The organism is Lederbergia citrea, assembly GCF_018343525.1.
Lineage (GTDB): Bacteria > Bacillota > Bacilli > Bacillales > Bacillaceae_C > Lederbergia > Lederbergia citrea.
Genome location: NZ_JAGYPH010000001.1, coordinates 865070 through 922740, shown reverse-complemented (window position 1 = coordinate 922740; position 57671 = coordinate 865070). Strand labels below are relative to the sequence as shown.

The following is a 57671-nucleotide window of genomic DNA, read 5'->3' as shown; positions in this document are numbered from 1 at the left end:
AATACGATCAGTCCAAACAAAATGCTGCTGCCGAGTATCGGCCAAAAACGTGAAAAGGCTTGTTTAATGACTGAGCCAATCGTATATTCTTCGTTTTTCCTAATATGGTTTACAGCAAATAATACAGCAGCTTCTGCAACTGGAAACAAAATGACACTACAAAAACCAACCAGGATCAACCCTAAGTCAGCCCCCAAGCTGCCAGTATCTAATGTTGCGGTGTCATTAAAACCAGATACAATTTGCTCAAGCCAACCATTCCCACTGCCCACCTCTCTAACAAAACTTGTACCTGAAAGCAGCTGGATAATCGCTTGAACTAAGTAAACCGGTCCCATAAAAATCAGTAAAATCATAAAAAAGTCCTTAAAACGATTTTTACTTAAGCTAAATGTGTGATCGAGTATTTCCCCAAACCCTTTCGGCTTATTAAACTTTTGATCCAATTTAGTGTCCCCCTCTATATATTTAATAATGACTAATGAAGCTTATTTTATCATTATTATGATAATTTTTGAGTGTAAATGAAAAAATAAAAGGCGGTAGGACTATTTTGGAGGAGTTGACCCAAACAAGAAAAGCAGTTTGCCCATTTATTAGACAAACTGCTACTCTGTTTTATTCATCTCCGATAATTTTCACTTCTGTCTCCAAGTCGACACCGAACTTTTCCTTAACGGTTTCTTGGATGTGCCGGATTAATTGCAGATAATCTGTTGATGTTGCATTACCTAAATTAACAATAAACCCAGCATGTTTAGTAGACACTTCCGCACCACCTATTCTTACTCCCTGAAGGCCGCTATCTTGAATAAGTTTGCCCGCAAAGTTATTAGGTGGTCGTTTAAATACACTACCGCAAGATGGATATTCTAATGGCTGCTTCGATTCTCGAAGGAAGGTGTTCTCATCCATTTTCCCTTTTATTAAAGTTGGATCTCCTTTTTCCAGCAAAAACAATGCTTCTACAATGATGAATTTTTCTTTTGCAAACACACTGCTTCTATATCCAAATTGGAATTCCTTTTCTGACAGTGTAAGAAATTCTCCCGATTGGGTAATAACTTTCGCACTCGTCAGTACGTTCGATATTTCTCCACCGTAAGCGCCAGCGTTCATGATCAGTGCCCCGCCAACTGTTCCAGGTATTCCGCAAGCGAACTCCAAGCCAGACAATTGATGTTGTAAGGCGACCCTTGATACTTCAATGATATTTGCTCCACTACCAACCCTAATTTCATTACCCTTAACAGAGATTTCATTAAACTTCTCTAGACTCACGACAATCCCGCGTATTCCAGAGTCTCTTATTATTACATTCGTGCCTTTACCCAATACAGTTAACGGAATTTCGTTAACAAATGCATATCGAACAATTTCGCATAGTTGATTGACTTCTGAAGGATTTATAAAAACATCACCAATTCCTCCAGTTTTAATAAATGTATGTTTTGACAAAGGTTCCGAGATTTTTATGGATTCATCCGGAACTATGTTTTGTAAATCACTTACGATCTTTAATTTGTCCATCATTTTTATTCTGCCTCTTATAATTTGTTATTTTGAAAAAAAGTATATATTGATATTAAAATAACTATCTTGCAAAAGCAATCATCTTACATATTAATATTGAAAAACAAATTGGTCAAAGTTTTTAAGTGCTCAGCATTATGAAACAAATGACATATTTTATTTACCTCCATATATATATTATTCAAAAGTTAGACTTTTGTATTTAATCTTCTCGATTTATTCTCTTATAAATCGCCCTTTAGCTTGCGCAATATATTGTTTTTAGTATTGGTGTTAATTATCATGTATACTATACGTTAAAGACTTATAGAAAATGAACTCAGGGTGATGAATAAATGCCTATACCTACTAATCATTCAAAACCGAAACGAAAATCAGCAAAAGAAAGTGCATTCAATCAACTCCAACAATGGATTATAGATGGGACATTACTCCCCGGTGAAAAACTGAACGATACGGAACTTGCTGAAGCATTAGGTGTTAGCAGGACGCCTATCCGGGAATCATTGCAACTTCTTGAGATGCAAGGTTTTGTAAAAATGTTTCCGGGAAAAGCAACCCAAGTCACGGAAATTGAAAAGGAATCGATAACAGAACTCCTTCCACCACTAGCAGCATTGCAGGCATTATCTGCTGAGCTTGCCATCCCTCATCTAACGGATGATGTTTTCTCGTTATTAGAAAGTACAAATGAGCGATTTGCCGATGCAGTTAGGTCGAAGAATTATTTTTTCGCTCTGAAAATTGATGAAGAATTTCACCAAATCATTGTCGATACGGCGAATAATGCCTACATCCAGTCGATTCTTGCGTCCTTGCAGGCACATGTCCGAAGATTATTTTTCCACAACTCGATAATCTTAACAGAAAAGTCGATAGATGAGCATAATTTAATTATTAAATTAATGAAGGAACGTAACGCCACAAACGTTTCTAACATTATGCGGGAAAACTGGCTTCGAGCAATTGATGAGTTCCGTTCACTTAAATCTAAATAAAGATAAAAGCGGGTTTCCTTTCTGTACAAGGAAACCCGCTTCAGATTGTCGATAAATGGTATATTTCTCGGTAATTTTTCATTGATGATGGTCTCTGCTAGCCGGCCTGTTGATTTCCGCTCCGGGCACTCGCTTTCCGCGGGGAGGTCCGGGAGCCTCCGCGGCGCTTAGGCGCCTGCGGGGTCTCCCTAGACCTCTCGATCCCACGGGAGTCGAGTGCCCTCCGCTCCAATCAGCAGGGATGCGTATCAACATAAGTATTGCAACACACTTTTTCTAACCTACTAAGTGTGTTGCAATCTTTTTATTTTTTGACAGTCTGAAGTAAGGAGAGCCTATTCACTTGCATTCTTCAATTCGAGTAACTGGCAGTAGCGAAGCCCATGCGGCTCTTTTGAGTCTGCGAAGCTTCTAATAACTCCGTATCTTGAAAACGATGCACATAGTTTTTCCCCAAGGTAGTGAAATGAGGCACTTCTGTATGAAACCGAAAAACCAATGATAAGCGGTATTGGTTTGGAGAAGCGTCCGCTTGACTCCTGCGGGATCTGCGAGACAGCCGAGACACTAAAGGAGCGTAGCGACGAAGCGGCTCGGCGCTCGCCCCGCGGAAAGCGAGCGGTAAGCTTCGGAAAACCTGCCCTATCCAATTAAAAATAAAAAGACTGTAAACAACTCGTTTTTCTCGAGTTTGTCTACACAAAAGCGGGTTTCCTCTCTTTACAAGGAAACCCGCTTTTATTAAGCTTCAACTGTTGATGTTTTTAGAAAATAACTTAAGATCCCTGTTACTACAATGACAATTAATACTGGCAATAGCCACCCTAGTCCTTCGCCATATAGCGGTAAGGACCTTTCGTAAAATGAAACAATCGGTGCCATCCATCCGAAATAATCAATTTCAAAAAGTTTACAGAACGTTTTTAATCCATCTATTGTACTAATCATGAATGTGACTGCTGTCGCCGCAATATAGACAATACTTGAATGTTTAAACAATGGAGATAAGAATGTAAGGATCATTAAAACAATTGCTAGTGGATAAAGGAACATTAGTACGGGAATCGAGTACATAATGATGTTCGATAGTCCAAAATTCGCAATAGTGAATGATAATAATGAAAAGAATACAACAAACTTTTTGTAACTCACTTTAGGAAATAATGTGTGGAAGTATTCACCGCAAGCGGTAATCAATCCGATACTCGTTGTTAAACAAGCAAGTATAATAATAATTGTGAGCATAATTGTTCCGAGCGATCCGAAATAATAGGAGGATGCACTACTTAGGACAGGTCCACCGTTTTCGAAAATACCGAATGCTTCTGTACTCGTTGCTCCTAAATAAGCAATTCCGACATAGATAATACCGAGAAATGCAGTCGCAACAAGTCCTGATTTTACTGTTGCAGATAGAACTCCGCGTTTAGACGTTACACCCATAGCACGGATGGCATTGATAACAATAATCCCGAATACGAGCGAAGCGAGGGCATCCATCGTGTTATATCCTTCCGTAAATCCTTTCATGAAGGCACCACTTACATAATCTCCTTGTGGTGATTCGATCGTACCCATCGGTTTGACAATGACCATCACTAATAATACAGCGAGAAGAATAATAATTCCTGGTGAAAGAATCTTTCCAACCCGATCGACAATTTTAGCAGGATTCAATGAAAACCACATTGTAATGATGAAAAACAACAATGTAAAAATGATTAAGCCTGCTTGTCCATATCTTTCTCCTACAAACGGAGCGATACCTATATCATAAGCGACAGCCCCGGTACGTGGAGTGGCAAAAAATGGTCCAATGGTTAAATAAAGAAGCGAAGTGAACACGACTGCATATGTCGGATGGATGCGACTTGCTAGCTCCTGCAAGTTACGGCTGCCGGAAAAACCCATCGCTAAAATTCCAAGAAACGGCAGCCCAATTCCTGTAATTAAAAACCCTATCACTGCTGGCCAAATATTCGTTCCTGCATTTTGACCAAGAGTTGCTGGAAATATTAAATTCCCCGCTCCGAAAAATAAGGCAAACAACATAACTCCAATTACGAAATATGATGAAAATGAAAGTTTATTTTGCATAATATCTGTTCCCCCTAAGATGTAAAAACTATATCAAATGAAAATTTGTATGCAATATATCGCTGAAAATAATATTACTATTTTTTTATAATAAATTCAATATATTATTATAATTATTTAGACGATTTAGAAACAGTAAAATTAACCATTCAGCAGGATGTTTATTTTTTTAATAAAATTTTAATATTATACGACCTACCCAATCTGTCTTTATTCACGTCTAAAACCATTTTAAGTTTACCCTAAAATAAAGGTTGACCTTTATATGAAAATCCAAAAAAACCAATGAAAAATTGTGTTTTTGGATTTTAAGCTTTTTAAAAGGGAGGCTATATTATAGAATATTGTTGATTTTCGCTCCAGGCGGGCGCTTTCCGCGGGGCGGCCCGTGAGCTTCCTCGTCGCTTCGCTCCTGCGGGATCTCACGTGAACCGCTGATCCCGCAGGAGTCGCCGCCTTCCGCTACAATCAACGGAACCTGCTAAAATCAATATTCAAGTTTAACAGAGCCAAAAAGAAAAAGCCTCCAAAAGTGTGTTAACATTTTATCGACGAAAACAAAACAATAACACAAAAAAGGAGACTTTCTCATGAAAAATAATACCTCACTTCCCCAGGATTTCGGAGAAATTAAAACATCCACCCCCTCTCTATTCTCACCTGTACTCCTCGAGTGAAGAAAATTTCGTGAGTCCCAATGAGGAAACGTACAAATGATTAAGACATATTCGTAATGTCTTGGCTTGATAAGAAGGCAACGTTCGTTATGGACCGGGAATACGACAATGTGGCTGTCATGAAAAAGATTCTTAACCAGGGTGATCACTTTATTATTCGTTTTAAGAAAAACCGCTACATACTCTATCAAAATAAAAAGTTAACTGTACGTGATTTATCCCTGCGTAGGAAGGAGAAAATTAATTTTCATTCCGAAATCAAAGGGAAAGTTTATGATTTAAAAGTATCTCATATCCAGGTTGAAATCCCTTCCCTTAAAGGTGAGAAAATGATGATGATTGTCGTTTATGGCTAGGGCAAGGACCCAATGGTCCTGGTAACGAGTAAACAAGTCAAACAGAAGAATGATGTATTATCCATTTTAAAGGTCTACATTTTAAGATGGAGAATTGAAGAAATGTTGCGGCTTCAAAAGCAGGAAATTCGGATGTTTTTATACCGATTTTCAGCAGGAATGAAGGCAATATTGGAAAAGGATTCTGCGTGCATTCAGCATTTTAAGTACATAGAAAAGACGAGCGGTCCTAAGCAACTTGTGCTCCCGCTTTGAAGGGACAAATTGAATAAGAAAGGTTTTTGGTGATTCTGGTAAGATCTGTACAATTTTGAAACGCGTTGATTGGAGTGGCGGCTGGCGACTCCTGCGGGATGAGCGTGCGGCTTGAGACCCTGCAGGAGCGAAGCGACGAAGCGGCTCAAGACACGCCCCGCGGAAAGCGTCCAGCCAGAACGGAAATCAACACCCTCATCCGAACACACCAACCTTTTTCAAATAAATGTACCTGTACATTTATTTGGTGATGCCTAAAATAAGCTTCACTTCGATCAAGCAACGATTTTACTTCCGAAAAGATCTATCGCCCGAGAAATTTCTTTAGCACGGATGAAAATCGATAAACTTAAAAAATCCATCAATTGACATATTATTTCGAATGGTTTATATTTGTTTTAACTAAAAACGGAAGGGTGACCCTATTACATGTGGAACTAATCCTATTTTTTGAAAACATTCGAGTGAAGGTATATTGTTTAGCAGATTCAATGATCTGTTCTAATTCAACATGCCATCAAACGAATATTCTCAGAATAGGATGGTTACATATGGTTGGGTAAAAAGGGCGAAGTCTCTTTTTGTTGTGCACCTATGCCTCCTATTCTGAATATGAATAGGAGGCATTTTTTGTCTCCAAACACGTTGAACTGGAGATGATTGAATGATTTTATTGGAAGCGAAAAACCTTAAATATTATATAAAGGATCGATTATTAATCGATACGGAACACTTATATATTCAAAAACGCGATCGAATCGGCTTAGTGGGGCGAAATGGCAGTGGAAAAACCACCTTATTAGAAATTTTAGCTAATAAGAAAACACCTGAAAGTGGAACAGTCTCTGCTCAGGCTCGTTGTGAACTTTTGCCTCAACTAAAAAATACGAATACGACAAAAAGTGGTGGTGAGGTTACACAAGATTATATAAATCATGTACTTTCGAAAAAGCCTGGTATTTTACTAGCGGATGAACCGACGACCAACCTTGACACGAAGCACATAGAAAAACTTGAAAAACAGTTAAAAAGATGGCAAGGCGCTATCGTAATTGTTTCCCATGACCGAGCATTTCTAGACTCACTTTGTACAATCATTTGGGAACTAAATGAAGGAAAAGTGAAGGAGTATAAGGGCAATTATTCAGAATATGTCGCGCAAAAAGAATTGGAGCGGCGGCAACATGAAAATGCTTATGAGCAGTTCGAAAAAAAGAAAAAGCAGCTTGAAGAAGCACTTGTTCTAAAGGAGCAAAAGGCTGAACGAGCAATGAAATTACCGAAAAAAATAAGCCCATCTGAAGCTAGATTAAAAGGTGCCAAACCTTATTTTGCGAATAAACAAAAGAAACTTCGAAAAACTGCAAAAGCCATTGAAACAAGGTTGGAAAAACTGGATGAAGTTCAAAAATTAAAGGAAATGCCATCAATAAAGATGGATTTGCCGAATGAAGAAACATTCAAAGGTCGAGTTGTTTTACGTTTCAAAGATGTATCGGGATTAATTGGCGAACGAATTCTTTGGAACCTCACCAGCTTTGATGTAAGAGGTGGAGATAAAGTGGCCATTATAGGGGAAAATGGAAGCGGAAAAACCACCCTTTTGAAAAAAATTATTAATGGAGAAAATGGTGTTACCAAATCCCCTTCAATGAAAATCGGGTATTTTAGCCAGAACTTAGATGTGTTGAACGTAAATGATTCCATTCTCGAAAATGTTCACTCGACGTCTCATCAGGATGAAACCTTTATTCGTACGGTTCTCGCGAGATTGCATTTCTTTAGAGAGGATGTTTATAAAAAAATAGAGGTTTTAAGTGGCGGCGAACGTGTGAAAGTCGCATTTGCAAAGTTATTTGTTAGTAATATTAACACGCTCATATTAGATGAACCGACTAATTTCCTTGATATTGACGCTGTTGAAGCATTCGAATCTCTTCTTCAAGACTATGAAGGAACAGTCTTACTCGTTTCACATGATCGCCGCTTTATTCAAACGATTGCTAGCCGAATTCTCTCAATCGTTAATCAAGAAATTCATATGTTTGAAGGGACATTTGATGAATATAAACATTATGTACCTCAAAAAAAACGAGATACGAAAGAAGACGAGATACTCTTGTTGGAAACTAAAATATCCGAAGTGCTAAGTCGTCTTAGTATCGAACCTTCTGATGAACTAGAGATGGAATTCCAAAAACTTTTAGCTGAAAAGCGAAAAAGACAAGAGCAGTAATTATAAAATAGTTTTGAGGCCCCAGTTTCTACAAGATTTTACACAATGAGTTTTTTTTGAATAAAAAAACACGCATAAGATATTATCTATTAAGCTCTTTTAATTTTAATCCCTGTAGCAAATAAAACTATTCGAACAAATGAGTTTTATTTCTCTAAAAAAGATGTGCATTAATCAAATTTAATGGCACATCTTTTTGTATGCATATACTTATAAGCTTGTTATGGTATTAATAAAATTTTTCCTATGCTTTTTCGGCTTTCCAGTAATCTGTGTGCTTCGGAGCCATCCTTTAAAGAGAAAACAGTTGGTTTTTTCACTTTTATTTTACCTTCAGCAATCCAGTTAAACAATTGATGAGAGCGTGTTGTTCTTTCCGCGGAGGAAGTCAATACATTCCAAAGGTCTCCTCCAGTAAGAGTTTTAGACGTGTCCATAAGCATTCTTGGATTGACTGGAGATGGATCTCCACCTGCCATTCCATAAAACACAACCGCCCCACCGATTTTTGTGACTTCAAAACTATCAGCTAATGTAGAGCCAACTGAATCATAAACGACGTCGACTCCTCGACCTTCTGTTATTTCTTTTACTTTTTTACTCCATTGTTTTCCATATAGGAAGACATAGTCCGCTCCAGCTGAATAAGCAGCTTTAGCCTTTGATTCTGAAGATGTGAGACCAATTACTTGAGCGCCGAGTAGTTTACCAATCTGGATAAGTAATTGACCAACTCCACCAGCTGCTGCGTGGACAAGCATAGAGTTCCCTGCTTTTATTTTATAACTATCTTTTGTTAAATAGTGCGCTGTTAATCCTTGCAGTAAAACAGCAGAAGCAGTTTCATGGGAAATGTTATCTGGTAACAAAATGGCTTTTTCCTTAGGAACGGAGACCAAATCAGCATTGGCAAACGGCACATCTGCAAATGCAATACGATCCCCAACCTTATATTCGGTAATCCCGGTAGCTATTTTTTCGATAATTCCTGAACCTTCATAGCCCAATATGTAAGGTGGTTCACCAGCTAAATGATAATTTCCCTTCCTTCTGTATACATCAGCGAAGTTCAAACCAATAGCCTTCATTCTCACCAATATTTCATCTTCTTTAATCATAGGGTCAGATATCTCTTTATATTGCAATACTTCGGGTCCACCAAACGATTCAAAGATAAGAGCTTTCATCTTACTACCTCTTTTCTACTCACTATGTACAAAGAGCCCAAAAAATTACTTTTATAATAAATCTACTCTTCCACAATTGTCCCATAATTACTTTATTTTACTTGAGAAAATATAAAAAAGAGAGGCAGTTTTATCCTCTCTTTTCATTACTCTTCCTCATCCATCATTTCATCAAACGCAGCCAGCACTTTATCAAATTCCTCGTCACTGTCAATTGCTGCAAAATCGCCATCTTGATCTACCTTTAAAAAGAATACATCCATTTCTTCATCGTTTTCTTGCTGGATGTCTTCAACAAAGCTAACCGCTGCGTATTCCGTTCCCTCGAGCTCAACTGTCCCGATTATTTCAACTTCATTTTCCTGATCATTCTCATCGATGATCGTAAAAATTTCGCCTACTTCAATTTTTTCCATGGACTATTCTCCTCTCTAATATTGCTAATTATTATCTTTTCCCATTTAAGTGCAGTTTCATTCTTAAAAAAGTACTAAAATGAGTAAACTAATCAGGTATATACTATAATTAGTCCATCAGTTCTTAAAGGAGATTTTTAAATGAAACATAATGACTTGGAAGAAAGAATCATACAAAACTATCAAAATGATGAAAAGATGATGATTCTTGTTTTTGCCCAATGGTGTGTAAATCATGATCTAAACCCAGAGGAATTATATTTACAGGCTTATCCAAATCAAGAAAAAAACCTCGCTTTGAAAGAAGCCATTGAACTAACTGTCCCCAAAGATGAGGCTGGAGACATTTCTACCGAAACATTGCTTGGTGTTTTATTATTATTTGGCAACGATGATCTTGCTTTTGTGATAAATCAAGAAATTGGAAAGATGAAAAATCAAATAGTTGACAGTTAGGACCAGGATAATGGTCAATTGGAACCTAGGTCGATAAAGTTCAACTAGTTTTCGACCTAGGTTACTCCTATTTAAACCAGCCCTTTTTTCTAGACTGAGTGATTGCTTCAATCCGGTTTGTAACCTCAAGCTTATCGAGAATTTGTGAGATATAGTTTCGAACAGTCCCAGTTTTTATGCTTAATTGATCCGCAATTTCTTTTGTGTTTTTCCCATCAGCCACGAGTTCCAATACTGCCTTTTCCCTATCAGTAAGCGGATTTTCTTCACTATAAACATCATCCATCAGTTCTGGTGCATACAGGCGCCTTCCTTCCATCACACTGCGTATAGAGCTCGCCAGTTCTTCGCTTGGGCTGTCCTTCAATAAATACCCTTTTACACCAGCTTTTATTGCACGTTGGAAATAACCGGAACGTGCGAAGGTAGTTAAAATTATCACTTTACAATCCAACCCTTTTATTTCCTCCGCTGCCTCAAGCCCTGTTTTTTCCGGCATTTCAATGTCCATGATGCAAATATCTGGTTGGAATTGTTTAACAAGAGAAATCGCCTCTTCCCCATTGCTGGCTTTTCCAACCACTTCCATATCCTCTTCCAAATTGAGTAGTGAGCCTAATGCACCCAACATCATTCTCTGATCTTCTGCGATGACAATTCGAATCACGTATATGCTCCTCCTTATGCGTTTGGCTTAATGATACTGGGCAGTTTCATAATAATTGTGGATCCATTATTTGAAACAATATCAAGACTGCCATTTACAAATTCCAGACGTTCTTTTATTCCCAGTAATCCACTTCCGTTTAATATGTCATGACCTTCTGTTATACCGATTCCATTGTCTTTGACAATTATGGTTATTTCACTCATCGACTGCTCGATTTTGATTTCACATAAAGAAGCTTGACTATGTTTGACAACATTTGTTACCGCTTCTTTCAGACACATGCTTAAAATATTCTCCAAATAGAGGGAGACATTTGTCAACGGTAAATCATGTTCCACTGCGAAATCAATTTGTGCAGCTTTAAGTATTTGCTTAACTCGAACGATCTCTTCTTTTAAACGAATTCCGCGCATTTCCGAGACCATTTTCCTTACTTCATTCAATGCTGTTCTTGCAGTTTGCTGAACGTCTTTCAATTCATTGCGTGCTTGTTCTGGATCTTTGTATACTAATTTTCTTGCTAAGTCACTTTTTAGCCCAATGAGTGAGAGTTTCTGTCCTAATGTGTCATGTAAGTCGCGGGCAATCCTCTGACGCTCCTCTTGCTTAACAAGATTTGCGATTCTATCGTTTGCGTATTCAAGCTGCTGTTCGAGCTGCTCCTGCTTTTTACGATTATAAAGATTGAATGGAAGCAGAATTACACTTATCCAAATAATGATGACAAATGGCAACTGCGAAATAAATAATTCATCTTTAATGACAATATTATAATTAATTGATATCGTCGTGAAGACTAAGTGAATGATGTATAACGTTAAAAACGCAATCCGGTTTTTGATATTTCCATTATAGTAAGCAATATAAAAAGCAAAATAGATAAAGTGAAATAGAATGGTCATCGTAATCGAGATACCAATCAAGATCCCCGTCCATAAGTAGACAGGCCATCTTTTGGAAATAAAAGCAAAACGATATGTAATAAAAAATAGGATTGTAAGTACCAGCCCCACCACGATTTCTATTGTAGAAGAAGATTGAAATATAAAATAGAATGGTAAAATGGTTAGGATTGTCCATATGTATGGTGAAATACCTGAACTTTTCAAAAAAGCGAAGGACTTCTTTTTCATTTTAAAAACCTCTTTTACAAACAAAAATATAGCTCCTTTGTCATCATAACATAACAAAGGAGCTACAAGCTGAATTTCATTAAGTTATTCGATAGCATTTAACAACTTTGGCAGCTCGCTATAAATAGCAGCTATCTCGTCGATTTTCATTCGGACGAGCCCGCTTGATGAAGGCGCAACGAAGTCTATCGTATCAGGAACAATAGAATTTAGTTGTTTTCCCCATGGAATATTCTTTTTGCCACTGTATTCCTGGTACACTCCTTTTCCCACAAAACAAACAATCTTTGGCTTATATAAGGATATTTTTTCTATTAATTGCAGCTTTCCTGCACGATATTCCTCAGGTTCAATTTCTTGGGCATTCCTTGTAGGTCTAGCAACAATATTTGTCAGCCCGTATCCAATATCAAGCAGTTTGTAATCTTCTGTTGGTTCATATTTTCTCTCTGTAATTCCAGCTTTATACAAAATCGACCAAAATCGATTAGTGGGATTGGCAAAGTGGTGACCTGTTTTGCTCGATCGAATACTTGGATTAAAACCTACGAACAAAACATTTAGATTGTCTTTGATATGATCAGGAATAGGATTCATCGTATGCCTCTCATTTATTGCCTCTTAAGACCGGCAATGTACAACAGCGAAAAGATCCGCCTGATTTTATAATTTCGGAAAAATCTATTTCAATGACGTTATATCCTCGAGCTTTTAACTGACTGTTTACTTGCCTATTTACCGGTAAACTAAATACTTTTTTATTTCCGATTGAAAGTACATTCGTCCCAAGAGTAAATTGTTCTTCTTCCGTCACTTCAATTAAATTAAAGCGCGATTCCAGCATATCGATTGTTTCTTTATCGAAGGCATTGGGGAAAAACAAAGCTTCTTCTGGAGATAAAATATTAAAGACACAATCTAAATGTAAATATTTTTCATCAAAAGGAATGGTCTCGATCGTATATGTAGGCAAAACCTTTTTTAATTGGTTCACTGCTTGTTCGTTCGTCCTACTGCTCATACCAACATAAATAGTATTGCGGTCAACGATCACATCGCCACCCTCAATCGATCCTTTCGTTAAATCAAGGAATGGAACCTTTTGGGATTCAAGTCTCTCCTTTAACACATTTTCTTCTCCTTGCCTTATTTCACTCGCCATTTCAGCCACAAATAAAGTTCTCCCAATCGTAAAACCTATATCACGGGTAAAAACCTGTTCAGGATACTTTTGTAGTGGTGTAAGCAAGATTACATCAACCCCGTGGTTCCGCAGTGCTTCAGTAAATTCTCTATGCTCTATCAATGCACGTTCCGAATCAATATTCTCCTGTTTAAAATGCTTTTGTGTCTCATTAATCACATCGTGAATAGCCATATGCTCTGGTTCACATAAAATCACTTTATGTAGTTCATCATATTCACTGCCGCAAAATGTTGGCTTTTGTTGTTTTGAACTCATTGCCATTGTAATCCTCCCAAACTTTCTTTACCTTCAACATGTCCTGTTTATATGTTTTTTATTAATTGCTCATTATCAAATCTCATTTACCCTGTATTCTAAGCATAAAACATAGGAGGTTAAAGAATGCAAAAAAGAAGGAGCCCCATATCATGACATGGTGCGCCTTCTTTATTACTATCTATATCAAATTAGACAACGACTATTGGGATATTTCTTTCTTTAAATAATTGGCAGGAGGCATGGTCTAATTTTTTGTCCGTTATGACAAAGTCCACTTCGGAAAGCGGTGATATTTGTGAAAATGCACGTTTACCGATTTTGCTTGAATCTACCATTAAATAAACTTGGTCAGATCGTTCGATCATTCGCTTTTTCAGCATCGCCTGAAGTTCATTCGAATCACTTAGCCCATCATTGAAATCAAGACCTTTGCATGATAAAAACACTTTATTCACGTGATACATATTAATCGATTGTTCCGCAAGAGGTCCCACGTATGATAATGATCTCGGTGAAAGTCTTCCCCCCATGGAGATAATTTCGATTTTTTCTTTTTTACTTAGTTCCATGACCACTTTAATCGAATTTGTTATTACAGTAAGCGGAAGATTGGGCAGTTCTTTGGCCATGTACCAGGCAGTCGTACTTGCATCCAAAATGATTCTATCACCACTTTTCACCTGCTTTGCAGCTTCAACGGCAATCGCCTTTTTCTCTAATACATTCGTGATAACTCGCTCGGAAAAATGAATTTCAGAATCTTGTTCTCGCACGCTTACTGCTCCGCCATGACTGCGCTGAAGCTTCTGTTCTTTTTCTAGTTTTTCAAGATCTCTCCGAATTGTTTCTTCCGTCACCGAGAAAATATTACTCAACTCCGTAACACGGATGCTCGACCGTTCATTGACAAGCTCGATTATTTTTTGATGTCTTTCCGCTACAAGCATCGAAAACTCCCCTGACCTTTGTTTGTTTTTGTTTATCTGTTTTTCCATATTATAGCATAGTTTAATAGTCAGCTGAAAGAGCGACTAATCACTTCAGCCGCTCGATTCTGCTTTTATCGATTTAACATAACGTCTTCTTCATAGCTTTTAATTGCATCAAGCCATGTTTCCTTCACTGGTACTCCCATTTTATCGCAATAATAATCCCATACAGCACCGAATGGATATGTTTTAAATTCTTCTATTAACGCCAAACGTTCTGTAAAATTGCCATCTTCCTGTAGTTGCTTTAAATAATCATTTGGAGTAAGCATGGCATAGAGCAAGGCTTTGATCATATTACGTGTTCCAATCGTCCAGGCAGCAACACGATTAATACTTGCATCGAAAAAGTCTAGGCCAATCATTACTTGATCAAGTGCGTCATTTCTGACAATTTCTAGGGCAAGTTCACGAAGTTCATCATCCAAAGTAACCACATGATCACTATCCCAACGTACTGGGCGCGATACATGCAACGCTAGTTTATCACTATATAGTAGCATGGCGGAGATTTTATTGGATACCGTTTCAGTCGGATGGAAATGTCCCGTATCAAGTAGACATAGTTTATTATTTCTCAAAGCATAGCCGAGATAAAACTCATGAGACCCAACAACGTATGATTCTGAACCAATCCCAAATAATTTACTTTCAATTGCATCTATATTGTGTGATTCATTCACATCAGCAGCAAAAATTTGATCTAGCGATTCTTTCAACCTTTTTCTTGGTGTCAGTCGGTCACTTGGAACATCTTTATATCCATCCGGAATCCAGATATTCGTTAAACAAGGAGTCCCTAATTCACGGCCGAAATACTCACCAATCTTCCTACTGGCAATACAATGATTAATCCAAAATTCACGAATTTCTTCATCTGGATGCGATAAAGTTAAACCGTCCGCTGCTTTTTCATGGGAAAATAACGTTGGATTGAAGTCAAGTCCAAGCTTATTTTCTTTCGCCCACTTTACCCAATTTTCAAAATGTTTTGGTTCCAATTTATCTCTTTCTACTTTTTCTCCATTTGTTTCCGCATAGATAGCGTGAAGGTTCACACGATGCTTTCCTGGAATAAGTGAAAGGGCCTTTTCAAGGTCCGATCGCAGTTCCTCGGGAGTTGTTGCTTTTCCAGGATAATTCCCTGTAACATCAATCCCGCCAGATAATTCATGTTGATCTATCTCAAACCCAGAAATATCATCTCCTTGCCAACAATGGATGGAAATCGGAACCTTCTTTAAAATTTCTAAGGCATCATCTACATTAACTCCCCATTTTTCATACGCAGTTTTTGCTATTTCATAGCTCTCTTTGAGTGACATTTAACTGATCTCCTCTCTATTTTGTGAATATAACATTCTTTTAAACTGCCGGATTATATCTTCTTTACTATCAGGATAAGGATTGAAGCTTTTAATTTTAAAGGAATCTTTAATAAGCTGTCTTCCTGACTCTATATGTTCAAGTTCCTTATTTGCTATGAGTTGGACGATTAAATTGCCGATGGCTGTGGCTTCCGATGGACCTGCATAAACCGTTTTTCCACTTAAATTAGCTGTCAGCTGGTTTAAAAACTCATTATTCGCGCCGCCACCCACAATATGCACTCGATTAATTTGTTTGCTCGTCATTCTTTCTAAATCTTCAAGTGCAATGGCATAAATTATGGCTAAATTATTAAAGACGGCTGAAGCGAGTTCACCAGCTGATTCTGGTACGGATTGATTCGTTTCCCGACAATATTCTTGAATTTCCTCAATCATATTAACTGGATTTAAGAAACGATGATCATTAAAGTTAATGAACTGTTGAAACGGCTGGACCTGCTTTGCTTCTTCTACAAGCTGTTCGAAACTGAAATCCCCGTTCAGTTTCCTACGGACTTCTTGCAAAATCCACAGCCCCATGATATTTTTCAAAAAACGAAAAGTGCCGAATGCGCCCCATTCATTTGTGTAATTATCCGCAAGTGCATAAGAATCGATGAACGGCTTATGGTTTTCGATTCCTATGAGCGACCAAGTCCCACTGCTTAAATACGCCCAGTTCTCTCCATCTCCTGGAGTGCCTACAATTGCCGATGCCGTATCATGTGAAGCTACCGTAATGATTTTGCATTCTGGCAAATCATATTCAGGAAACCATTTATGTTTTAATAATCCTAGCTCCGTTCCGGGTTCTATCAGTGCTGCAAACTGCTCCTTTTTCACCGAAATTAGTTCTAATAGCTCTTCATCAAATGCCCGACTGTCAATATTTAGCAATTGTGTCGTTGATGCATTCGTTACTTCAGTCACAGCATTTCCGGTTAAACGGTAGCCGAGATAATCAGGGATCATCAGTATCTTATCTGTGTTTTGTAGTAATTCCTGATCTTCTTCAAAAAGCTGATAAATCGTATTAAAGGGTAAAAATTGAATGCCGGTTTTACGATATATTTCTTCCTTAGACATTAAATTCGTCAGTTTTTCGATTGTTTTGTCCGTACGGTGATCTCGATAAGTAACAACATCTTGCAAACGATCTCCATTTTGATCAAGTAATACATAATCTACTGCCCAAGTATCAATTCCAACTGTACACTCCTCAAAACCAAGTGACTTTGCTACAGATAGGCCTTGTAAAATTTCGTTCATTATATAATCGATATCCCAGTAATAAGTGCCGTCTTTCTTTTCAAAGCCATTCGAAAATCTGTGAATGTCTTTGATTGTCAATTTCCCATTTTTTATTTCCCCTGCAACTAATCTTCCGCTAGATGCCCCGATATCCACTGCGATATGGATCACTTATTCATACCTCCTTTATAGGACCGAGTACACATCATTTCTTTATCTTGTAAATGCAGCTGGTACACCGCCGTCTACTGTAATCATGGCACCTGTGGTTTTCTCTGCTTTAGATGAGGCGAAAAATGCAATGGACTCTGCAATGTCTTTTGGATAAATATTAACAAGCAATGATGTTCGCTTGCGGTAATGATCCTCTAATTGATCAGGTTCAATCCCATACGCCTCTGCACGTTCTTCACGCCATTTTGATCCCCAAATCGCCGATCCTTGTAATACCGCATCAGGAAGAACTGAGTTGACCCTTATTCCAAATTCTCCTCCTTCTGCAGCAATACAGCGGGCCAGATGGGTTTCAAGTGCTTTCGCTGAACTGTAAGCCGTTACATTCTTGCCGGCGTATAATGAATTCTTCGAGCCAACGAATACCATATTTCCGCCGATTCCTTGTTTTTTCATGAGGCTGAATGCTTCACGAGCGACAAGAAAGTATCCAGTTCCAAGCACATTCATATTTAAATTCCATTCTTCCAAGGTCGTTTCATCAAACGGGCTTGAAGTCGCAAGGCCCGCGTTATTAACGATAATATCTACGCCACCATATGTCAGTGTTGAATGGTTAAAAGCTGCTTTTACTTGAGCTTCGCTTGTAACTTCCATTTTCACTGCAATTGCCCGTCCCGCGCCAAATGTATTATTTATATGAGCTGCTACTTTTTCAGCACCTTCAAGGTTCAAGTCTGCTAGAACAACATGAGCACCCTCAGATACTAGTCGGCGTGCCGTTTCACTGCCAATGCCGCCTGCACCGCCTGTAATAAAGACTATTTTTCTAGAAAACTCTACTTCTGGTGGAGCAAGTGTTAATTTATATAGTTCCAGTGGCCAGTACTCCACGTTATATGATTCATTTTCAGTTAATGAAACAAAGTCACCAAGTGAAGTGGATCCTTTCATCACCGCAATGGCCCGATGATAAAGGGCACCGCTTACATTTGCCATTGCCAAGCTTTTCCCTGAGTTAATCATGCCAAGTCCCGGAATTAAAATGACCCGCGGGGCAGCTTCGAACATTTGGTCGCCTGAATGTTTATTGCGGTCAAAGTAAGCTTTATATTCTTCTTTAAAATCCTTAACACCTTCTATTATTTTTTCAATTAGGCTATCTATATCTCCGTTTTGTGGATCCCAATCAATATAAAGGGGCATTCGCTTCGTATGTACAAGATGATCCGGACAGGCTGCACCTACTTGAGACAATTTCATTGCTTTTTCACTGTTTACAAATTGCAAAACGTCATTAGAGTCATCATAAGAAAGTATCATTTTCTTATGATCACTGACCGCTCCGCGAACGACGGGCATCACACGGGCCAATATGCTTCGACGGTCTTTATCGGTAAGGGATGAATATTTTTGTCCACCGAATATTTTATCTTCTTGAATTCGCTCCTGTATATATATTTCCGTTTCATTAATAATGGCAATCGTTTTTTCATATGCTTCTTGCGAGGTTTCACCCCAAGTAACGAGACCGTGCTTTTCCATTAAAACAAGTTCAGCGTCGGGGTTATTTTTTACACCTTCAGCAATCATTTTAGAAAGTGTAAAACCTGGCCGTACATAAGGCACCCAGACAAATCGGTTTCCATAAATGTCCTCAGCTATCTCTTTTCCATTGTCTGCACAGCAAAGACTAATAATTGCATCGGGATGTGTATGATCGACATGTTTAAACGGCAAAAATGCATGAAGCAATGTTTCAATGGATGCCCGGGGATGATTGCTATCAATCATGCAGTGTGACAAATAAGCAACCATATCCTCATCATTCATTTCATCCTTCTCTATTAAAGGGCGAATATCTTTCATTCTTAAACCAGTGAAATTTGCAGCTTTCATCGTTGCAAGATCAGAACCGCTTCCTTTCACCCACATAACTTCAACATCACGGCCGCGAAAGTCTGTTTCAACGGTTTTCATCGACGTATTGCCGCCGCCCCAGTTACAAACAGAACGATCTGTTCCCAGTAAGTTTGAGCGATATACTAATTCTTCCACTCCAAGTGGTAATTGCGATGCTATTTCTTGATTCCATAAACATTTTACCATTTATCTCTCCTCCGTTATCTCTTTGTCTTTGTTTTTATTGTATATTACTTTTGTTTATTTTTGAATAACTTTATTTTCTTTTTTCAAATTTGTTTGTTAAGCATTAACTGAACGTGAAGTAAAAGGTACTTCTATGACAGCTCCATTGTTCTTTTGTGATTGAATTGCGGCTTCAATCACTTCTTGGGCTGCTAGTGCATCAGCACCGGACCCATCTATTTGGTTTGGGGGTACCCCTTCGCGAATTTGTGAAATGAAAGAATTGAGTCTGTTATGAAAGGTGTCATTAAACCCACCTGCTCCAGTCAAAATGGAATTTCGTACTACAGTGAGTTCACTGCTTTTATGGGGGTAAAGTGTTAGGTTCTCGTAAACGTTGTCAATCACAAACCTGCCTTTTTCTCCAGCTACTTCACAATATTCAATTGGATGTCTGTTATCCATATCGTAGCTTCCGGTTAAATGACCAACCGCACCAGAGGTAAATTCCAAATTAATAGAGGCCGTAGACCAAACGGTTCTTCCAGGTGCTTTTGTCATAAACGCCTGTACCCTTGAAATATCTCCGGCAAAATAACGAATTACATCGATTGAGTGAGGATGCAATGCCCGCATATGTATCCATTCACTTGTCTCATTTGGATTTCCAATTGTTAGTTTCATATTGACGAAAAGAAGTTTTCCTAGCTTTCCTTGTTGGATCCAATCTTTCGCTTTTGATGCTGCAGGGACATAGCGATGATTTAAATTACATGCTAATCTAACACCTTTTTCGTTAGCGAAATCAACTATTTCTCTTGCTTCTTGAATACTATTAGAAATTGGCTTTTCTACCAACACATCTTTTCCTGCTTCCATGGCGATCATTGTTGGCTCATAATGATGTGATCCATTTTCTATTCCACCAGTAGCAACGCTAACCATATCGATATCTTCTTGTTCGAGCATCAATTTTACGTCAGTGTATGACTTTACCCCAAATTCAGAAGCAACTGTGTTGGCTAACTCTTGATTAAGATCACAAATAGCAACTAGCTGCACATGCTCACTTTGTTGATAAAACCGGCAATGGATTTTCCCGATATGATTCACACCGACAACTGCTACTTTAATCAACTCCATCATCCTTTCAGATAAAAATAATCGGGGGATTAGTTTTCCCTCCCCCGAATAAAAAAGGCTACTTTACACTTTTCTCAATTGTCTTTTCTTTCGCTTGTAGACGTTGTGCATTGACAATAGATCCAATATACATAGAGTCATATGCTTCTTGAGAAGTTTTGAATGGACCCGTACCTTTGCCATGCCAATCAAGGTTCGTATAAATGGGGTTAACCCGTCCGGTTTCTTGTTCACGCTTGGCAATGTAACTTTCCATCCTTGCAGTGAGCAACTCTACGATTTCTGGTTCTTTTGTTGCAACATTATTTAATTCTAAAGGATCTGCAATTAAATTATAGAGTTCTATTTCCTCTTTAAAATGTAAATCCGGTTCAAGTGCGCGAATCAGTTTCCATTCAGGCGTACGCCATCCGTGCTTTCTCATCCATGTACATTCTGTAAGATATAGTTCAGATTCCTGCACAAAATCTTCATCATTCACTAAGCTAAGAAGGTTACGTCCATCAAACTTAATATCAGTCTCAATGCCAATAAGACTTAAAAGCGTTGGCATGATATCCTTTATTTGTGTAATATCAGAAATTCTTTTCCCTTGCGGCAGTTTTCCAGGATATTTTAGGATTAACGGTACGGCTAGTGTACATTCATATAATCCGTGATGATCATAATAACATTCATGTTCATTGAGCGTCTCGCCATGATCGGATGTCACAATTATTAAAGTTTCATCTTGAATACCGAGAGATTCTACGGTTGTAAAAATATTTTGGATACACGCATCCATATAGGCAATTGCGCCATCATATTGTGCATCAATATAGTTGGAATCTGTACATCCTTCTGGAATCCATGAACTGATATAATCAGCAAATGGTTTAAATTCAAACATCGCTTTTAAAGAATCGTTATTTGGATCGGTCTCATTTCCATCATAGAAAATCCGTTCAAACGGCTTTGGAGGCAAATAGGGAGAATGCGGATCCATATGCCTTAAAAATAAGAAGAACGGTTTGTCTTCTTCTGCCAATCTCTTTAATTCTGGAATGGCTCTTTCATTTAAATTATCCGCTTTTGGACTTCTGCCTGTTTCATCTGGATTCCATCCTTCGTAATCGATATATTTTTGAAATCCGCGTGATGATGGATTTCCTGGAAAGCCGATACATGTCGTATTATAGCCATTCTCATCAAATACCTCCGCAAGCGTTTTCACGTGGTCTCCAAGCGGACCTTTATGCCTTAATGCAACAACGTCTGTACCAAAACAATCCATTCCAGTCATCATCGAGGCATAGCCAGGTGTTGTCGGTATACTTGGACTAAAATGATTCTCAAACAAGACACCATCTTCAGCAAGCTTATCGATATGAGGAGTTGTTAATCGTTCATACCCATAGCCGCTCATATGATCTCTTCTTAAACTATCAATCCCTAAAAAAAGTATATTTGGCTTCTTTTTCATAACTAGATTACTCCTCTCTATGATATTGCTACTCTAGCTCCAAGGCTTTTTAAACAAGAATTAAGATATCCATAGCTCTCTGCAGCTATTATCGATACTTCCGCAAGTGAATGTTGATTTGCACCGATCACCTCTAGACAAACAGGACCGGAATAATTTCCGTCTACCATTACTTTACAATAGGCCAATAAATCAATATCTCCTCTACCACAAGCCTGATTTTTAATGTCTCCTGGTCCTGCACTGCGCCCCTTACAGTCACGTATATGAATATGTTTTACACTTGATAATACTTGGGCTAGTGCTTCTTCAGGATTTTCATTTCCTCGATAAATATGGCTAGGGTCCATATCAATTCCAAATGCAGGTGAGGTAATTTCCTTTATCGCCCTAAGCGTTGTTGGAGTATTATCAATGGCATTGCCAATGTGAGCCTTGGCGCATAATGTCACATCAAATGCTTCAGCCTTTTCGGATAATAATGTAAGTTTTTCAATCGATCGATTTAAATCCTCTTCCACACCTGATTTTCCGCCAGGTCCTACATTAATAACCGGAATACCTATTTCTGCTCCCGCTTCAAAAGCCTTCATTAATCTATTCTCATCTAATGAAGCAACTTCCATTGAAAGTATTTCTAATCCGTAATTGTTTACAATTGATTTAATTTCAGATGCTTGATCTTTCCAACGATCAAGATCTAAGTGCTCACACATCCCTTTGATCGCAGATATTTCCACACCATCATAACCACTTAAAGCAATATGCTTCACGGCTGTTGCAAAATCAAAATCACGGAATAATACTGAATTGACACCTAGTTTAATCATCTTACCCCTCCTGCATTTGATAATTCTTTAATCTCTTTTACATCTACAATCGTTCCAGTTTCCCAAGATTTAATGGCTGCTTCAATAATAAATTGAGCTTTCAGTGCATCATCACCAGAGCCATTCACTTCATCATAAGAAACACCAGCAACAAGTTGATCCACAAAAGAATTGATTCTACTTTTAAACGTTTCTTGAAACGAACGCATCCCTCCAAGATGACTGTGGGTTTCAGTCTCTATACCTTGACGCGGGTAATAAGTTAACTGTTCACAAGCATCCTCAAGAACAAAACGCCCTTTTGAACCGACCACTTCGCAAAGCTCCAAACCATAGCTAGGTCCCGCATCATAGCTTCCTACCAAATTGCCGATGGCACCGCTTTCAAATTCCAACAGCACTTGTGTGTTTGACCAAATTTTCCGATTCTCCCCCTTCATCATAAATGCCGCTACTCTTTTAACATCTCCACAGAAATAGCGAATAACATCAAAGGAATGAGGATGCAGAGCGCGCAAATGAAACCAAGGGGATGATTCTACCGGATTATTAATCCACATTCTCATATTGATCATATGCAATTCGCCAAGACGACCACTGGTAACCCAGTCTTTTGCCCGTTCCGCTGCCGGAGTAAAACGATGATTTAAGTTAATGGCATAAGGTACCTTCAACTTATTTGCGAGCTCAACCATTTGCTTGCCTTCTTCAATATCGTTAGAAATTGGCTTTTCTCCTAAGACTGGTATTCCCGCTTCTAACAATTGCATCGTTGGTTTGAAATGCTCACCTCCATTTTCTTCTCCTTTTGTGGCTACACTGACAAGATCTAACTGGATGCCGCTATTAATCATATCCTCCACACTATAAAAGGCAGTTCCTCCAAACTTTTCAGCAGCAGCATCAGCCTTTTCTTTTATGATGTCACAAACAGCGACAATTTCTGTGATCGGGTTCTCCTTGTACACAGACGCATGAATACTTCCAATATTTCCAACTCCGACAATACCCACCTTTAATGCCATGTCCATTCCTCCAAATTTTTATTCTTTTTATTGTTCAATGGGATAACCCATTGTGGTAAACAAAGCCAGTGCCTCCTGCGATGTATCAAGCCTACTATGCTGGACGATAATAGGAACATTGCAATCTACCTTTATTGCATACGGAATGCCCCTTGGAACTAAATTCCCTTGAAGATCTGCTATTTTATCAAGTCGAATATGATGCGTACGATTTGATCCACACTCCGCTTGGAATTGATCCATTGGCTCCTGGTCTTCAAAATAGAAAGTAAGCTTGACTACTGCATTTTCATTAGATAAATTTAGTACACACACGGCCTCGTGGCTAATCTGCTCTCCTAAACTCTTTGGCTGCAAAAATCCATCCGGAATAATCCATGTTTTCTTCCCAATCATTCTACATACCTCATTTCTTTTATCGTTGTAACCGTTTACCACACTCGCTTTTTTCAATCTTATCAAAATAGAAATCATAATACATTGCTCATACCGCCATATTCGTGGCGTATTGCGCCATGGGATTAGATGTTGGTCATAATTCAATCGCTTGTTCTAAGGAAATAAGATTCTCAATGATGGTGGAGAAACTCCTTTGTGAAGTAGATTTTTAGGGGATGGAAAGTTTAAAAATTACATGGTCTTAACCGGGTTTCCTAGATCAAGATTAAGAGTTTCCTCTAAAAAACATCAAAAAAAAAGCCGTATAGACCGACAGTATGTGAGGTTAAGAAAACATTTCTTGAATAATCCCATAAGGTTTTTATTTATAGAATTTCTATTTTATATCTTCCAGGAGAGCAGCCAATCTTTCTCTTAAAAAGCCGGCTGAAAAATGCGGGATCGTCATAGCCTACTTTTATGGCGACGTCAATCACCTTTTCATTTGATTTGATTAATAATTGTTTGGCTTTTTCAATTCTAATTTTATGAATCATTTCTATGACAGTTAGTCCTGTATCTTGTTTAAACAGCCTGTTTAAATGCCTGGTACTAATATTGAAAAGTTCACAAAGGGTTTGAGTTGAGATCTTTTGATCATAATGTCTCTCTAAGTATCCACAAATCCGTCTAACCAGTAATTTTCTTTCATCGTACTGGCTAGATATGTTTTTCATCAGCGTTTCTTTTTCGTTATAAATCCTTGAGAGCACGATCAGTAATTCGGCTAGTTTCAGCTTGATTAGTGAAGAAAACCCTATGAGAGCGCTCTCAAATTCTTTTATCATATATTCTAATAATGATTGAACATGAAACGAATAATCTCCTTGCAAATTTAAGCTATGGTGAAAGCGGTCGCTCATATCTAAGAATGGATGGATATAATAAAAATCCATTGATTGGGAAACTCCCAATTCCTTTAACCATGTATCATGTAAAATACTGGGCAGGAACAAACAATTAATAAGTTCTATTTTTTTCCCTGGTTCAATATGAAAGGTATGAAATTCTCCAGGATTGATAATAAAAATATGATTCGTAGAAATGGAATAAGCTTCATTTTCGAAAACATGCTGGGCTTCTCCATCAACGACATAGATTAATTCAATAAAATCGTGGCAATGCATAGGTGGTAGGTTATGTTCGTCATGAACAACTCGATTGATCCAAAAAGGAAATGTCTTTTCATTCATAAATTGACTACTATGCAATTTCATTGAACATTACCTCCTTCTTAATACTTGGGAGCAGGTACGAACGAACAAAGTTTTATTTCTTTGCTGTCATTTTGTAAACCTGAATATCTTTGTAATATTCCGACATATCTCCACTGATTTTTTAGTCTATCCTTTTACAAGCGTGGAATATGTACTTTAATTTATTTTTACTTTTGTTTCAACCCCTTTCCTATGATTTGTTTGCGTTTGAATAATTGGATTAAAGTATCATAATCTATTTATGTGCTATAAGCAATGGGTATTTAGAATGTTTTTAATTTATATTAAAATTCAAATAGTTAAATACTATTAATAAATATATTTGTGGGTCTTTAAATATTGCAATATCTCTTGAACAGATTCCTCGATTGTTAACTTACCAGTTTCAATAATAATTTCAGCTTTTTCAGGTACCTCGTAAGGAGCATCAATTCCAGTAAATTCTTTAATTTCTCCCTTGCGAGCTCTTTGATACAAACCTTTTGGATCACGTTGTTCACAAATAATCAAATCACACTTTACATACACCTCAATAAATTCCTTATCATTAAACCACTCACGGACCATTTGGCGATCATCTCGATAAGGTGAAATAAAAGAGGCTAAGGTAATTATTCCAGCATCAACAAAAAGTTTGGACACTTCTCCAATCCTGCGAATATTCTCTTTTCTGTCTTCAGGTGAAAAGCCTAAATTATTATTCAATCCATGGCGAATATTATCACCATCCAATACATACGTTCTTAACCCTTTTTCATATAGTTTTTTCTCGACCTCAACTGCTAATGTTGATTTGCCGGAACCTGAAAGCCCGGTAAGCCATAATACAGCACTCCTATGACCATTTAATTGTTGACGGTCTTTTTTTGTTATCTTAACATCATGCCATGTTAATTGATTAGCATTCATTTGCTCTTCTCTCCTTCACCATTTATCTATTATTACTCCCATAAAATTAAAAGGTATACTGTTCTCTAAATAGCCGATAAAGTTGTATCTATTTGGTCAATAGCCAATATCGTATGTCATAGGCATCAACCCTTAACTTTCTCTTTGCCTCATTCCTTTCACTAGCACATCGACAACTTCGGGTCGCGAAAATTCGACAGGTGGCCTTTCTCCTGCCTGTAACATTTGTCGAACCTTTGTGCCACTTAAATGGAGATGATCCTTTGAGTCATGAGGACACGTTTTCTCTGTAGCCATATTTCCGCATGCAGTGCAAAAGAAGCTATGCTCAAATTTTAAAATACTAATTCCTAATTCAGCTTCATATTTGCTTATTAACTCTTGGGCCTCATATGTGCCATAATAATCCCCAACCCCTGCGTGATCCCTTCCTACAATAAAGTGGGTACATCCATAATTCTTACGAACAATCGCATGAAAAATTGCTTCTCTTGGTCCCGCATATCTCATTGCGGCTGGATAGATAACGAGGCGGACCCGGTCCATTGGATAATATTTTTTTAGTAGAACCTGATAACTTTCCATTCGGATATGTGCAGGTATATCATCTTCTTTTGTTTCCCCCACTAGCGGATTAAGCAACAAACCATCGACCATTTCTAAAGCACATTTCTGGATATATTCATGGGCACGGTGAACGGGATTTCGGGTTTGAAAGCCCACGATTTTCTTCCATCCTAAATCTTGAAACATCTTTCGTGTTTCACGAGGGTCCATATAATATTCCGAAAACGAAGAGTGGTCTGGCCGCTTTAATAGGGTTATTGGTCCTGCAAGATTTACTTCGCCTTTCTCAAACACTTTATTTACTCCGGGGTGATTCCTATCTTGTGTTCCATATACGTGCTTCACCTCAATGCTTTTGTCAAATCCAAATTTCTCTAATAATGAAAGAGTTCCGTAAATTTTTCCGTCTTCTCCTTTTAAGGCAATGTCCTCACCGATTTCAAATTGATCTGCTTCTTCTTTTGACACGGATAAAGTGATTGGAATACTCCAGATGGTCCCGTTTGCCAAACGTAATTCATGAACCACACTTTGATAATCTTTTTGGCCCATAAAACCAATCAATGGGCTAAATGCGCCAATGCCGATTAATTCTAAATCGGATAAACTCCATTTTGATAGTGTAAGCGAAGGGAGTTGAATAGCTTCTTTCAATAATTTCTCGCACTCATTCTTAGCTGGTTCTCTATTAATTAATAGCCCACCATGTGGAGATTGAATTTCTTGTTTACGTGATTGTATTAATTGCAAAGTCGTCATCCTCCTCAAAAAATTAGGTCGCTTTTATTACTTTTTCCTTTAAAAGCTTACGCTGGGGATTTTCATTCCACTCTTCCCAGGTAAGTCCAAATTCTTCAAGCACCTTTTTAATCCGTCTTTTAAAAGGCAAACTTTCTTCTCTCAATACCGTCACCATTGGATCCTCTCTACCTTTCAACTTGGAATCCACCCAGTGGTCTAGCCTTGATTCTAGATTTCGGGCAATTTCTGGAAATTCGCTCGCTACATTATATAGTTCTTCGGGGTCATTTTTTAAATCATATAATTCATGAGGCGGACGAATAAATGGTCCAGAGTCAACCGTTCTAATAAACTTATAATCTTTTGTCCTGATTCCGCGGCTTGCTTGCCATGCACATTCACTTAAATATATTTGTTCATGATGTGAAGTTTTCTCGCCATGTATCAAAGGCAATAAGCTTATCCCATCTAAGTCGCTCGGGATATCTATTCCCAGCGCTTCAAAAATGGTCGGCAAAATGTCCGCGTGCTGGACCAATTCCGAGATTCGTTTTTGCTCAGGGATTTTGTTAGGCCATCTAATGATTAACGGAACATGGACTGTCTGATCATATAATCCACAATGATCCCAATAAATTTCATGTTCTGTTAAACTTTCTCCATGATCACCGAACAGTATTAACATCGTTTCTTCCTTAATCCCTTGCTTATCCAAATATTGATCCAAATCTTTTAATAGATCATCCAGATAGCGAATTTCAGCATCATAAAGTGAATTTAAATATTCAGCATCAGTTACTGACCCGAGTAAGTCGTAATGGTGGTACTTAAAAAAAGGATAGGCGCGGTGGTTATAGGCAGCTTCCATACTTTTATTATTTGGATCATATGGATCTTTGTTTTCATCATAAAATTCTGGTATATATTCTTTTGGTGGCAAGTATGGAGTGTGGGGATCCCAATAATGTAGAAATAAGAAAAAGTCTTCATCTTTATGATCTTTAATCCATGGTTTAGCAAGATCATTAATGGTCTGGCCGTCTATCCAACGAGTATTGCCTTTTGGATTGATATAATATTTATATCCCCGAGCAAACCATTCTTTTAAATGATATAGATTGTCTACAGCACCCGTTAAAAAACCTTTTTGCCTTAAAATTTCCGGCAAAAACGTTGTTTCCTTTGGTAGATAGCTTAAGTTCGCACCGTGCGCGACTACCCCAGTAGTCAAACCGACTTTACCTGTAAAGATACTTGTATGTGCAACCTCAGTTGGTATATCACTAGCAAAAGCGTTTTCAAATAATACGCCTTCTTTGGCAATTTGATCTAAATAAGGACTTGTCGCTTTTTGATATCCATAGCTGCCGAGACGATTTGCCCGAAGTGTATCAAGCGAAATCATGATTATTTTCATCCTTACGACTCCCTCCTAACTCAATTTCCGATAAGTAATTTTAAATATTATAGTTATTCTACAAAAAATAAAAACAAACTTCGTGGTCATTTAAGTCAAATTCATGGTTGATTCAGCCTTATCGCATGAATTGATTGGTTTACTAAAAAAAAAAGCATGTTTAAACCTTGAAGGTGGCTTTAAACAGGCTTTTGATATTTGTTTATATTAATTTTCTCGATATTTCTATCCTTTGATTTGTAAATGTGCAAGTTTATCCGGATTAGCAACCATATAAATGCGAGCAATTTGGTCAGCCTGAAATTCAATTGAAAGCACATAGGCAACGTAGCCATTTATAGATAAGACAACTCCCGGACAACCGTTTACAACTTTAAATTCTAGTCTATAATTTTCAGGAAGCTTTTTAAGAATACTGGAGAATAAAAATACGATCCGCTCGGACGTGTAGATCGGTTTAACTGCAGTTGTTACTTTACCTCCGCCATCAGCGATAAATATAGCATCTGTTTGTAATAATTCTAGCATTTTATCAATGTTTCCTTTTTGAAGTGCAAGTGTAAACTCCTCTACACTTTTCTTCATTGAATGGAAATCAAGTGTGGCAGTTTTCGGACGGTTGATCATGGCTTTTTTAGACCGATGATAGATTTGCCTACAGTTGGTGGACGATTTCTCAATGATAACTGCAATTTCATCATAACTGTACTGAAATACTTCCCGCAAAAGGAAGACAGCTCGTTCAACTTCTGATAACTGCTGCAAAAGCAAAAGATAAGCTGTTGAAATAGATTCCTTCATTAAATAAGCATGAGAAGGTTCGTTTGCCTCCTCGACAATTGGTTCGGGTAACCACTCTCCGACATAAACCTCACGCTTACTAGCTGCAGAACGCAATTTATCAATTGTGCTGTTCATCACAACCCTGCATAAATACGCTTTTTCATTTTCAATCACTTTTTCGTTACTTAAACTGCTAAATGTAAGGAATGCCTCGTGTATAATATCTTCTGCATCCATGACACTCCCTGTCATTCGATATGCGATAGAAAAGAGCAAAGGTTTATATGTTTGATATAACTGATCAATTTCCAAAACGGTTAACCTTCTTTCGCTAAGATCAAATCGTTCGTTTTTAGAATTTGTAGCCCTGCCCGCTTTCCGCTGGCAACAGCAGCATCTGCTAATAGTTCTTCGTGTCCGCACCAATCTCCTGCAATATATATGCCTTTCATTTGAGGTATGGCTGGGCCCGGATTCTCTTTTCGTTTCACATGCGGAAAATCATGGACTACTGTTATTTTTGGTAAAAATTGTTGTGCCACCACTTCTTTTCTCCAATCGGGATGTAGCAAATCCATAGCACTTTCTAATTGATTTTTCTCTGCGTTGGGATTAATGGTTTGCTCTCTCAGGTTGTGGTATTTTACCAGACTCACAACTAATGTGCCATCTTCACTCAGTTTTGCTGCTCTCGATTGATTAGTGAAAAACAAAGATTGATCCAGACCTATGGCAAATTGATGATTAGGATTAGGCAATTTTTTCACACCTAAATCCAAGCAGCTTGCGGTAACAGGAATTGCTTGTTCGTTCCATGTACGCAGCGAAGTATAGTCTGCACCCTTTATCATTTTCAATGCTTCTTTTGGAGGAGTAGCTACGATACACTCAGGGACGTTAAATAAATCCCCATCTGAGCATCGTATGCTTTGAGACTGGTCATGATGTTCAATTTCTATTACGTTTTTACTGCTGATAATTTCCACTCCAACCTCTATTGCCTGCTTCTTTAGCTTTTGAATAATCGTTTCCCAGCCTTCATCTACATATAAGACGCCACCTTTCAATGAACGTTTCACTTGCTTCAAAACTGGTTTTGCGAGCTGCAAAGTTGGAGCGCTGGTATAAGTGGTTAAGCGACATAGCGAATAAAAGATATGCCTTACCATCGGGTCACTTATTTCCGATTCCGCCCAGTCAGCCAAGCTGCCTTCTGGAATTGAATCAATATTTATCTTCATAAGCTTCAACATTAATTTGGAAAGTATTATTTTAGCTTTCCACGTTAAAAGCGAAGAAGACATAATGGATGAAATATCTGTAGGTATTAAATAGACTTCATTTTTCCAAATTCCATGAATTTGAACGGCTTTAGATGCATTTTCGCCTGAGAGTGATATTCCAAGATCGGTTAAGGTTTTCATTGCCTCTCCTTCGATATACAATCCATGGGCTCCTAAGTTCATAAGAACTCCATTTTTATTGTTCGTCATCGCTCTTCCGCCAAGGCGGTTTGATTTTTCTAAAACCACTATCTTTTTTCCTTCTCTTGCCAAAAAATTCGCAGCTGTCAATCCAGCAAGCCCACCACCGATAACCACAACATCATATTTATACAAAAAAATTCCCTCCTAATGTTTGTTCTGTAATCAAAACGAATTAGAAGGGGTTTTTGTGACATCATAGATAGAGATTTTCAAAAAAATTTTTTCGTAAAAAAATAAAATCTATCCTAAAGTTAGGAACTTTAGGATAGATTTTTCATTAGACCTATTCTACCTTTACTCTCCAACCAAACGGATCTTCCTTCGTTCCCGTCTGAATGCCTGTTAAAGAATCATACACTTTTTTCGAAATTGCACCGGTTTCACCATTATTAATTACCAGCTTTTCTCCTTGCCAAAACAATTCTCCAATAGGAGAAATGACTGCTGCAGTACCTGTTCCAAATGCTTCTTCCAACACACCTTCTTGATAAGCTCGGAAGATTTCATCAATGGAGATTTTTCTTTCCACTACAGGAATATCCCAATGGTTTAATAATTCGATGACTGATTTTCTTGTAATACCTTCTAAAATACTGCCATTTAACACCGGTGTAATGACTTCACCATTAATTTTAAAGAAGACGTTCATGCTGCCGACTTCTTCTATATATTTCTTTTCTTTTCCGTCTAGCCATAATACTTGGGAATATCCAGCGGCATCAGCCACTACTTGAGCTTTCAGGCTTCCAGCATAATTCCCTGCTGTTTTTGCATTTCCAGTTCCACCTGTCACAGCACGGACATATTCCTGTTCTACAGCAATCTTCACTGGATTGATGCCTTCTTTATAATAGGCACCAACTGGAGATAAAATAATCAAGAAACGATATGTGTCCGATGCTGCTACGCCAAGGTATGGTTCCGTTGCGAAAATAAACGGACGAATATATAAGGATGTCCCTTCGACATTTGGTACCCAGTCCTTATCAATGGAAATTAATTTTTTCAAACCGGCCAATGCCAATTCTTCATCAAATACAGGAATACATAATCGTTCATTGGAGCGATTTAATCTTTTCATATTTTGGTCTGGTCTAAACAGTAAGATTTCCTCGTCCTTTGTTCGATAAGCCTTTAATCCTTCAAACACCGTTTGTCCATAGTGAAAAACAATCGCTGCAGGATCGAGTGTAATGGGCTGATATGGAATAATTCGTGGATCATGCCAGCCTTGTCCCTTAGTGTAATCCATAACGAACATATGGTCAGTAAAATTTGTACCGAAGGATAGCTGGTCAAAAGCCGGTTTTTCTTTTTTATCTTTGGTCAACTCAACTTTAATGTCAAAATCTTTCAAAGTATATTCCCCTTGTCCATATTTTCATTTTTTTCATACTATAAGAATAAATCTTCTTGTCTGAAGATTCAACTACGGACTTGCCCATTTCCGTAAATCATAAATTTACTTGACGTTAATGCATGTAATCCCATTGGACCGCGGGCATGAAGTTTTTGCGTACTAATGCCGATTTCTGCACCATAGCCAAATTCAAATCCATCCGTAAATCGAGTTGATGCATTGTGATAAACAGCAGCTGCGTCAACATTATTTAAAAATATAGCAGCATGTTCCTCATTGCTTGTAATAATCGCTTCTGAGTGTTTCGTTCCGTATGTGTTGATATGCTGAATTGCTTCATAGAGGGTGGAAACAATTTTGATGGCGACAGTTAGTCCAAGGTATTCAATTGCCCAATCCTCTTCAGATGCAGCGCTGATGGATTTGAATTCATGAGTAACTGTTTCATCTCCGTAAATGTCAACACTATTTTCCTGTAGTTTTTCCACAAGCTGTTTTCCATGCTTCTCAAACCATTTCTCGTGGATAATAATTTTTTCGATTGCATTACAAACGGATGGGCGCTGTAATTTTGCGTTTAATACAATGTTTTCTGCCATGCTCTGATCAGCGGTCTCATCAATATACATATGACAATTCCCTGCTCCCGTTTCAATGACAGGAACTGTCGATTCACGGACGACCGTTTCAATTAAATTCTTTCCACCTCTTGGAATTAATACGTCCAAATACTCATTTAATTGAAAAAGTTCTTTTGCTGTTTCTCTTCTTGTATCTTCTATCAGTTGAACTGCATCAACCGGAACTTTACTTTTTGCAAGCGCGTTATGAATGGAGTGTACGAGTGCCATGTTGGAAAATTTAGCTGATGAGCTCCCTCTTAAAACGACGGCATTCCCTGTTTTTAGAGCCAAAGTCGCAGCATCAATGGTTACATTTGGTCTTGCTTCATAAATCATGCCGATTACACCGATCGGAACCCGACTTTTTTTAATAAACAAGCCGTTTTCTTTTTCGATCGTTTCAATTGTTTCGCCAATTGGATCTTTTAGTTCAATTAATAGGTTGATGGCATGGGCCATATCTTGAATACGCTTTTCATTAAGCATAATACGATCTAGAACCGCTTCCGATAGTCCTCTGCCTTTTCCCTCTTCAAGATCCTTTTGATTTTCTGTGAGAATAGACATTTGATCAATTATTAATTGTTCTGAAATCAATGCTAATGCTTCATTCTTTTCTTCAGTAGAAATACTTACCAACGAATAACTTGCTAATTTGGCTGCTTGTCCTTTTCTTTTTACTTCACTCATTTGATTTCCCCCCATTTAAACTTTTACCCATCGATTCCGATGAATGACTTCTATTGATGGAACGAAAGAATCTGATCTTAATTCTTCACTTCGATTTTCAATCGCCTTTTTTAAATCATCTGATGAATAGCTGACTTCCCCTTTTCCTAAAAGACCATTTGCACCAAATACTTCAACGACATCCCCCTTCTCGAATGTTCCTTTTACTTTGAAAACCCCTGCAGGTAATAAGCTTTTGCCATTATATAAAATGGCTTCCTCTGCACCTTGGTCAACAAATAGTTTCCCTGCCGATTCTGAATGAAAGGCAATCCACTGTCTGCTCGTATTGATAGAGCCGATTTCCGAATTGGATATATACGTTCCATCACCATTCCCTTTGAGGATTTGAAGTAATTTATCGGGCCCGTTTCCATGACCGATAAATACAGGGACACTCAAGGAAAGCGCCGTTTTTGCCGCTAATAATTTTGATTTCATCCCTCCGGTGCCCACCTTCGAGCCCGCGCTGTCAGCGCCTTCCAACATTTCATCTGTGATGTCTTCGAGCACATCAAGTTTTTTCGCCAATGGATTTACACGAGGATTAGAATCATAAAGACCATTAATATCTGTCAAAATAATGAGCTGGTCTGCATGAATGAATCCACTCACTAGAGCTGAGAGCATATCATTGTCCCCAAACGTCAATTCTTCTACCGAGACAGTGTCATTTTCATTAATGATTGGTAAAATTCCTCGTTCCAGGAGCTCCATAATTGTTGCGAATGCATTCCGATAACGGTCTCGATTTGAAAAATCATTTCGGGTAAGCAGTATTTGCGCAGGGATAATATTAAATTCACTAAATTTCTCAATATAAGATTCGATTAACAGACCTTGTCCAACGGCAGCTGCTGCTTGTCTTCCTTTAATTGTTACAGGTCTTGAAGGATAACCTAAACGCGCGAAACCGGCCGCCACAGCTCCAGATGAAACTAAAATTACTTCATGCTTTGCTTTTCGGAGGGCAGCTACCGCATGAATATGGTCATTTAATTTTTCCTGATCTATTTCACCTTTATCATTCGTCAACGAACTACTGCCAATTTTAACAACAATACGTTTTTTTCTCATTTATGATATCTCCCGATCAATTGTTATAATTAATGTAAATATAAAAAAAGCCCTATTCATCCTTAATATTAAGGACGAAAGAGCTCAAGCCTTCCGCGGTACCACCGTAATTGGATGTTAAATACATCCCGCTTTACCTCTTAACGCTGAGAATGCGCCCATGTTTTAGATGGGACTCAGAAGGCAGGTTCTGCAGCTTTCCTGTGGCGAAATCTTCCAGCTGATAAATCTCGCTCTCTGTCACATAAAGACCTGCATAATAATCCTTCGTTACCGTTCATTATTTTATAATATTATGACGATAATACAGGGAGATGTCAAGCTTTATAGCACTTATTCAGAAATATATTGTGCACAATATTCCGTAACCAATGTTTCTTCCTCTTCTTCTAACGCGAAGTCCAGTCCTTGATTCGTATTTTGTTCAATAAAGTTATACTGACTAATGCGGGCACCTTTCTCATCTATGGCAAAAATCACTCTTAAAGATAATCCATTTTCAGAAAACAAATCATCATCTTCTGGTATATCAACTTCGAGAAAAAATTCAAACCGCTCACCCGCTAATATTCCAGTAGGATCATTTAACTTTTCGACCGAATGACCTGTGATGTTCATATATCCACATACTTTCTTTCATTATTTTAATTTACGCCAATCTCTTCCTTATAAATAATACCACAAAGATGATAAATAGGACGACTAAGCATGCATAAACAATATTCGAATATACATCCATATAAGCAATCATGTCTTCCCAAGAAGAGCCAACAGCCGCTCCCACTTTGACCAGAACGATATTCCAAATAAATGTTCCAAGAGCGGTCAACAATAAAAAAATGCCGAAATTCATATGGGCCATTCCAGCAGGTATTGAAATTAAACTCCTGATCAGTGGGACAAATCGGCAGAAAAATACTGTCCAGACCCCGTATTTTGAAAACCATTGTTCAGTTTTATTTATATCTTCTTTAGTTAGTCGAAAAATATGTCCCCAGCGCTCAATTATTTTTTCAATTTTGTTCATATCAATCAAATGACCAATTCCGTACAATATGACAGCTCCAATGACCGACCCTAAAGTAGCGAACCAAACAACTCCCATAATAGAAAGATTTGTATTGGTCGTCATGAAACCACCAAAAATTAAAATCACTTCAGATGGGATAGGTGGAAATACATTTTCAAGCGCAATTAAAAAAAGGATACCCAAATAGCCAAACTCTTCCATCATCCCCGTAATCCAATTCTCCATCCCCTACACTCCTCAAAAAGATAAGCTCTCTTTAAATCATATATATATTATATGACATTTATAACCAAGCTCCATTGTCAATTGTAAGGCCAGAAGCTAAAATAGAACGTGACTTTTCCATTAACCGTACCTTTTTCCCTGATGATAACAAAGCAGAAATGCCCAAATTCCAGCTGAATTTGGACATTTTTCATTTTATTCTATTTCATAATAACTGCATACTACTTGTCCGACTGATTTGGCAGCGACGAGAAGGGCATCCTCATCAATATCAAATTTCGGATTGTGGTTGAAATAAGCTTTTTCAACGCCCTTTGGTTTGCAACCGATGTAGAAAAAACAGCCAGGGAACTTCTCAGCATAATACGAAAAATCTTCAGAACCTGAAAACATTGGGAATTCGATGACATCTTTAATATCAGGATCGTTCATTGACTCAAGACTTGCAACAACCGCCGCTGTAATTTCTGGATCATTATATAGTGGAGGATAATCGGAAGTGTATGTTAGGTCACACTTTACTCCAAATTCGGTCTCAATCCCACCGGCGATACGATGAACTTCTTTGTCAATCTTTTCTTGTGTATCACTGTTCATATAGCGTACATCACCTTCTAGTGTCACACTATCCTTAATAACATTAAAAGAGCCTTTTCCATCGAAAGAACCAATCGTAACAACACCAACATCGAAAGGATCTAATCTGCGGCTGATGATCGTTTGAACAGATGTAACGAAATGGGCACCCGCAACGATCGCATCATTCGCTAGATGTGGCGAAGACCCATGCCCACCGATACCTTGAATGATAAGTTTGAAATAGGTTCGGCCAGCCATTGCGTGGCCGCTGCGGTAGCCTACAACACCTACTGGATCCGTTGGGAATAAATGCACACCATATACAGCATCTAAGTCATCAAGCACCCCAGACTCCACGATGCTTTTTGCACCACCTGGTGGCGTCTCTTCAGCATGTTGGTGGATAATTTTGATTGTTCCTGGAATGTTTTCCTTGAGTTGGATGAGACAATCAGCAAGAATTAATAAGTATGCTGTATGACCATCATGTCCGCAAGCATGCATGACCCCTTCATTTTTCGATTTAAATGGTACATCTGTTTCTTCAACGATTGGCAAAGCATCAAAATCAGCCCTAAGACCGATTGTTTTTCCTGGTTGTCCACCTTTGATAGTTACGATAATTCCATATCCATTTCCTACATTTGTTTGAACTTCTACATCTTTACCTTTATAAAATTCTTCAATGTATAGAGATGTTTTTTCTTCATGAAAACTCAGTTCCGGATGTTCATGAAGATACCGACGAATTTCAATCATCTCATCTTTTCTTTCTTCCAGCATTTTCATTAATTGATCTTTCATATTCATCATCCTTTCAACGGCAGTAATATTTCATCATCTCGCACTTCTTCTTCGCGTTCTTCTGTTGGTTTTTTCCCTTTCGTCCCCGGAATCATAATCATGATCGATAGTAATGCAAGCACAGCGAAAATCACGTTCGTAATAAGACCTGCAGATGCTGCCACTCCTACGTTTCCAACTGTTGTAATCGAACTATAAACCGCAGTGGAAATCGCAACTCCAAAAGATCCTCCTAATGAACTCGCCATTTTGTATATCCCAGATGCCACTCCGATTTTTTCGTCAGGGGCATTAGATACCGCCGTATCCGTTGATGGTGTTGCATACATTCCAAGTCCAATGCCGAAAAGTACAAATCCAATAAACACGATTACGGTATACATAAATCCTGGTAAGAATGTGAAAGCCATGACCCCAATACCGATACCAGTTAAGATTGTGCCCCAGATCATTGGTTTCTTCGCTCCCGTTTTTTGTAAAATTTTCTCACCAACACGAATCATGGCAAGTACAGCTACCAAATACCCTAGTGATAACATACCCGATTGAAAAGCCGTAAAGCCTCTTCCTACTTGAACATACGTATTTGCTACAACAAGCGTCCCTGCTACAGCATTTAATAAAAAGTTTGAAATTGTCGCGCCTGTATACGGTCTATTTTTAAACAATGAAAAATCGATAAACTGATTTTCTTTCTTTGCTTCAACTTTAAAGAAAATAAATACGCCAACAATCGTTATTGCAATTAAACCTAATGTTATAGGGCTCACCCATCCAAAGTCCTTACCGCGTGTAATGAATAAATTTAAAGCGAGCATCGTTACAATGAATATAACTAAGCCGCTATAATCAAATTTGGTTGCCTTCGCTTCCTCCACTTTGCTTTCTGGTACATCTTTTATGAGAAACATGGCAAGTAAGGCGAAAACAATGGAAAAAACGAAGATCCATCTCCACCCCATATATGTTGCAATGGCACCTCCAGCAAAAGAACAGACACCAGAACCTCCCCAAGATCCGATGGACCAGTAGCTCAATGCCCGCAGTCGGTCAGCACCTTCAAAATAAGCTTTGATTAACGCAATTGTTGCAGGCATTATAGCTGCAGCTGAAAGTCCTTGAATAACTCGTCCTATGATAAGTAATGCTGCCCCATGAGCGAAAATAAGGCAAAGTGATCCGATGACACTTAAAATCAAACCGAAATATGTTAACTTCTTTCGTCCAATTTTATCAGCTAACCCTCCTGCAACAACAATAAACATGCCCGAGAATAAGGCTGTTAAACTAATCGCAACGTTTAGCGTCCCTAATGAAATACCTAAATCCTTCTGAACGGCTGGAACCACGTTTACCATTGCCTGAGCAAATAACCAAAACGTGATTACCCCAAAAACAATACCCGTTATCATTTTATTTGATCCTTGATAGCTTGTTTCCATGATTTACACCCCTATATTCGAATTCTTATATAAAAGTATTTGGAAATAAGCTTGCATTAATGCGAGCTTTTTAATGGCAATATTATCATTTGCTAAATATATTACGGTTCCATCTCAAGCCGCTTTAGTTTATTTGCAAGAGAGATTTTCTAATAAAACGTTAACGTTCTGGACATAGTATCCATAGTCAAATTTATACTTGTTTAGGGGTGTGGGCAAATGGATTTCTTTCAAAGCCAGGAGTCGCTCAATTCTTTTCAATGGATCTTAAGAGCAGTTGTTGCCTACTTGTTTTTGTTGTTTGTGGCAAAATTAATGGGACAACGATCCATATCGCAACTGAATTTTTTGGATTTTGTCATTGCTTTATCAATTGGAAACATTATTGCTCACCCATTATCAGATGAAAAGCTTGGGTTTAAAGGTTCGCTAATCAGTACAAGCGTATTAGCTAGTTTATACATAATAAGTGTTTTTGTAAGTTTAAAATCAAATCGAGTTAATAAATTTTTTGATACCCCACCTATGCCTTTAATTGAAAATGGCAACATTATTTACAAAAACTTAGCGAAGGCTAGAGTTTCCATAGACTTTATATTATCTGAATTAAGAAAAGAAAAAATTGAGGATCCGGAAAAGGTTGCACTTGCAATGTGGGAAGCTGGAGGCACTCTTTCTATCTTTCTCAAGCCACAATATCAAAATGTTACTCGGGAAGACATGAATCTTCCTTCCAAAGTATTTAGTATTCCTAGAACGGTTATTAAAGAGGGTAAAATTGACTCCAGTGAATTAAGGGAATCAGGAAATACTGAAAAATGGCTCCTGAAACAAATTCAACAAACATACAAAGCGGATATAAAAGATATTTTATTAGCCACTGTAGATAATAAAGGTCAGGTGAAAGTTTTTTTATATAAATATTGATAAAAATACATAGCATTAAACAGAATGTAACAGAATCGTTTTTCCGTTACATTCTGTTTATTTATCGTGAATTAGTTCACATTTTTTTCATAAACCAATTGAAAAATTCCCAGTCCGATACGTTCAACTAGGAATAATATGGGTAATATAAAGATAGAGGAGTGTGAACACATGTATAAAAACCATGAAAGGAAATTAATTTGGCTCGCTTTCGGTGTAGCAGCAATTATGCTTGTGTCCATATTAGGTAGAATCTTTGGTGGGTAAAAGGAGGAGAATGGCATTTGGTTAATGAAGATGCTTTATTTTATAGCCGAATATTAACAGAACTTACCCTCTCTTTTCATATAATTTACGCCACAATTGGGGTAGGAATTCCGCTTATGATTATGATTGCCCAATGGGTTGGAATTAAGAAAAATGACGAGCATTACATACTTTTGGCGAGAAGGTGGACAAGGGGCTTTGTTATCACAGTTGCGGTTGGAGTCGTGACAGGGACAGCAATCGGGTTGCAGCTGTCATTACTTTGGCCAAATTTCATGGAGCTGGCGGGAAACGTTATTGCATTACCGCTCTTCATGGAGACATTCGCGTTCTTTTTTGAAGCAATCTTTTTGGGTATTTATCTATATACATGGGATCGTTTTGAAAACCAACGAAAGCATCTATTGCTGCTTATTCCAGTAGCAATTGGCGCTTCTTTTTCAGCCGTGTTCATCACGATAGTAAATGCATTTATGAATGCTCCGCAAGGATTCGATATTGTTGATGGTCAGCTTATAAATATCAATCCAATCTTGGCCATGTTCAATCCTGCCATGCCGACGAAAGTTGCACATGTCGTTGTCACAGCCTATATGACATCCGCATTCGTACTTGCAGCGATTGCAGCATTCAGGCTAATAAAGGGTTCGAATCATGTTTATCATAAAAAAGCCTTATATTTAACAATGAAGCTTGGGCTTATTTTCTCTATCGCTACTGCAGTCATCGGTGATTTTTCAGGAAAATATTTAGCTGAATATCAACCCGAAAAATTAGCAGCTGCTGAATGGCATTTTGAAACCGAAGAAAATGCACCGCTTATTTTATATGGTGTATTGAAGAACGGCGAAATTAAATATGCGATTAAGCTTCCATTTGCACTAAGTGTTTTAGCACATAGTGATCCAACTGCTGAGGTAATCGGATTAGATCAGTTTCCAGAAGATGAAATCCCCCCACTATACATTCATTATTTATTCGACATCATGGTAACGATCGGGATGTGGATGGTTGTATTATCCTTTGTTTTCTGGATTGGGATAAAACGTGGGTGGCCATTCGTCCATACGAGATGGTTTAGATGGCTCATCGTGCTTGGTGGTCCTCTTTCCATTCTTGCTATTGAAGCAGGCTGGTGGCTGGCCGAAGTTGGAAGACAACCATGGGTGCTTCGCGGTTTAATGCGAACTGCCGATGCTGCGACATCAAGTAATCAAGTAGACTTAATGCTCGTTCTCTTCGCTGGATTATATATTATTTTAGCGATCGGGACGATTGTTGTTTTAAGCCGAATGTTCAGGAAAAATCCAGTAGAGCGTGAACTGGAAGACCGGGAAGCTGAAAAAGGCGGTGTTCAAACATGAACTTAGAAATACTCGGGATTTTAGTTCTTTGGACGTTTTTGTTTGGATATGTCATTGTCGCATCGATTGATTTTGGTGCCGGTTTTTTCAATGCATATAGCGCCTTTGTAGGTAAAAAACATATCTTGACGAATATTATCCAAAGATACTTGTCGCCTGTTTGGGAAGTTACAAATGTTTTTCTCGTTTTCTTTTTTGTTGGGATTGTTGGTTTTTTCCCGAAAACAGCTTTTTATTATGGTACGATTCTCCTTGTGCCTGCAAGTATAGCAATTATACTACTGGCCATTCGCGGTTCCTATTATGCCTTTGAAACATACGGCTCAAGAGGTCATAAAGGCTATGCTTTTATGTATGGATTATCTGGTTTATTTATCCCGGCCGCATTATCGATCGTACTCACAATATCCGAAGGTGGCTTTGTCTCTCTTGTTGATGGTCATCCTGTTCTCGATTATTGGGGCTTATTTTCAAGCCCACTGACATGGAGTATTGTAGTGTTAAGTATTGCTGCTGTTTTATATATTTCAGCTGTCTTTCTTACGTGGTACGCGAACAAAGCCGGAGATCCTAAGGCCACAGAGTTAATGAGAAAATATGCATTACTTTGGGCATTTCCAGCGATTGTTACTGCCGGAGGAATCATTGTTGAGCTTAGGTTCCATAATCCCGATCATTATGGGCGAATTCTAGATTTATGGTGGATGTTTGCTTTATCATTCTTCATGTTCATCGGTACCGTCTGGCTTATCTGGAATAAAAAGCATTATGGCCGTGCATTTGGTTTACTCGTGGCACAATTCGCCCTTGCTTTTTATGCATATGGCTTCTCTCACTACCCTTATCTTTTATATCCGCATTTAACGCTTTACGACAGTTTTACAAATCCAGCGATGGCAACGGCACTCATAATCGCATTTATCGCCGGATTTTGTTTGCTAATTCCATCTCTATATTTGCTGCTGAGACTGTTCTTATTTGATAAAAAATATGTGGAAGGAAAATCCGATTATCATCCATAGGGAGTGTAGTTAATGAGTAATTTTCTTATGTTTATCGCTCCATTCATTGTTCTATTTCTTTCAATCGGGGTTGCATTTTGGGCTGCGCTTAAAGATGGGCCAATGTCTAAAGAAAAATGAGACAAAAGATGTTCCTTACGTGAGGAACATCTTTTTTTGTTAAATATATTAGGTGAATGATTTCCCTTTTAACTTGTCCGTACAACAAAACAAGCGCTTTAGGATCAAGTCCTAACGCACGATTGACGATTAGCATCAGGTACTAATTACATGAACAGTAAAAACTATACTACAAAAACCCTTAATATTAAGTAGTTTTGGTAGTATAGTATTTCAAAATAATAAATTTAAATTAACTTCAATCCACTAAATAAAATCATTAATGCCATAATGGTTCTTAACGGCTTCGCCGGAAATTTGGATGATAATGTGCTCCCAAAAATTACCCCAGGTACTGATCCCAGCAAAATGTTAATCATCAATAAGTAATCAACATTACCAAACCCGGCGTGCATTATTCCAGCAGCGGTAACTAATAAAAAAGCATGAGCAATATCGGTTCCGACTAATTCTGAAGATCTTAACTTATAAAGATACAGCATAGCTAAGGCAAATAATGAACCTGATCCAATGGAAGTCAAGCCAACAATAAAACCTAATACTATTCCAATACCTATCGTTAATGCTCGCTTTTCTTCCAAAGACTTCATTTGAAATCGATTGAATTCAAATTTGTTTTTTAAAAACGTTTTAATTAGAGTCGTGAGTGCCACTAATATTAAAACATATCCTAATGCATGTTTAATTACTTGCTCTTGATTATGGAAGAAAGAATCGAAGATGTGGAGGACTCCTACTGCAAAAATAGCGCTTGGAATACTTCCAATTGCAAGATACTTAACTAACTTGAGGTTTATTGTTCTTTGTTTCCAATGTTGAACAGAACCGAAAAATTTCGTGATAGAATTAATAAGGAGATCTGTTCCTACAGCAACTGATGGGTTTATTCCTAATAAAACCAGTAGCGGGGTTAACAAGGCTGCCCCTCCGACCCCAGTTAGGCCAACCATAAAGCCAAGAAATCCCCCCATTAAAATCATTCCAATACTCATACGGCGCACACTCCAAATAGGCTTGATAAAATCAACTGATATCGTCAATTTATGAAATGGGTATACGCCTTGTTACTCAATATTTCTAATCACTTAAAACCATTTTTCGTAGACGGCAATACTATTTTTCTTCTTCCTCATTTAAAATTATTTTCTTACATCCGATATATAAACAGGAAAAAACATCTATATCGGGCTTAGCTTTTGCCAATCCTTTTATATAAGGCGTGACCAAATCTTTAAAATCCGCCCCTACCCCCTCTTCTTCCAAAATTCCATACACATACATTTTTTTTTCGTCAAATAATATTGCTACATTTCCAACAGCTTTATTTGCGGAATTTACAACATTTAATAGTTGATAATGTGGAGTGATTACCTCAGGTGAAAAATATATTTCCATTCAATTACTCCTTTACGTATACTCTAATTTTTCAAACAGTGTGTCACTTTCATCATTTGATGGCTCTTTTTTACCTACTCGAATGAATATTAGGCAAAGCAACCCAACAAACAGTGTTAAACCAGCAGTTGTTAAAAACATTCCTGTCCGCGACCAATCTATCAAAGAAGTAAAAACCGGGGGTCCGATGGCTACACCTAAAAATCGGACAGATCCATATAAAGATGTCACAAATCCTCTTCTTTCTGCAGGAACAGAACCTGTAATAAAGCTATTGATACATGGGAGCACAAGTCCTGTCCCGACACTGCTTATGACAAGTACTGCAAAAAAAGGAATTAATGATTTAAAGAAAATCAATGTCGCAAAAGAAACAGTCATTAAGAGCATTCCTACAATAATCATTGTTTTCATCAACTTCATCTTCTTGCCGATTTTACTTCCGGTAATATAGGATGTGACGGTCATGAATAAAAGGGGAACAGCTAAAATCCCTCCTTTTAAAACGCCGTCAATTTGATGATCCTTTTCAAGAATGTCCGAAATATAAAATAAAATTCCAAATAGAGTAAATAAACACGTAGCACCAGTTAAGTAAGCAACAAATAACCAACGTCCTTCTGTTTTAAATACTGAAATAAGACCTTTTATATATTTGCCAACAGGTTGTGGTTCTTTTTCATCTTTCTTCTCCTTAACAAAAAACATCGTTAATAGGATAGAAATGAGACAGAAAATAGGAAAAGCAAAAAAAGCTGCATACCAAACTATTAGTGCTAAAAGGGATCCGATGATTGGACTAACAACTTTCCCAAATCCATTTGATGCCTCAACTATTCCTAGTACCTTACTTTGCTCTCCGCCCTTAAATAAATCTCCCGCTAATGCCATGGCAATTGGTGCGGTACCTGCAGCACCAATCCCCTGCAAAACCCTTCCTGCGAGTATCCATGTATAAGTATTGGAAAACCACGCGGCAGCAGCACCCGCCAGGATCCCTCCTGTTCCATATAAAATGAGCGCGGGGATAATAATCGCTTTTCGCGAAAAGCGATCGGATAAATATCCTAAAATAGGAATGGCTATCGCAGCTGCTATTGAAAATACTGTAATAACCAAGCTGATTTTAAATTGGGATACATCCAGCTCTGCCTTCATTTTCGGCAAAACCGGAATTAACATAGAATTCCCCAACACAAGAATAAGCGGGATTGAACCGATTGCAAAAATCGTCAAGCCTTTATGTTTTGGCTTTGGCAAAAAAATGTCCCTCCCTTCAAAAAGTCTTCCATATTGTTTGAATATGGAGCACATTTTATACCAAGGGCAAACGCCTAATTTCTATTGTAAAAGCCCATTCTTTACACATTCGCCCATTTTTTGAATAGGCTATCCTAGAAAAAAGAGGAGGCGCTAGCCCTATGGAATTTTTAGAAATACCAGAAAGAACCTCAGGCAAAAGAACTTACGGTTTAACTTCGGTGATCGATTTAGGCACCCCTATTGAGGAATTAAGAAATATATTAAATGACTTTAGCCATATCATTGACATAGCTAAAATAGGAATTGGCACCGCTTATATAACGCCAAATTTCCAGAATAAGGTGAATTTATATAAGAAACATAACATTAAGGTTTATTGTGGCGGAACATTTTTTGAAAAATGCTATTACCAAAATAAAATTCCCGAATACGCGACGTATCTACACAAGTTAGGTATCGAATGGATTGAAGTTTCCAGTGGGACGCTAGATATTCCCATTGAAGAACGCCTTAATCTCATTCATCTACTAAAAAAAGATTTTCACGTGATCGCTGAGGTTGGATCTAAGGATGCCAGTAAAGAGATGACCATTTCTGAATGGAAGGAAGAAATCCAGTTATTATTGGATGCTGGGTGTAAATATGTCATTACTGAAGGGAGAGACTCAGGAACCTCTGGCATTTATGAAAAAAACGGAAAGATTAAATCTTGTTTGATTAGTGAATTACTCGAAGATATCGATAGCCAAAAAATCATTTTTGAAGCGCCCACTCCAAAACATCAAATGTATTTTATAAATGAAATTGGCCCGAATGTTAATTTGGGAAATGTGAAAATGAACGACGTTTTAGTTTTAGAGGCCCAAAGATGCGGGCTTAGATGTGAAACATTTTATCTGGAAGATCAAATATGCAAATTACCTTTATAAGACATCTTCCAACAGAATGGAATAAAAAAAAATGGTTACAAGGAAAAAAAGATATTGGACTATTACCGATTACAGAAGTTTTTCAAAAAGAAATTACTAAAAATCAAAAGCTCCTTATAAAACTATTGCCATTTGATGTGGTTTTGGCCAGTGGTCTAAAACGGACCCAGCAAACAGCACATGTTTATGGGTATGAGCCTGAAACTGAAGATTTATTAAATGAATTTGATTTTGGACCTTTTGAAGGACTTCCAAAACAAAAACTAATAGAACATTACGGAAAAAATTGGATTGAAAACCCAAAAGAATTAGTCTTAGGTGAAAGTATAAAAAGTTTAGAAGAACGAATTATTTTATTTTTAGAGCGATATAAAAGTTCCAAAAATATTTTAGTGTTTGGCCATGGTACCTGGATTAGAGCCGTACTTTCTTATCACCGCTACGGCCATATTAATAATCTGAATAAAATGATCGTCGAAAATAATGACTGCATTACATTATTTATCAATTCTGGAGGGCTAGATATTGACTGAAATCTTAACTTATGAAAATTGGGACGAACAGAAGGTTGCAGCCGTTTTGCATGATCAACCGGATTATATGGATATCTTAAAATGGGCTTTTCATGAATATAGAGAGGAAATTGTGTATGCTTGCAGTTTTGGAGCCGAGGGAATAGTTCTGATTGATTTAATTAGCAAGGTTAATAATGAAGCAAAAATAAACTTCCTCGATACCGGACTCCATTTTCAAGAGACATATGAATTGATTGAGGAAGTAAAGAATCGTTATCCCTCCTTGCAAATCAATATGGTTCAACCAAAAACATCTTTAGAAGAACAAACGAAATGGTATGGAGATAAATTATGGATTTACAATCCAAATCTTTGCTGCAACATAAGAAAGATAGCTCCTTTGAAGGAAGCATTAACAGATGTAAAAGCATGGATTTCAGGGCTAAGAAGGGACCAATCTCCTACTAGAAGGAATATCCAATATATTAATAAAGATAGCAAATTTCAAAAGATCAAGATTTGCCCGCTTATTCATTGGACATGGGATGATATTATGTCCTATATCGAGCTAAACAAACTGCCATATAATCCATTACACGAAAAAGGTTATCCAAGTATCGGATGTGCCCCGTGTACCCTGCCTGTTTCGGAGAACGAGGATCAACGCGCAGGCAGATGGGCGGGTCAGGCGAAAATAGAATGCGGGCTTCATCAAAAATAATATGCATATTAAAGATAAATTTGGGAGGTCGGGATTGTGAATGAAAGTATCCCACATGGAGGTAAATTGATTAATCGAATGAATATTATGGCTTCCGTCGATTTCTCGCTGAACTATGTTCAACTCGATGATTTAGAATTAAGTGATTTGGAGTTAATCGCAAATGGTAGCTATAGTCCGCTAGAAGGGTTTATGAGAAAGATCGATTATGACTCAGTTATACAAAATATGAGACTGTCAACCGGAATCCCTTGGTCCTTGCCAATCACAATGGCAGTTGACAAAGATAAAGCGATGGAACTTAAAGAGGGAGAAACGATCAATCTTATTCATAATGAAACGGTCTATGGTGTGATGGAAGTACAGGAAATATTTTTACCTGATAAACATATAGAAGCCGAAATGATTTATCAAACGACTGATCATGCTCATCCAGGCGTAAAAAAGCTGTTTGATAGACCCGAGTTTTATATAGCTGGACCCATTACGCTAATAAAAAGACCCGAAAAAGCTAAGTTTGCAGACTACTTTTTAGATCCGATTCAAACAAGGAAGAAGTTTAAGGAATTATGCTGGAATACAGTGGTCGGTTTCCAGACTCGTAATCCTGTTCATCGAGCTCATGAGTATATTCAAAAATCAGCGCTGGAAACGGTTGATGGTCTTTTCTTGAATCCCCTAGTCGGAAAGACGAAATCAGATGATATTCCGGGAGAAATTCGAATGGAAAGCTACCATGTGCTACTTGAAAATTATTATCCTCAAGACCGAGTATTTTTATCTGTTTTTCCGGCTGCCATGCGTTATGCCGGACCAAGAGAGGCAGTATTTCATGCAATCGTCCGAAAAAATTTTGGGTGTACTCACTTTATCGTTGGTAGAGACCATGCCGGGGTTGGCAATTATTATGGGACATACGATGCGCAAAAAATATTTAGTCAATTTACTGAGGAAGAACTAGGAATCAAACTACTCTTTTTTGAACACTGTTTTTACTGCAAAAAATGCGAAAACATGGCCTCGGAAAAAACTTGCCCACATGATTCCCAACATCATGTTATTTTATCCGGTACTAAAGTGAGACAAATGTTGAAAAACGGAGAACAACCACCTAAAGAATTCAGTCGTCCAGAAGTAGTCGACATTCTTATCCAAGGAATGAAAGAAGTGTATACAATAAATTAAAGGATGTAGGAAATATGAAAAAAAGCAGTAACGTCACCTGGCATAATACAACTGTTAAAAAAGAAGACCGCCATCTCCTGAATGGTCATAAAAGCTGTGTTCTTTGGTTTACAGGATTATCTGGGTCAGGAAAATCATCCTTAGCTAATGCAGTTGACCATACATTGTTTAGGCAGCGCTTCAGAAGCTATGTTTTAGATGGGGACAATGTACGACATGGGTTAAACAATGACTTAAGTTTTCGAGCGACTGATCGAAAGGAAAATATTCGTCGAGTTGGAGAAGTAGCGAAACTATTTGTGGATAGTGGCCATATTGTTTCTTCCGCATTTATTTCCCCATATCGCGAAGATCGGCAGTTAGTACGAAGTATGTTTGAAACGAGTGAATTTATTGAAATTTATCTACATTGTCCTCTTCATGTTTGTGAAGAACGAGATCCTAAAGGTTTATATAAGAAAGCACGAAAAGGAGAAATATCAGAATTTACAGGAGTAACCTCACCATACGAAATCCCTGACAATCCAGAGATCATCATTGAAACCGATAAAATGTCGATTGGGCAATCAGTGAAAAAAATTATATCTTATCTAAAGGACAACAAGATCCTTTATGAACTGTACCCTATAATGTGGACAGTTTAATAGTAAAAACATTGTTCATAAGTGACCTCTGGTGTGATGCCAGGGTCATTTTTGCTAATGGTGTCGCGCTATCTTCTTCTCCAATTTGGCGATAATATACTAACTTTTTGAAACTTGTATTCATAAATAAAATCAATAATATTCGCCGAGATAAATTGACAAATAATTGCATACACGACAATTTTATAATCTATAATAAAAGAAGTTAATAAAAAAATCACAAGGTTAATCCCCATCATCACTTTTCCTAGGCTCCATTTTTTATAAGAGGCAATCATCAATGCTGGAATCACCATTCCGCCACTTGAGGCACCAACCCGAATGAGCAATCCAACTCCAAGGCCAAATAGAATGCTTCCTCCGAAAATATCTATAAAAACATGTACATGTGGCAGAGGAACCTGTGAGGCCAGAATGCTAATTGTAGTAGATGTGATTGCAACAGAAAGAATGGTTCGAAAAGTCCAGGTGGATCCAAAATACTTTAATGCAAAAAGGAGAAAAAATGCATTTGCCAGCCATAATGAAAAACCTAGAGGTAAATCAAACCAATGATTCATCAGGAGTGCCAAGCCTGCTGCTCCACCGGAGGGTATGGAGTGCGGGAATAAAAATAACGACATCGACGTTCCTTGCAAGAAGGCCCCAAATAGTAAATATAAATAGGTTAATAGAAACTTTTTCATCCTTAAGTGTAATTATCCTTCAAACTAACTATGGTGCCCTCCATTTCATTACCCTCCTCTACATACCTTCCTTGTCCATTTTATGAGAAATGAAAAAAGAATATGTCGGGTGATATTTGAAATTGGAAAGTTCATATAGATTTGCTTGGCATTGCTTTCGTTCTTATGGTGTTAAGGACACCTGATCTTCTCCTTCGGTGCAAACACAATGAGTCTCTGCCCTAAATAGTTAGTCAGCGTATACAATCCTACCCCAATAAAAACGGCTATCTCATCTTTAGAAAGAATGTTATGTAAATAAAAACGTGGAGATACAAATTCTGCTGCCATATTGCTCAGTTTAAATGAAAAAAGGTAAGCGATAAGAATCACAGCTGTGAATCGAAGAACACTTGATTTTGTATCCACATTGCTTTGAAAAGTAAAGCTTCTGTTTAAGAAATAGCTGATTATCGCACCTGTAGCATTGCCGAAAAAGGTTGAAAACCAATACGACAGGCCTATTAAATTTAAAAGCAAAAACATCATGGAGAGACCAACCATTGTATTAACGATACCAACAAGCAAGAAACGAATAAATGTATTAGTTCGTTTCAGATAAATTACCCACATCAGCACTAAATGGTTCATTTTCATTTCCTCCGGTATTAATCAGATGGCGCGGAAACGGCAGATTAAACATATCTATATCTACAATATATTTCGGACGACGTTTGGACTCCTTATAGATTTTTCCAACATATTCCCCCACTAATCCTATTGCTATCAGTTGCAGCCCTCCAATTAGCCAGATAGAAGCAATTAATGAGGTCCAACCTGTTTCTGTGTGGCCAAAAGCTTTCAAAGCGAAAAAATACGCCCCCAAAAAAAGGCTAATAAAGAAGGACAAAAATCCACATAACATTACAAGGCGGATTGGTGTTACGGAAAAAGAAGTAATCCCTTCAAGCGAAAATGCAAGCATTTTTTTCAAAGGATACTTCGTTTCCCCTGCCATCCGCTCTTTACGGTCATAGTAAACACTTGTGGAATTGTAGCCTATAAGCGGTACAATTCCACGCAGAAATAGATTCACCTCTTCAAATTTCTCAAGCTCTGCGAGCGAACGCTTACTCATCAGGCGGAAGTCCGCATGATTATAAACGAGATCAACACCCAGCATTTTCATAAATGAATAGAATCCCTGCGCTGTGGCCCTTTTAAAGAAAGAATCACTATCCCGCTTTTGTCTTACTCCATAAACAATATCAAAACCTTCCCGGAATTTGAGCACAAATTCACGGATAACTGTAAGATCATCTTGAAGATCAGCATCAATCGTAACTACGCAGTCTGAGGCATTTCGTGCTGTAAATACTCCGGCAAGCAGTGCATTTTGATGTCCGACATTCCTAGAGAGTTTTAAACCACGGACTCTCTCCTCTTTTAAGCTTTCCTTGTAGATTAATTGCCATGTTGCATCCTTGCTACCATCATCAACGAAAAGAATTTTACTTTTAACCGAAACAAGTTTCTCTTTTTCCAACTCTCTAAGTAAATTGGTTAGCTGAGAAATTGTATCATGGAGCACTTCTTCTTCGTTGTAACAGGGAACTACGATGGTGAGTACTGGCTCATTCATGCTTTTACCTCCTAACCATTATAGTGCTTTATACAGATAGATTTTCCATATTGAGCTCTTTGATTCAAAAACATTTTCTAACTGGAGGTGATTTAAAGATGCATTATCAATCGGAACTGCTGAAAAAATGAACTTTCCGCCCATATCCTTAAATGCTTCGATGTTGAGTTCCAGATTTTTTAATCTCCGCTTTGTATTTTTCTTAAACATATAATGTTTTCCAAGTTCATCAGTAAAGATATAGCAGCGGCCGCCCCATTCATCAAAATAAGTCTGAATCGTTTTGTTTTTGGCAAGCTCATTTTCGATAATTCTTCTGAACTCATATTTATACTTTAATGGATAAAAATTATTGTATGTATCGAGGGTGTAGAATCCGTTGTACTGTGCAATAGCCGGATGAATTCCGATACTAGCAACCCTGTATTCCTCCTGATTTTTACCAATATATCCTTTAATGTCTTTGAATTGCTCTTCTGCGTAAAACTGCTTTACAGTTGGTTTGTTTTGAAAAAGTATTTCCTCATTAAAAAACGAAACTACGATCACCTGTGCCAAAGCCAGGATAGGTATTGCTTTTCTAAAAGAAGGTGTCTGCTCCCAAAGGATTTTTAAAGATAGCGCAAATAAAACATAAATGACAAGTGGCCGTAAAAAGTGGTAGCGGGCAAAATTAAACGTATCAAGAAAATGAAATCGCTCTGTCAATGGAAGCCACCCTTCATAAAACCAAAAGGCATACCATACTGACAAAGCAAAATTCAAAAAAAATAAAAAAACAAAAACTTTCTCTTTCCTCCATAGCCTTTTAGAAAAAATCATGTAAAAAACGATAAGCATAACAGGTAAAATAACCAATGTATGTATAGAGGCTGCATGGTGGTGTCCAAAGATGAAATTTTTAAAAGTAAGCTTAAGTGACCGCCAAACAGACAATCTTGCATGAAAGTACTCGTCCCTGCTGTTTGCCTCATTATCAAATAAAAATGAATAGACGAGCCGATATTCGACTACTAGGTATACAGCTGTCATATAAGCGATCGAGGACAGAAACCGCCAATTCCAGCCTTTACCCCTCGCTAAATCTATTAGCCAAAAAACTCCCATTGCTGTAAGGAAAAAGAAGAATCCTAAAACAATACTTGAATAGAGAGGAAGAAGAGTTAATACGAGATAATTTTGCCATGACCTTTCTCCTTTTCGAATATTCAAGAACGCCCAGAGGGCAAGTGGCATTCCAAGTGTACTAAGCATCCCTGACGGCCAAAATGGAGTGAAAGAGAAAGCAAGAGCGATACAAACATTAATCGCCATCCATTCTTCCTTTTGAAGAAAATGTTTTTTTAATAACAAGTACATACCAAAAAAAGCAACAATCCTTGTAATAGACTGACTAATTGCGTAGGCGACCATCGTTGGAAACATCGCATATAGCCAGACGATCAGGCTAAACTCCGTGCCAAAAGCATTTCTTGACAAATGTCCATTAATGATCTGAGGAATGACAGCATGGGTCGATCCTGCAATCTGGCCGCTTTCAGCCAAGACCTTATACCAAGATAGATTGGAATCCAAATTATCATGCACCCGAATATGAGCGTTTTCCCCTAATATAAAAAGCGGCGATAAAAACATCGCTATTGCAAGGAGAGCGAAGATGATAAGCATTCGCTCCCTTTTATACTTTTGGAATAGCAATTGTTACACCTCTAAATAATAAATTCCTATAATAAATTTAGGTTGTGCCTAAACAATGATTAATATCCCTCCTTTACCAATCACTCTCCACCTATCTTCCCAATCATAATTGTGCAATAATCCAAACATCTTTGGGCCTCCTGTATTTTTGTCCCACAAAGCCCTCAGGGATATGATCAAAGTTGGAAATAAAACGGGGATACTTCTGTTTTTGATATAAAACTAAAAAATCACCGTAATATAAATCACGGTGATTACCTAGGCGTGGATTAAATGTATGAGTAAAAAACCACTCAATAAGCGGTTTTTTCTATATAACATATCAAATACGGTAAATTTTTCGATAACCCCCCCAACTGTTTGCATTCATCTCGCCCCTTATTGAAGTGGGAGACTTCTGCTGAATAAAGTTAAAATGTGTTATATACATTCTCACATTCAGCGGCGGTTGGCTCGTAAAAACAATGCAATTTATGGCGCCCTACGAATGGTTGGTCATACCATGTAGCCGGACAGTCTCCTGTTGGCCTGAAATACCACAAACTGAATTTAGCCGGCCAAAGTCGATGGCCATTCACTGCTCTTCTAGCTAATGATTTTTCCTTCTCCCTTGCTGCCTGATAAAAATAGCCATGGGTAACTGCTTCAAATGCATGAGGCTGGTGAATCATTTGCGGGATAGTGCGGATGCCTTTAAAATCGGAACAATTCGCTCTGATCCGGTTGATTCCCACATTGCCTACCATTAGCATTCCCTGTTGACCTTCCCCTTCTGCCTCTGCTCTTAAGAGTCTAGCCAACATGTTAATATCCGCTTCTCTGGCTTTTACAACAGCCATACCTCCACCTCCATATATCATTACATCAATATCATATTGAACGATGATATGATTGTTGCAGGAGGTAAATCAAATGGTTAATAATTAAAGTTTGTGCGAGCTTTGGCAGCTACAGCTTCAGGTATCTTAACTGAAAGAGGTTCTTGATGTAAAGCTTGGAAAAAACTAATATCGCTCGTATCAAGCATGCCAATATTTATCCGCGGAATAAGCCTGATATGAATCGGCTGTTTAGATTCGGGATTAGTTGGTACGTCTAACATTAAATTAAAACTAGCAAATCCTTGTTCTGAGAGTGTTGCAAAAATTCCCTTTAAGCCTTGAGCGAAATCAAGCCAATCTTGCTTGGAAATGTCATGAAGTGAATAGGCGTTTCTAAAAATCCCGATAAAGTCGTTATGGCTTTTTGGTGCAAAGGCGTGTACCCAAGCTATATTTCCTTTCTCGCCAATCCACCTTTCCCCGATTTCCTTTTCTGTTTCATAAAGGGCTTTGAAGTACCCTTCCCCTTTTTCTAACTCAAACTCTTTTGTTTTCTCGTTTGTAAGGGCTTGGTAATTTGTTGGCGACTCGGAAACAATTACGTGTAAATGCGGGTGAAGGATACTCCCTCCTGAAAACGGAAGATAGTTCCAGTTTATTGATGCAAATCGGGCTTTTGGATCAATATTTTGAACTTTTTTAATATAAGTTTGCGCCGCCAAATAAGCATCTTTTATCATTTGTATAGTGAAATCTTCTAGTCGAACATAATGCTGGCCGGAGAAAACAACCACACCATTATGCTTGCTATAAGGAAAAAGATTGGGAAAAAGAATCGCGTCTCCCTGCATAATACGTCCTTCTTTAGCAATTTCTTTTGGGAAAATCGGCGTCATATCCAAAATGTTTTCGGGGCAAAACGGGCATTTCGCACCACCCGTTTGTTCTGCAGCTTCCGTATAATCTGGAGGCGTTGGCGCTAAACCTGGATCAAAAACAAGACGGGAAGACTCCCCTGTTAATGGATCAAAACGGACCTCCGTTTTTCTTTCAATCATAGTTCCTTTTCCATCGTAAAAAGTAAAGAACTCTTCTTCTTTTCTAAATTTAATCATCATACACTCTCCCCCTTATACTGAATATATCACTTTTGTCAGTAAATTTAAATTATTGTCGTACCTAGTCTTTTATAGAAAAGTTTTTCCCATGCAATCCACGGAAGAATGGTTTTTAAGAAAAAGGCAAGTTTCACTCCCTTACCAATTGGATACCTAAGTCTCCGAAATTCCTTTTCTGAACATAACTCGGCAATAAGTAAGGCAACGATTTGAGGATTTCCATATTTACCTTTCCCTCTTCCTAATTCATTTTCAATTGCCTGTAAATATGAAAAGTATGGAGATGTGTTTATTTGAGATTTTTCTGCAATCTTTTTCCCTTTAGACCAAATATTTGTTTGAAAAGAACCAGGTTCAACCAAGGCTACATCGATTCCATACGGTTTTACTTCTAATCTTAAGCATTCGGTCCATCCTTCGAATGCATACTTAGATGACACATATGGTGATAAACCTGGAAATCCTATTTTTCCCGAGATACTACTCATATTGATTATTTTTCCATGCTTTTGCTTTCTCATATATGGAAGAACTGCCTGCGTGACTGATATTGCACCAAAGAAATTTGTTTCGAATTGCTCCTTATATTCTTGTATGCTTACCTCCTCGCAAAACCCGCCTAGCGCATAGCCAGCATTATTAATCAAAATATCTACTGAAGAAAAGGCAGTTAACTGTGCTGAAAAGCTGTTAATAGATTCCGCACATGTTACGTCTAATTGCATATACGTAAAGTTGGTTTCAACACCGTGTTGTTTACATAATTCTATTATCGTCCTCTTGCTTTCTAGGTTCCTCATCGTCGCTATTACTGAAAAACCTCGCTTAGCCAGCTCTAATGTCGTTAATAACCCAAATCCACTTGATGCACCTGTTATAATAGCCGTTTTGTTTTTCACGTTATTTCCTCTCCTACGTGATATTTAGTTTAAGTGCAACAGGACAATGGTCACTGCCCATGATTTCACAATGAATCTGTGAATCTTGTAAAGTACTTGCCAACCGTTCTGATACAATAAAATAATCAATTCTCCAGCCAATATTTCTTTCACGCACTTTATTCATGTAAGACCACCACGTATATGCTCCTTCTTGATCTGGATAAAAATAACGGAATGAATCGATGAATCCTATATCAAGCATGGTCGAAAACTTACCTCTTTCTTCAACAGTAAATCCGGAGTTACCTTTATTTGATTTTGGATTTTTTAAATCGATTTCCCGATGGGCAACATTTAAATCTCCGCATAGTATTACTGGCTTTATTTCATCCAAGTTTTTTATGTAGGCGAGCATTTCATCTTCCCATGATAAACGGAATGCCAATCTAGCGAGATCCCTTTGCGCGTTAGGAGTATATACATTGATAAGGTAAAAATCTTCATATTCTAATGTGATGATTCTTCCTTCAGCTTCCTCGTCAGCATCCCCTACTCCATATTTCACTGACAATGGTTGATGTTTAGTGAAAATAGCGGTACCGGAATATCCTTTCTTAACTGCATAATTCCAGTATTGGTGGTAACCTTCCAAATCTAACTCGATTTGCCCTTCTTGTAATTTTGTTTCTTGAATGCAAAATATATCGGCATCAACTTCATTAAAGTATTCTAAAAATCCTTTACGAACACAAGCTCTTATTCCATTAACATTCCAAGATACCAGTTTCATAACAAACGATGTCCCCTTTATTGTAGAATCCTACTATCATAATGACACTTTTCTCACTACCAAACAAGTGATCGGGTTTGCTATACTAATAATAGCAGCAAGAATTGTTAACAAGAAAGGAATACATATTATGGATGGAAAGACACACTTTATAGTTGGAGGAATTGCAGGGGCTGGTGTTGCCAATTACATTGGTGCGGATTTGTCCACAGCCGTTTCACTTACACTTCTAGGTGGATGTGTAGGCTTAGTGCCTGATTTGGATGTAAATGGGACTTTGGCCAAAAGAGTTACAATGAATAAAAATTGGCTGGTTTTCTTATTGGGCCTGCTGGGGATAATGGTGATCATTTATAGTGTTTGGGGCAGTTCAACCAATTTCCCATGGCTTGGAATAATTGTCGGGGCCGGATTACTTACCCTACCATCAATCATCGTTAAACAAAAAATGATGTTATTATTAAC

Annotated in this window: 57 protein-coding genes (2 of these 57 running past the window's edge); 15 read left to right on the top strand and 42 right to left on the bottom strand. The window is 37.9% G+C overall.

Going from position 1 to position 57671, the window contains the following annotated elements:
* Positions 1-446 carry the beginning of a hypothetical protein gene (locus KHA88_RS04720; RefSeq protein WP_213096918.1) on the bottom strand. The gene continues 478 nt to the left of window position 1, outside the view, so the window shows 446 of its 924 coding nt (coding positions 1-446); its start codon is at positions 444-446; its stop codon lies off the left edge, out of view.
* Positions 447-618: 172 nt separating this feature from the next.
* Entirely contained in the window at positions 619-1530 is a 912-nt protein-coding gene (gene murB / locus KHA88_RS04715; RefSeq protein ID WP_213097844.1) for a UDP-N-acetylmuramate dehydrogenase, read from the bottom strand.
* A 338-nt stretch (positions 1531-1868) separates the two neighbouring features.
* On the opposite strand from murB, the gene KHA88_RS04710 reads away from it, so the two are divergent.
* Positions 1869-2531: a GntR family transcriptional regulator gene (locus KHA88_RS04710; protein WP_213096919.1), complete on the top strand. Its 663-nt coding sequence runs from the start codon at positions 1869-1871 to the stop codon at positions 2529-2531.
* A 741-nt stretch (positions 2532-3272) separates the two neighbouring features.
* On the opposite strand, the gene brnQ is transcribed toward KHA88_RS04710, so the two are convergent.
* Positions 3273-4628, bottom strand: coding sequence for a branched-chain amino acid transport system II carrier protein (gene brnQ, locus KHA88_RS04705; RefSeq protein WP_213096920.1), 1356 nt, complete (start codon positions 4626-4628; stop codon positions 3273-3275).
* 733 nt (positions 4629-5361) lie between these two features.
* On the opposite strand from brnQ, the gene KHA88_RS04700 reads away from it, so the two are divergent.
* From KHA88_RS04700 to KHA88_RS04690, 3 genes are all read left to right on the top strand, one after another.
* Positions 5362-5661, top strand: a complete 300-nt coding sequence (locus tag KHA88_RS04700; protein ID WP_213096921.1) for a transposase — start codon at positions 5362-5364, stop codon at positions 5659-5661.
* Between the two features lie 12 nt (positions 5662-5673).
* A complete protein-coding gene (locus tag KHA88_RS04695; RefSeq protein ID WP_213096922.1) occupies positions 5674-5916 on the top strand; it encodes a hypothetical protein in 243 nt (80 codons plus the stop codon).
* A gap of 664 nt (positions 5917-6580) precedes the next feature.
* On the top strand, positions 6581-8152 hold the full coding sequence (locus KHA88_RS04690; protein ID WP_213096923.1) for a Vga family ABC-F type ribosomal protection protein: 1572 nt from the start codon (positions 6581-6583) through the stop codon (positions 8150-8152).
* Positions 8153-8373: 221 nt separating this feature from the next.
* Here the strand turns inward: KHA88_RS04690 and KHA88_RS04685 are convergent, their stop codons facing one another.
* On the bottom strand, positions 8374-9339 hold the full coding sequence (locus KHA88_RS04685; protein ID WP_213096924.1) for a quinone oxidoreductase family protein: 966 nt from the start codon (positions 9337-9339) through the stop codon (positions 8374-8376).
* 146 nt (positions 9340-9485) lie between these two features.
* Positions 9486-9755 (bottom strand): DUF1292 domain-containing protein, encoded by a 270-nt coding sequence (locus KHA88_RS04680; RefSeq protein WP_213096925.1) that lies wholly within the window; start codon positions 9753-9755, stop codon positions 9486-9488.
* Between the two features lie 141 nt (positions 9756-9896).
* On the opposite strand from KHA88_RS04680, the gene KHA88_RS04675 reads away from it, so the two are divergent.
* Positions 9897-10211 (top strand): hypothetical protein, encoded by a 315-nt coding sequence (locus KHA88_RS04675; RefSeq protein WP_213096926.1) that lies wholly within the window; start codon positions 9897-9899, stop codon positions 10209-10211.
* 67 nt (positions 10212-10278) lie between these two features.
* Here the strand turns inward: KHA88_RS04675 and KHA88_RS04670 are convergent, their stop codons facing one another.
* The 26 genes from KHA88_RS04670 to KHA88_RS04545 all read right to left on the bottom strand — a co-directional run bounded on the left by KHA88_RS04670 (position 10279) and on the right by KHA88_RS04545 (position 39239).
* Positions 10279-10878, bottom strand: a complete 600-nt coding sequence (locus tag KHA88_RS04670) for a response regulator (protein WP_213096927.1) — start codon at positions 10876-10878, stop codon at positions 10279-10281.
* A 14-nt stretch (positions 10879-10892) separates the two neighbouring features.
* The gene (locus tag KHA88_RS04665; RefSeq protein WP_213096928.1) at positions 10893-12014 is read right to left on the bottom strand and encodes a sensor histidine kinase; all 1122 of its coding nucleotides are present in this window, start codon (positions 12012-12014) and stop codon (positions 10893-10895) included.
* A gap of 84 nt (positions 12015-12098) precedes the next feature.
* Positions 12099-12611, bottom strand: a complete 513-nt coding sequence (gene mug, locus KHA88_RS04660; RefSeq protein ID WP_213096929.1) for a G/U mismatch-specific DNA glycosylase — start codon at positions 12609-12611, stop codon at positions 12099-12101.
* A gap of 10 nt (positions 12612-12621) precedes the next feature.
* On the bottom strand, positions 12622-13482 hold the full coding sequence (locus KHA88_RS04655; protein WP_213096930.1) for a dimethylarginine dimethylaminohydrolase family protein: 861 nt from the start codon (positions 13480-13482) through the stop codon (positions 12622-12624).
* Between the two features lie 185 nt (positions 13483-13667).
* Positions 13668-14426 carry a DeoR/GlpR family DNA-binding transcription regulator gene (locus tag KHA88_RS04650; RefSeq protein ID WP_213096931.1) on the bottom strand — a complete coding sequence of 253 codons (759 nt, stop codon included), beginning with the start codon at positions 14424-14426 and terminating at the stop codon, positions 13668-13670.
* A gap of 113 nt (positions 14427-14539) precedes the next feature.
* On the bottom strand, positions 14540-15793 hold the full coding sequence (rhaA, locus tag KHA88_RS04645) for an L-rhamnose isomerase (protein WP_213096932.1): 1254 nt from the start codon (positions 15791-15793) through the stop codon (positions 14540-14542).
* Positions 15794-17260 (bottom strand): rhamnulokinase, encoded by a 1467-nt coding sequence (gene rhaB / locus KHA88_RS04640; RefSeq protein WP_213096933.1) that lies wholly within the window; start codon positions 17258-17260, stop codon positions 15794-15796.
* A gap of 42 nt (positions 17261-17302) precedes the next feature.
* On the bottom strand, positions 17303-19372 hold the full coding sequence (locus KHA88_RS04635) for a bifunctional aldolase/short-chain dehydrogenase (RefSeq protein WP_213096934.1): 2070 nt from the start codon (positions 19370-19372) through the stop codon (positions 17303-17305).
* Positions 19373-19468: 96 nt separating this feature from the next.
* Positions 19469-20488 (bottom strand): Gfo/Idh/MocA family protein, encoded by a 1020-nt coding sequence (locus KHA88_RS04630; RefSeq protein ID WP_213121445.1) that lies wholly within the window; start codon positions 20486-20488, stop codon positions 19469-19471.
* Positions 20489-20552: 64 nt separating this feature from the next.
* Positions 20553-21956: a sulfatase family protein gene (locus KHA88_RS04625; protein ID WP_213096936.1), complete on the bottom strand. Its 1404-nt coding sequence runs from the start codon at positions 21954-21956 to the stop codon at positions 20553-20555.
* Between the two features lie 17 nt (positions 21957-21973).
* Entirely contained in the window at positions 21974-22786 is an 813-nt protein-coding gene (locus KHA88_RS04620; RefSeq protein WP_213096937.1) for a sugar phosphate isomerase/epimerase family protein, read from the bottom strand.
* The gene (locus KHA88_RS04615) at positions 22783-23811 is read right to left on the bottom strand and encodes a Gfo/Idh/MocA family protein (RefSeq protein WP_213096938.1); all 1029 of its coding nucleotides are present in this window, start codon (positions 23809-23811) and stop codon (positions 22783-22785) included. Before KHA88_RS04615 ends, KHA88_RS04620 begins: the two co-directional genes overlap by 4 nt.
* A 27-nt stretch (positions 23812-23838) precedes the next feature.
* Positions 23839-24207 (bottom strand): sensory rhodopsin transducer, encoded by a 369-nt coding sequence (locus KHA88_RS04610; protein ID WP_213096939.1) that lies wholly within the window; start codon positions 24205-24207, stop codon positions 23839-23841.
* 368 nt (positions 24208-24575) lie between these two features.
* A complete protein-coding gene (locus KHA88_RS04605) occupies positions 24576-25466 on the bottom strand; it encodes an AraC family transcriptional regulator (protein ID WP_213121444.1) in 891 nt (296 codons plus the stop codon).
* A 309-nt stretch (positions 25467-25775) separates the two neighbouring features.
* Entirely contained in the window at positions 25776-26375 is a 600-nt protein-coding gene (gene cysC, locus KHA88_RS04600) for an adenylyl-sulfate kinase (protein WP_213096941.1), read from the bottom strand.
* A 132-nt stretch (positions 26376-26507) separates the two neighbouring features.
* Entirely contained in the window at positions 26508-27701 is a 1194-nt protein-coding gene (sat, locus tag KHA88_RS04595; protein ID WP_213096942.1) for a sulfate adenylyltransferase, read from the bottom strand.
* 13 nt (positions 27702-27714) lie between these two features.
* On the bottom strand, positions 27715-29100 hold the full coding sequence (locus KHA88_RS04590) for a sulfatase family protein (RefSeq protein ID WP_213096943.1): 1386 nt from the start codon (positions 29098-29100) through the stop codon (positions 27715-27717).
* A gap of 225 nt (positions 29101-29325) precedes the next feature.
* The gene (locus tag KHA88_RS04585) at positions 29326-30195 is read right to left on the bottom strand and encodes an RNA polymerase sigma-70 factor (protein WP_213096944.1); all 870 of its coding nucleotides are present in this window, start codon (positions 30193-30195) and stop codon (positions 29326-29328) included.
* Positions 30196-30200: 5 nt separating this feature from the next.
* Complete coding sequence (locus KHA88_RS04580) at positions 30201-31502, bottom strand: phytoene desaturase family protein (RefSeq protein WP_213121443.1); 1302 nt, start codon at positions 31500-31502, stop codon at positions 30201-30203.
* Between the two features lie 151 nt (positions 31503-31653).
* Positions 31654-32727, bottom strand: a complete 1074-nt coding sequence (locus KHA88_RS04575; protein ID WP_213096946.1) for a branched-chain amino acid aminotransferase — start codon at positions 32725-32727, stop codon at positions 31654-31656.
* Positions 32728-32795: 68 nt separating this feature from the next.
* Positions 32796-34043, bottom strand: a complete 1248-nt coding sequence (locus KHA88_RS04570) for a glutamate-5-semialdehyde dehydrogenase (RefSeq protein ID WP_213096947.1) — start codon at positions 34041-34043, stop codon at positions 32796-32798.
* A gap of 15 nt (positions 34044-34058) precedes the next feature.
* Positions 34059-35159 carry a glutamate 5-kinase gene (proB, locus tag KHA88_RS04565; RefSeq protein WP_213096948.1) on the bottom strand — a complete coding sequence of 367 codons (1101 nt, stop codon included), beginning with the start codon at positions 35157-35159 and terminating at the stop codon, positions 34059-34061.
* A 333-nt stretch (positions 35160-35492) separates the two neighbouring features.
* Entirely contained in the window at positions 35493-35777 is a 285-nt protein-coding gene (locus KHA88_RS04560) for a DUF6509 family protein (protein ID WP_213096949.1), read from the bottom strand.
* A 31-nt stretch (positions 35778-35808) separates the two neighbouring features.
* Complete coding sequence (locus tag KHA88_RS04555; RefSeq protein WP_213121442.1) at positions 35809-36414, bottom strand: DedA family protein; 606 nt, start codon at positions 36412-36414, stop codon at positions 35809-35811.
* Positions 36415-36609: 195 nt separating this feature from the next.
* Positions 36610-37797, bottom strand: a complete 1188-nt coding sequence (locus tag KHA88_RS04550) for a M20 family metallopeptidase (protein WP_213096951.1) — start codon at positions 37795-37797, stop codon at positions 36610-36612.
* A gap of 5 nt (positions 37798-37802) precedes the next feature.
* On the bottom strand, positions 37803-39239 hold the full coding sequence (locus KHA88_RS04545) for an MFS transporter (RefSeq protein ID WP_213096952.1): 1437 nt from the start codon (positions 39237-39239) through the stop codon (positions 37803-37805).
* A gap of 219 nt (positions 39240-39458) precedes the next feature.
* Here KHA88_RS04545 and KHA88_RS04540 point away from each other — a divergent pair, with 219 nt between their 5' ends.
* The 4 genes from KHA88_RS04540 to cydS all read left to right on the top strand — a co-directional run bounded on the left by KHA88_RS04540 (position 39459) and on the right by cydS (position 42939).
* Positions 39459-40166: a DUF421 domain-containing protein gene (locus KHA88_RS04540; RefSeq protein ID WP_213096953.1), complete on the top strand. Its 708-nt coding sequence runs from the start codon at positions 39459-39461 to the stop codon at positions 40164-40166.
* A gap of 284 nt (positions 40167-40450) precedes the next feature.
* Positions 40451-41797 (top strand): cytochrome ubiquinol oxidase subunit I, encoded by a 1347-nt coding sequence (locus KHA88_RS04535; RefSeq protein WP_213096954.1) that lies wholly within the window; start codon positions 40451-40453, stop codon positions 41795-41797.
* Entirely contained in the window at positions 41794-42819 is a 1026-nt protein-coding gene (locus KHA88_RS04530; RefSeq protein WP_213096955.1) for a cytochrome d ubiquinol oxidase subunit II, read from the top strand. The genes KHA88_RS04535 and KHA88_RS04530 overlap by 4 nt, the downstream gene beginning before the upstream one ends.
* 12 nt (positions 42820-42831) lie before the next feature.
* Positions 42832-42939 carry a cytochrome bd oxidase small subunit CydS family protein gene (cydS, locus tag KHA88_RS21380; protein ID WP_430413620.1) on the top strand — a complete coding sequence of 36 codons (108 nt, stop codon included), beginning with the start codon at positions 42832-42834 and terminating at the stop codon, positions 42937-42939.
* A gap of 227 nt (positions 42940-43166) precedes the next feature.
* Here the strand turns inward: cydS and KHA88_RS04525 are convergent, their stop codons facing one another.
* From KHA88_RS04525 to KHA88_RS04515, 3 genes are all read right to left on the bottom strand, one after another.
* On the bottom strand, positions 43167-43931 hold the full coding sequence (locus KHA88_RS04525) for a sulfite exporter TauE/SafE family protein (RefSeq protein ID WP_213096956.1): 765 nt from the start codon (positions 43929-43931) through the stop codon (positions 43167-43169).
* A gap of 121 nt (positions 43932-44052) precedes the next feature.
* Positions 44053-44334 carry a hypothetical protein gene (locus KHA88_RS04520; protein WP_213096957.1) on the bottom strand — a complete coding sequence of 94 codons (282 nt, stop codon included), beginning with the start codon at positions 44332-44334 and terminating at the stop codon, positions 44053-44055.
* 12 nt (positions 44335-44346) lie between these two features.
* Positions 44347-45594, bottom strand: a complete 1248-nt coding sequence (locus tag KHA88_RS04515) for an MFS transporter (RefSeq protein WP_249312895.1) — start codon at positions 45592-45594, stop codon at positions 44347-44349.
* Between the two features lie 161 nt (positions 45595-45755).
* Here KHA88_RS04515 and KHA88_RS04510 point away from each other — a divergent pair, with 161 nt between their 5' ends.
* From KHA88_RS04510 to cysC (KHA88_RS04490), 5 genes are read left to right on the top strand one after another with little or no spacing between them, the layout of a single operon-like run.
* The gene (locus KHA88_RS04510; RefSeq protein ID WP_213096959.1) at positions 45756-46526 is read left to right on the top strand and encodes a phosphosulfolactate synthase; all 771 of its coding nucleotides are present in this window, start codon (positions 45756-45758) and stop codon (positions 46524-46526) included.
* Positions 46508-47059, top strand: a complete 552-nt coding sequence (locus tag KHA88_RS04505) for a histidine phosphatase family protein (protein ID WP_213096960.1) — start codon at positions 46508-46510, stop codon at positions 47057-47059. Before KHA88_RS04510 ends, KHA88_RS04505 begins: the two co-directional genes overlap by 19 nt.
* Complete coding sequence (locus KHA88_RS04500; RefSeq protein WP_430413619.1) at positions 47052-47762, top strand: phosphoadenylyl-sulfate reductase; 711 nt, start codon at positions 47052-47054, stop codon at positions 47760-47762. Before KHA88_RS04505 ends, KHA88_RS04500 begins: the two co-directional genes overlap by 8 nt.
* 36 nt (positions 47763-47798) lie before the next feature.
* Positions 47799-48947, top strand: coding sequence for a sulfate adenylyltransferase (gene sat / locus KHA88_RS04495; RefSeq protein WP_213096961.1), 1149 nt, complete (start codon positions 47799-47801; stop codon positions 48945-48947).
* Between the two features lie 14 nt (positions 48948-48961).
* Positions 48962-49591: an adenylyl-sulfate kinase gene (gene cysC / locus KHA88_RS04490; protein ID WP_213121440.1), complete on the top strand. Its 630-nt coding sequence runs from the start codon at positions 48962-48964 to the stop codon at positions 49589-49591.
* Positions 49592-49659: 68 nt separating this feature from the next.
* On the opposite strand, the gene KHA88_RS04485 is transcribed toward cysC (KHA88_RS04490), so the two are convergent.
* The 8 genes from KHA88_RS04485 to KHA88_RS04450 all read right to left on the bottom strand — a co-directional run bounded on the left by KHA88_RS04485 (position 49660) and on the right by KHA88_RS04450 (position 57206).
* Positions 49660-50277, bottom strand: coding sequence for a YitT family protein (locus KHA88_RS04485; protein WP_213121439.1), 618 nt, complete (start codon positions 50275-50277; stop codon positions 49660-49662).
* Positions 50278-50448: 171 nt separating this feature from the next.
* Positions 50449-50907 (bottom strand): GtrA family protein, encoded by a 459-nt coding sequence (locus KHA88_RS04480; protein ID WP_213096964.1) that lies wholly within the window; start codon positions 50905-50907, stop codon positions 50449-50451.
* Positions 50861-51898, bottom strand: coding sequence for a glycosyltransferase family 2 protein (locus tag KHA88_RS04475; protein WP_213096965.1), 1038 nt, complete (start codon positions 51896-51898; stop codon positions 50861-50863). Before KHA88_RS04475 ends, KHA88_RS04480 begins: the two co-directional genes overlap by 47 nt.
* 18 nt (positions 51899-51916) lie before the next feature.
* Positions 51917-53596 (bottom strand): DUF6044 family protein, encoded by a 1680-nt coding sequence (locus tag KHA88_RS04470; protein WP_283247395.1) that lies wholly within the window; start codon positions 53594-53596, stop codon positions 51917-51919.
* Between the two features lie 410 nt (positions 53597-54006).
* A complete protein-coding gene (locus KHA88_RS04465; protein WP_213096967.1) occupies positions 54007-54435 on the bottom strand; it encodes a cell wall hydrolase in 429 nt (142 codons plus the stop codon).
* Between the two features lie 77 nt (positions 54436-54512).
* Positions 54513-55535 carry a hypothetical protein gene (locus KHA88_RS04460; RefSeq protein ID WP_213121437.1) on the bottom strand — a complete coding sequence of 341 codons (1023 nt, stop codon included), beginning with the start codon at positions 55533-55535 and terminating at the stop codon, positions 54513-54515.
* 44 nt (positions 55536-55579) lie between these two features.
* The gene (locus KHA88_RS04455; RefSeq protein ID WP_213121436.1) at positions 55580-56434 is read right to left on the bottom strand and encodes an SDR family oxidoreductase; all 855 of its coding nucleotides are present in this window, start codon (positions 56432-56434) and stop codon (positions 55580-55582) included.
* Positions 56435-56447: 13 nt separating this feature from the next.
* Entirely contained in the window at positions 56448-57206 is a 759-nt protein-coding gene (locus KHA88_RS04450; RefSeq protein WP_213121435.1) for an exodeoxyribonuclease III, read from the bottom strand.
* A 130-nt stretch (positions 57207-57336) separates the two neighbouring features.
* Here KHA88_RS04450 and KHA88_RS04445 point away from each other — a divergent pair, with 130 nt between their 5' ends.
* Positions 57337-57671, top strand: the 5' portion of a protein-coding gene (locus KHA88_RS04445) for a metal-dependent hydrolase (RefSeq protein ID WP_213121434.1). 295 nt of this gene lie beyond the right edge of the window; 335 of the gene's 630 nt are visible here — the first part of the coding sequence; the start codon lies at positions 57337-57339; the stop codon falls past the right edge of the window.

Bases quoted from the DNA above. Each gene is read 5' to 3' on its own strand.
- murB (WP_213097844.1), bottom strand. From the start codon at position 1,530: ATGGACAAATTAAAGATCGTAAGTGATTTACAAAACATAGTTCCGGAT.
- KHA88_RS04710 (WP_213096919.1), top strand. From the start codon at position 1,869: ATGCCTATACCTACTAATCATTCAAAACCGAAACGAAAATCAGCAAAA.
- brnQ (WP_213096920.1), bottom strand. From the start codon at position 4,628: ATGCAAAATAAACTTTCATTTTCATCATATTTCGTAATTGGAGTTATG.
- KHA88_RS04700 (WP_213096921.1), top strand. From the start codon at position 5,362: ATGTCTTGGCTTGATAAGAAGGCAACGTTCGTTATGGACCGGGAATAC.
- KHA88_RS04695 (WP_213096922.1), top strand. From the start codon at position 5,674: ATGGTCCTGGTAACGAGTAAACAAGTCAAACAGAAGAATGATGTATTA.
- KHA88_RS04690 (WP_213096923.1), top strand. From the start codon at position 6,581: ATGATTTTATTGGAAGCGAAAAACCTTAAATATTATATAAAGGATCGA.
- KHA88_RS04685 (WP_213096924.1), bottom strand. From the start codon at position 9,339: ATGAAAGCTCTTATCTTTGAATCGTTTGGTGGACCCGAAGTATTGCAA.
- KHA88_RS04680 (WP_213096925.1), bottom strand. From the start codon at position 9,755: ATGGAAAAAATTGAAGTAGGCGAAATTTTTACGATCATCGATGAGAAT.
- KHA88_RS04675 (WP_213096926.1), top strand. From the start codon at position 9,897: ATGAAACATAATGACTTGGAAGAAAGAATCATACAAAACTATCAAAAT.
- KHA88_RS04665 (WP_213096928.1), bottom strand. From the start codon at position 12,014: ATGAAAAAGAAGTCCTTCGCTTTTTTGAAAAGTTCAGGTATTTCACCA.
- mug (WP_213096929.1), bottom strand. From the start codon at position 12,611: ATGAATCCTATTCCTGATCATATCAAAGACAATCTAAATGTTTTGTTC.
- KHA88_RS04655 (WP_213096930.1), bottom strand. From the start codon at position 13,482: ATGGCAATGAGTTCAAAACAACAAAAGCCAACATTTTGCGGCAGTGAA.
- KHA88_RS04650 (WP_213096931.1), bottom strand. From the start codon at position 14,426: ATGCTTGTAGCGGAAAGACATCAAAAAATAATCGAGCTTGTCAATGAA.
- rhaA (WP_213096932.1), bottom strand. From the start codon at position 15,793: ATGTCACTCAAAGAGAGCTATGAAATAGCAAAAACTGCGTATGAAAAA.
- KHA88_RS04635 (WP_213096934.1), bottom strand. From the start codon at position 19,372: ATGGTAAAATGTTTATGGAATCAAGAAATAGCATCGCAATTACCACTT.
- KHA88_RS04625 (WP_213096936.1), bottom strand. From the start codon at position 21,956: ATGAAAAAGAAGCCAAATATACTTTTTTTAGGGATTGATAGTTTAAGA.
- KHA88_RS04620 (WP_213096937.1), bottom strand. From the start codon at position 22,786: ATGATTAAACTAGGTGTCAATTCAGTATTATTCCGTGATTTTGATTTT.
- KHA88_RS04615 (WP_213096938.1), bottom strand. From the start codon at position 23,811: ATGGCATTAAAGGTGGGTATTGTCGGAGTTGGAAATATTGGAAGTATT.
- KHA88_RS04610 (WP_213096939.1), bottom strand. From the start codon at position 24,207: ATGATTGGGAAGAAAACATGGATTATTCCGGATGGATTTTTGCAGCCA.
- KHA88_RS04605 (WP_213121444.1), bottom strand. From the start codon at position 25,466: ATGAAATTGCATAGTAGTCAATTTATGAATGAAAAGACATTTCCTTTT.
- cysC (WP_213096941.1), bottom strand. From the start codon at position 26,375: ATGAATGCTAATCAATTAACATGGCATGATGTTAAGATAACAAAAAAA.
- sat (WP_213096942.1), bottom strand. From the start codon at position 27,701: ATGACGACTTTGCAATTAATACAATCACGTAAACAAGAAATTCAATCT.
- KHA88_RS04590 (WP_213096943.1), bottom strand. From the start codon at position 29,100: ATGAAAATAATCATGATTTCGCTTGATACACTTCGGGCAAATCGTCTC.
- KHA88_RS04570 (WP_213096947.1), bottom strand. From the start codon at position 34,043: ATGAGTGAAGTAAAAAGAAAAGGACAAGCAGCCAAATTAGCAAGTTAT.
- proB (WP_213096948.1), bottom strand. From the start codon at position 35,159: ATGAGAAAAAAACGTATTGTTGTTAAAATTGGCAGTAGTTCGTTGACG.
- KHA88_RS04560 (WP_213096949.1), bottom strand. From the start codon at position 35,777: ATGAACATCACAGGTCATTCGGTCGAAAAGTTAAATGATCCTACTGGA.
- KHA88_RS04555 (WP_213121442.1), bottom strand. From the start codon at position 36,414: ATGGAGAATTGGATTACGGGGATGATGGAAGAGTTTGGCTATTTGGGT.
- KHA88_RS04550 (WP_213096951.1), bottom strand. From the start codon at position 37,797: ATGAAAGATCAATTAATGAAAATGCTGGAAGAAAGAAAAGATGAGATG.
- KHA88_RS04545 (WP_213096952.1), bottom strand. From the start codon at position 39,239: ATGGAAACAAGCTATCAAGGATCAAATAAAATGATAACGGGTATTGTT.
- KHA88_RS04540 (WP_213096953.1), top strand. From the start codon at position 39,459: ATGGATTTCTTTCAAAGCCAGGAGTCGCTCAATTCTTTTCAATGGATC.
- KHA88_RS04530 (WP_213096955.1), top strand. From the start codon at position 41,794: ATGAACTTAGAAATACTCGGGATTTTAGTTCTTTGGACGTTTTTGTTT.
- cydS (WP_430413620.1), top strand. From the start codon at position 42,832: ATGAGTAATTTTCTTATGTTTATCGCTCCATTCATTGTTCTATTTCTT.
- KHA88_RS04525 (WP_213096956.1), bottom strand. From the start codon at position 43,931: ATGAGTATTGGAATGATTTTAATGGGGGGATTTCTTGGCTTTATGGTT.
- KHA88_RS04520 (WP_213096957.1), bottom strand. From the start codon at position 44,334: ATGGAAATATATTTTTCACCTGAGGTAATCACTCCACATTATCAACTA.
- KHA88_RS04510 (WP_213096959.1), top strand. From the start codon at position 45,756: ATGGAATTTTTAGAAATACCAGAAAGAACCTCAGGCAAAAGAACTTAC.
- KHA88_RS04505 (WP_213096960.1), top strand. From the start codon at position 46,508: ATGCAAATTACCTTTATAAGACATCTTCCAACAGAATGGAATAAAAAA.
- cysC (WP_213121440.1), top strand. From the start codon at position 48,962: ATGAAAAAAAGCAGTAACGTCACCTGGCATAATACAACTGTTAAAAAA.
- KHA88_RS04485 (WP_213121439.1), bottom strand. From the start codon at position 50,277: ATGAAAAAGTTTCTATTAACCTATTTATATTTACTATTTGGGGCCTTC.
- KHA88_RS04480 (WP_213096964.1), bottom strand. From the start codon at position 50,907: ATGAACCATTTAGTGCTGATGTGGGTAATTTATCTGAAACGAACTAAT.
- KHA88_RS04475 (WP_213096965.1), bottom strand. From the start codon at position 51,898: ATGAATGAGCCAGTACTCACCATCGTAGTTCCCTGTTACAACGAAGAA.
- KHA88_RS04465 (WP_213096967.1), bottom strand. From the start codon at position 54,435: ATGGCTGTTGTAAAAGCCAGAGAAGCGGATATTAACATGTTGGCTAGA.
- KHA88_RS04460 (WP_213121437.1), bottom strand. From the start codon at position 55,535: ATGATGATTAAATTTAGAAAAGAAGAAGAGTTCTTTACTTTTTACGAT.
- KHA88_RS04450 (WP_213121435.1), bottom strand. From the start codon at position 57,206: ATGAAACTGGTATCTTGGAATGTTAATGGAATAAGAGCTTGTGTTCGT.